This window comes from Helicobacter sp. MIT 03-1614 (assembly GCF_000762925.2).
Lineage (GTDB): Bacteria > Campylobacterota > Campylobacteria > Campylobacterales > Helicobacteraceae > Helicobacter_C > Helicobacter_C hepaticus.
The window spans coordinates 115,344-173,014 of the sequence record NZ_JRMS02000004.1 but is presented as its reverse complement, the minus strand read 5'-3'; the positions used below and the strand labels follow the sequence as shown (position 1 = coordinate 173,014).

The following is a 57,671-nucleotide window of genomic DNA, read 5'->3' as shown; positions in this document are numbered from 1 at the left end:
GGAAAGACAAATTTTGCGCAAATCAGCCCCAAAATAAAAATGATAAGCGCAATACTTGTATGGCTTAACTCAAATACATTGACAATCAAAAAGAAACTTGCACAAGCAAGCACAAGAAGCACGGCTGTCAAAACAATAGATTCTAATCGCAAACTTTCTCCTCTTAAACCTTTTGAAACTCTTTGATAGGAAAGACAAATTTTGCGCAAATCAGCCCCAAAATAAAAATGATAAGCGCAATACTTGTATGGCTTAACTCAAATACATTGACAATCAAAAAGAAACTTGCACAAGCAAGCACAAGAAGCACGGCTGTCAAAACAATAGATTCTAATCGCAAACTTTCTCCTCTTAAACCTTTTGAAACTCTTTGATATGAAAGCGCGCTTCTGCAAAATTTGTGTTTTCATTTAGCATTGTATAAAATTCGTTAGGGATTTACAAGGTTCAATGCAATTTTTAGAATCTTTTGTCTGCGGATTCAACGCCTGAACTTGATTGCAAAAAAACAATATAATGTAGCACGCAAGAATGATTCAAGGGAGAAAAAATGAAACAACTTAAAGACATCAAAGCAGTTTGTGATTTTATAAAAGAAAAATCCAGTTCATACTCAAAGGAGTTTGGCTTTTATGTAGAGCATTTGCAGCAAGCGTTGGAGGACTTAAAGCAAATCCTTGAAAGCAAGAAAAATAAGAAAATCAGCGATAAAGATTTAGCCAGAGTGCTTAAATGTATAAACAATACAGAATACTCTGTGAGGATAGCAGAAAAAACCACCGGAACAAGGAGTGCGCTTGCCTGTGCGCCTTTAGAGCTTGTAGAATTTATTATCCAAAACACACAGGATAAAGAATTTTTGCTTTCGCAAAAGGGTGGCAAAAAAAGCCGTGATTTTTTAGCAAGTGCCTTAGGTCGTGGCAGGGTAGATATTGCAGAACTTCTTATTAAAAATGGCGTGGAATTTAAGCAAGATTATCTTAAGGAACTAAGATATGCTTGGAGTGATATACTTGACATTGAGGCGCAAACGAAAAAATTTGAGTGTTTAGGGATAAAAAAGGGAGAGACTTTAAAAAAGATATGGGATTTGCTAAGCCCTTTTAGTATTGGTGAAATTTACACCGAGGCGTTTTCTTATTACCATTCGGTGCATAATTACAGAGACACTTTTACAGGAGCGCAGCAAGTTTTTATCTACGCACTTAAAAACAAGCTTTTTAGCGAGGAAGTGCTAGATAATAGCTTCTTTGCTTTGCCAAAAGCGGGGATGAGTAAGTTTTTAGTCAGAAGAGACCTTAAAGGGCTTACCAACGATGATGTATATACCAAGCCAGAGGGAGAAATCTTGCCTTTTGTCTTTGCGATGTTTGAGGATAAAACCTTAGAAGCGCTAGAATACGCACTCTTTCTTGGGCTTCACAAAGGCAGAAAAAACGCGCAGGGCAAGGACTTTGAGAGCTTTTTGCAAGACAAGATTGAGGAGTATAAAATCCTCACCACAAAGGGACACAAGTATGGCACGATATTTGAAGAGGACAAGTGGGATTTGGCTTATTTTCTTTCTTTGCAAAAATTTATGCAAGGTTTAGAAAGCCTTAAAAAAGGTGAAGCGGTTGTGGTAGATGATGAGACTTCCAAGATGTTTGCGAGGATTGAGGAAATCCCGCGAAATCTCTTAGTATAAGATTGTAAGGCTTTAATCAAAGGGCATTCTCCATTTTCGCCTTTAATGTTTATCGCATAGCAAGATATTTGCGCAGGATAATCTTTTAAAATATCCTTTAGCTTTGCCAAGTCGTTTTGGTCTATTGAAACTAGATTTTCTCGCTTCTCCTTTTACTCAAAGTTATTTAACTTAATATCGAAGTAAAATATATAAGTGATATAAGCTAAAATTGATACAATACTACTTTTGGAACTTAATTTCTATAAACTTTATTTTTAAGGAATAATATGTCTCACACTTCAAGCAAAAAGCGCGTTTTTTCAGGCATTCAACCCACAGGCAATATTCATTTAGGCAATTATCTTGGTGCAGTGAGACATTGGGTAGATTCACAAGAGCAATATGAAAATATCTTTTGCGTAGTCAATTCTCACGCTATTACGATACGACAAAACCCACAAGAGTTACAAAATAAAACCTATGAACTTGCAGGCATTCTCCTTGCTTGTGGGATTGATACGAAAAAATCACATCTTTTTATTCAAAGTCAAATTGACGAGCACGCCGCATTAGCGTGGATTTTAGACTGCAATATTCCTATGGGTGATATGAGTCGTATGACGCAGTTTAAAGACAAATCAAATAAGAATCCAAAAAATATTAATGTCGGCTTATTTAATTACCCTGCGCTTATGGCAGCAGATATTTTACTCTATCAAGCCGATTTTGTGCCTGTGGGTGAAGACCAAAAGCAGCATTTAGAGCTTACACGCGATGTTGCAATGCGATTTAATCGCGATTATGGAGAGTGCTTCAATATCCCAGAACCGATGATACCTCAAGTTGGTGCGCGTGTAATGGGACTAGATAATCCACAAAGCAAAATGAGTAAATCTGCTCAAGGTGAAAATCACGCAATATTTTTACTTGATAGCCCCGATGTCATCACGCGCAAATGCAAGAAGGCAGTTACAGATTCTCAAAGCAATATCGTCTTTGATGAATCTCGCGCAGGGCTGTATAATTTGCTTTGCATTTATGAGATTTTCACACAAAAAAGCCGCAAAAGCATTGAGGCAGAATTTGAAGGCAAAGGCTATGGGCATTTAAAAATGGCTCTTGCAGAAGTCATTATAGAATCTTTGCGTCCTATTCAGCAATCCTATGCCAAAATCAGCCAAGACAAAACCTATATCCAATCTGTGCTTACAAAAAGTGCAGATTCTATCCGCCCTATTGCAAAAAATACTTATGAAAATGCTAAAAGATTAGTAGGGCTTGTGTGAGGATTTTTATATGTTTGCTGTGTGGCTTATGCTTTTTAAGCTGCCAATCACAAAACAAAGAGAGCACACAAAATAGCATTCATAATAATGCCACCTTAGAATTGAGTGAAAAAAAATTGCTAAAGCCAAAAAGCAACGCAGAATTAGAATCTGCATTCTTTAAAGCCATAGAATCAGGTAATAACTCCGAAGTAATATCCCTTGTGCAATCAGGTGTGGATATTTATACTAGAGATTATGCAGGATTTGGAGCAGTAGCAAAGGCAGCGTGGAGCGGAAATACAGAAATATTAATCTATCTCCTTTCTCTTGGATTAAGTCCCAATGGTGAGGATAAAAAAATAATCCCACTGCTTGTTGCCAAAGATTTTAGCACTGCACAAATCTTAATAGAATCTGGAGCAGATATAAATCAAAGTAATGGGCATATAACGCCTATTGAGCGATATTTTGAGCATTTACCCTATATGCTTTCAAAAGGAGCAGATATTCATCTTATGGGTAAGGCAAATGCTCTTTTTCTCGCTGCAAGTGATGAGCGGAGATTCTCTCTGCTCAAAAAACTTTTACCTTTTGAACAAAACCAAGAAGCTTATAATGACGCACTTTTTTTAACCTTACGAGCAGGAGAAGAATATCCTTATAATCTTAGCTTTCAGCTCTCACTGCCTATCGATAATAATGATGAAGAAGCTAAAAAGGCAAGAATATCTTTGATACAAGACCAAGAAACTAAAATACACAGACTTAAAAATGCAGGAGCGACAATAACACCGCTTTTAGAGCAATTTGCAAATCAATATGATGCTGCCCAAGCAAATATTGAGATATTAGACTTTAATATTAGAGATGATTCAGATGCAAATAAAAGAGATTTTAATGCAAATTGTGATTTTAAAACGCAAAACTTTAGTAAAGAAGATATTGCGCAATTTTTTAATAATGCTAGTGTGCAAAATTCAGGAGGAAATTATCAATTATTATTTGGTGGCTTTTCTTGTGAGATAAAAGGCACACTCAAAGCTTATGGGGAAGTATGGGATTTTGACTTGTATCCCGATGGCAGGGGAATTTGGTATAGTCCTAAAGGCAAAAGGGTTAATGATGGCATATTTAAAACATATTTTTTCTGCGATAAACCCAAATGTAAGCCCTGTATCATAGACCAACACGATGAATACTCATCTTTTAGTGATGAGGAGTTACGAGTTCTTGCTAAAACAACAAGTTGTAGAGCAAGAGATGAGCTAGAATTTCGTAAAAGCAAATCCCAATGAGCGCAAATTCATAGAATCCTTAAAGAACACAGAGTAAATTTATTTTAAAAACTTTGGCATTTGTTAAAGAAAGATTCACTTATGCTATAATCGCCACATTTTGATTCTATAAATTAAAGCATTAAAGGAGTATTGATGAGTAGAGTAAGCATAGATAAACAAGCGGTAGCAGAGTTTTTTAGATTCTGTGATGAAAATGAAGTAGAATTTATTGATTTCCGTTTTAGTGACATTAAAGGCGTATGGCATCATTTGAGCTTTTCTCGCAATGCAATTAACGAAGAAAGCTTTGAGGGCATACCTTTTGATGGTAGCTCTATCCCTGCTTGGCAGCCCGTAGATAAATCCGATATGATGCTTATCCCTGAACCTGTGCGGTATTTCATTGACCCATTTACTGCTGATACCACTGCGGTAGTCTTTTGCGATATTTGGGACATTTACAACAATAAGCCTTATGAGAAATGTCCGCGCTCCATTGTTAAACGTGCAATGAAATATCTCAAAGAAAGCGGTATTGGCGATGTCGCCTACTATGGACCAGAGAATGAGTTTTTTGTATTTGATTCTATTAAGATTAAAGATTCTGTGAATTGTCAATATTATGAGATAGATTCCGAAGAGGGCGAATGGAATCGTGCGCGTGAGTTTGAAGGCGGTGTAAATATGGGGCATCGTCCCGGCACAAAAGGTGGGTATTTTCCTGTGCCACCTGTAGATTCTATGGTGGATTTACGCGCTGAAATCGTCAAAGTGCTTAATCAAGTAGGATTAGAAACTTTCGTGCTTCACCACGAAGTCGCACAAGGGCAAAATGAAATTGGTGTGAAATTTGGCGATATGCTTGAAGCAGCAGATAATGTACAAAAACTCAAATATGTTGTCAAAATGGTTGCTCATCTCAATGGCAAAACCGCGACTTTTATGCCAAAGCCACTTTATGGAGATAATGGCAGTGGTATGCACGTGCATATTAGTATTTGGAAAGATGGGCATAATCTCTTTGCGGGAGAAGCATACCAAGGCTTAAGCGAAATGGCTCTACATTTCTTAGGCGGTGTGCTTAAACACGCACGCGCATTAGCCGCCTTTACAAATCCTAGCACAAACTCATATAAACGCCTTATACCGGGATTTGAAGCACCAAGTATCCTCACTTATTCCGCACAAAACCGCTCTGCAAGTATCAGAATCCCATATAATAGCGGCGAGAAAGCAAAACGAATGGAATTTAGATTCCCAGATAGCTCTGCAAATCCTTATCTTGCATTTGCAAGCCTCTTACTCGCAGGAATTGATGGGATAAAAAATAAAATTGACCCGGGTGCGCCTATGGAAATCAATCTTTTTGAGCTTACTTTAGATGAAATTCGCGAAAAAGGCATTAAACAACTACCACACACTTTGCGCCACGCTATTGAGGAAATGCTTGTTGATAAAGCATATCTTAAAGAAGGCGGTGTATTTAGTGAAGAATTTATCCAAACTTATAAAGCATATAAGTTTGAAACAGAGATTTGGCCTTGGGAGGCACGCCCTCACCCATTTGAGTTCCTTACTACTTATAGTTGCTAGATGTTAAATTATGTAGTGAGGCTTAGTGTATGTGTAATCTCTGATGCTCTATTTTGATGCAGCTATTTTCCTCATACAAAATGCCATACTCACGTGCAATCGATGCTGCTTCTGCGCTTTGCAATCCAAGCTGCACCCATACACACGCTCGCTCTTTATCAAATGAGCTAAATCCTTGAAGTGAGCAAATTTCACGCATTATGCTGGGCAATGCCTCGCTTTTTCTAAAAATATTAATAATATCACATACTTGACCCATTTGTGCCATATATTCAAATGCTTCAAGTAGAGAGCGAAAAACTTTTTTCTTTAAAATCTCTCCACCACGAGGATAAATTGGCACTATCTCATAGCCATTGTCTAAAAGATATTGTGCCACTTGATAACTTGCCTTATGCTCATCAGGACTTAGCCCAACTATGACAATTATCTTAGCAGATTCTAAAATAGTGCGTTTTTGCGTATCGCTTAAACACATCTCTTGTGTGTGATTTTCGTGCATATAATCTCCTTAATACAAACTACAACAAAATATTATGGTATCTTAAGTAAATTTAACATAAGATTTTCTTTAAATGTAATGGGAGGGCAATATGCAAATACTTCTACTCTTTTCACACACATATTGGGCAAATTCTAAAGTCAATAAAGCTCTTTTAGAATCTGCAAAAACACTAGAAAATGTAACTATCCATAATCTAAACACCGCTTACCCAGATGGAAAAATTAATACTGAAGCTGAAATTGCACTTTTACAAAAAGCTGACAAAATTATCGCTCAATTTCCATTATTTTGGTTTAGCACACCTGCAATAATGAAAGAGTGGCAAGATAAAATCCTCACACACATTCATCATAGTGCAAACCCTAAACTACTTTCGCATAAAAAATTTAGCATTATCACAACTGCAGGAGGCGATGAAACAAGCTATGATGGACATCACGGATATACTCTTGACACTTTACTCTCATCTATTAATTATGCTTTTTCTTACAATGGCTGTGAAGTACAAGAGATTTACTGCATTTATAAGGCAAATGTAGATAATCTCCCCATACGCGAATATTTATTAAAGCTACAAGGATAAGGTAGCCTTGTGTTAATTATCTTTTATATGGGCAACACACGAATATGAGAATCTAATTTTTCTTGCAACACAGATTCTATAGCGTATAATGTGCCCGTAGCTCCGCTTGCACATCCGCTACAAGCTCCAAGATAACGAATATACACATCAATAAACCCATCACTTGTATCTTTAATATCCAAAATTTCCATATCACCGCCGTCCATCATAAGCATAGGGCGGATATTTTCATCAATAATCTTATCAATGCTCTTTACTTTCTGCACCATTGTCATTTCTGCAAATGCTAAATTTCCCTCAACACTTTTTTGTGCGACATTTTTTAGATTTTCTTTATCCATTTCTGCACGTACATCACGCAAAATATCTACAAGATAATAATCTCTCTTTTCGTGCCCACCTGCCTTAATGCAGCTTTTACAAAATGCTCCGGCTTTTGTGTAATTTGTAATCTCCTCCACGCTTTTTAAATCATTTAATCGTATCACTTCTTTAATTGTTGAAAGGCTTACACGTGCGCACTCACACACAATAATCTCATCTTCAAAATCTTCCGCATCTTTGCCAAGATAGATTCCCGCAGCTTTTTTAATTACATCATATGCCATAACAGAGCAATGCATTTTTTGCCCGGGCACTGCAGGTGTATCAGGGTCATCACGCAAAGCGTGTTCCACATCAAGGTTTGTGATTTTCACAGCCTCTTGCACCTTTTTACCAAGGCAGAGTTCTACCATCATATCAGAGCTTGCAATCGCTGTCCCACAACCAAAACTCTTAAATTTAGCATCAATGATTCTATCTTCAGAATCTACTAACCAATATAACCTTACTGCATCACCACACGCCTCCGCACCATAGTCTGCGACAATGAGCTTTGCTCCCCTCTCATCTGCATCCTTTTGTGTGAGAACTCCCAAATGCGTAGGATTATCCATTCTTTCACTCACTTTGTTTGAATACGCGTCCCATAACGCCCCACCGATTAAGTCATTCTTTGCCATTTTCTTTCCTTTATTTGTTTTAATATTTTGCTTTTACAAGCTTTTTATTAATAGATTCTAAAGCAGTTTCAAACTATTTGCAGTAGTATCTTTGAGTGATTTTAGTAGCTTTGGCATAAAAGGCAAAGTGAGTTACCTAAGTGGCAATGACCGAGCCTTGAATGAACAATCCACTAAAAGCACCAAAGAGACAATGCAAGGCTAGCTCTCATATGAGCTAGAAATCGCTCTAAGCCTCTGCACCGCTTTCTTAAACACCTCAATAGTGTAATCAATCTCTTCGCTTGTAGTAAATCTACTCAAAGAGATTCTAATAGCAGTATGAGCAAGCTCTTTATCTGCACCAATAGCAACCATAACAGGATTTGCTTCCAAATCCTCGCTTGCACAAGCACTTCCTGTAGAAGCAGCTATACCTGCCTTATTCAAATCCCATAGCATAGCTTCGCCCTCAATTCCTCTTATACTAATGAGTGTCGTATTTGGCACACGATTATCTCTTGTGCCAACCACAAACACATCGGGAATCTCTAAAAGAGCAGATTCTAATCTATCACGCAGATTCTTTACTTGAGAAAGCTCAAAATCAAGATAATCATTCGCTAATTTCATCGCTTCACCCATTGCAATGATATAAGGGACATTGAGTGTGCCGCTGCGTCTGCCACGCATATGCTCGCCGCCGTGAAAAAGAGGAGTGAGCTCAATACCCTTACGAATATATAAACCACCAACACCTTTTGGTCCGTGAAACTTATGTGCACTAAAGCTTAAAAAATCTACCTGTGCACTTTGGACATCAACAGGAATCTTACCAATAGCTTGCACTGCATCAGTGTGAAAAAGAACATTATTTTGCCGACAAAGTGTGCCTATCTCCTCAATAGGGAAAATAAGTCCTGTTTCATTATTTGCCCACATTACACTTACAAGAGCAGTATCTTCACGCAAAGATTCTCGCACTTGTTTGGCAGTAATTGTGCCTTGCTGATTAATAGGTAAATAAGTAACCTCCACGCCAAGAGTTTCTAAAAAGGCACAAGTAGCACGCACTGCTGGGTGTTCAACCTCTGTGGTAATAATATGCCTCTTACCCTTTTTAACAATCTCATCAAAATACACGCCCTTTATCACCCAATTATTGGATTCTGTTGCACAGCTGGTAATAATAATATCATCATTATCATCGGCATTGATACCTTTATAGAGTTTTTCAATTGCTTCTGATATAGCTGCGTGAGTTTGTGTGCCATATTTGTGGAGACTATTTGGATTCCCAAACTTCTCGCAAAAATACGGCTCCATAAGCGGCTTGATACTTGGGTCAAGCATTGTTGTTGCATTGTTGTCTAAATAGACTTGCTTCATCATCTTACTCCTAAAATTGTGTTTGAGTTGCAAATTTAAGTAAATATTATTTTAACCTTTCTAATAAAAACGCTAAATTTTATCATTTTATGATTAATTGATTTGACAATTTCAAATGAAATTTTAGCAAATCCAAAATTTACACATCTTCCATAATATGCAAGAGCTCTTGAAAAGAGCGTTCAAAGCTCCATTGCTCATTCATTTCCTGTTTTAAAAATGATTCCATAAGCGAACGCTTTGTGATAGCTTCATCAAGCTCTTTATCTGCACCTCTTTGGTATGCACCAATGCGTATAAGCACTTCATTTTCCTTAAGAAGCGAATACAATCGCCGAAATTTACGAATAACTTGCAAATGTTCAGGGCTAATAATGTCATTAATAACGCGTGAAGCAGAATTAAGAATATTAATAGGGGGATAAATTCCCATATCAGTGAGGTCACGATTAAGCACAATATGTCCATCAAGGATAGAGCGACTTTGGTCAGCAACAGGGTCACTCAAATCATCTCCTTCAACAAGCACCGTGAAAAAAGCTGTGATAGAACCTACACCATCCTCCTTTCCCGCACGTTCCATTAATTGAGGTAAAAGTGTAAGCACAGATGGCGGATAACCTTTGCTTGTAGGTGGTTCGCCGAGTGCCAAACCAATTTCTCTTTGTGCCATTGCAAAACGCGTTATAGAATCCATAATAAAAAGCACATCATTACCGAGTGATTTGAAATACTCCGCGATCGCCATCGCACTAAATGCTCCATACTTACGCATAAGTGGAGAATCATCACTTGTAGCTACCACAAGAATGGTATTGGTTAAATCATTATTGAGATTTTTATGGATAAACTCTGGGACCTCTCTCCCTCTTTCCCCAATAAGAGCGATTACTTTAATAGGTGCATTTGAACCACGCACTATCATACCCATAAGTGTGGATTTTCCTACGCCTGAACCTGCAAAAATACCCATTTTTTGTCCCTTTCCACAGGTAAGGATTCCATCAATTGATTTTACACCCACTTCAAAGACTTCATTTATCAACCCCCTTTTAAGCGCACTTATAGGCGGACGCATAAGCAGTGTAGTATGAGAAGTATGCAATGCTCCCTTGTCATCAATGGGTTCTCCAAGTGGATTAATCACTCGTCCAAGCATATTCTCTCCCACAGGAATATGCAATCCGTGATTGAGAATCTCCACTTTATCGCCACATTTATGTCCCTCTATAAATGAAAAGGGGCTAATGAAAAAATGTTCCCCTTCAATAGCCATTACCATACCGAGATTATGTGTTTGCATATTATGAGCAAATTGTAGAGATTCCTCTGAAGATTGATTGCATTCTTTCAAAGAAGGTACTTCATAATGCGAGAGAATCTTCACAATATCACCCACCGAAGGTTTTACGCCATTAGCCACTAACATATTTTGCATCACTTTTACAAGATGTCCATAGCTTGGGGAAAGATTAATATTATTTTGAAGTTTTTGTTTGATTTGAGACAATGACATACACAAAACCTACTTTTAAGATTTTTTTGTTAGAATACCAAATTATACTTTTTTATTTTATTAAGGAAAGCTATGAATTTCACAACAAAACGCATAAATAGCGCTAATGCTGTTATCAATGGTAGCATTGCACTCTCTAAAATTGAGGAAAAATTTGAAAAAGTCATCAAAAAAATTGCTAAAAATATAAAAATTGATGGCTTTAGAAAGGGTAAGGTCCCAACGCAAGTGATTAAAACACGTTATAAAGAGCAGATAGATCAAGATGCACAACAAGAAGCAATTCAAGAATTGCTCACCGCTGCACTTAAAGAGCTAGAAATTCAGCCCAATAGCCTTATTGGCAATCCTATGATTTCTCAATTTAATAAGCTTAATGATAAAATAGAACTTGAAATTAAGCTTGGCATTACCCCCACATTAAATCTTGATAATGTTGAGGATTACACACCTGAAGTCAAACTCAAAACAATAAGTAAAAATCTTATTGATGAGCGCTTAGAAGAAATTGCAAAAAATCGCGCACCTCTTAATGAAATCACTCAAGAGAGGACATTACAAAAAGATGATACAGCTCAAATTGATTTTGAAGGCTTTGTTGATGGAAAAGCATTTGAGGGTGGTAAAGGAGAAAACTTCAATCTCGCTATTGGTTCAAATCAATTTATTCCGGGCTTTGAAGATGCACTCATCGGTATGAAAAAGGGCGAGAAGCGCACAATTAAGGTTACTTTCCCCGAGCAATATCAAGCTAAACATTTAGCAGGAAAAGAAGCAAGCTTTGATGTAACGCTCCATAAGATTTTGCAAAAAGAGTTGCCAAAAATTGATGATGAGTTTGCAAAAAGCATTGCAGGCGAAGAATCTAACCTACAATCTTTAAAAGATATGATAAAAGAGCAACTTGAAATGGAACAAAAAACTGAAATTTACAATAAAGAACTCAAAGAAAAATTAGTAGAAATATTACTTAAAAATATTTCATTTGATTTGCCAGATTTAATCGTTGAGCAAGAAATGGATATTTTATTTAGAAATGCTCTTAGTCAGCTTAAACCAGAAGAATTTGATAAAATAAAAAACAATCAAGATGAAGCTAAAAAACAACGAGAAACGCATAAAGATGAAGCACGCAAAAGTGTGCAAATTACTTTTATTATGGACGCTTTAGCAAAAAAATATAATATTGCCATTAATGATAATGAAGTGTTACAAACTATTTATTATGAAGCTATGATGATGGGACAAGACCCAAAAGCAACACTAGAACATTATCAAAAAAACAATCTTGTTCCAGCTATTAAAATGACTATGCTTGAAGATAGAGTATTACACTATTTGCTTGATAAAAAATTTGAAGAAAGCAAGGCAAATACTAATGCTCAAAAGGATAATCAATGAGTAGTTATATTCCTTATGTCATTGAACGCACAGGACGCGGTGAGAGAAGCTATGATATTTATTCACGGCTTTTAAAAGACCGCATAATCTTACTAAGTGGTGAAATTAACGACCATATAGCTTCCTCAATCGTAGCACAACTACTTTTCTTAGAAGCTGAAGACCCAGAAAAAGATATTAATTTTTATATTAATTCCCCCGGTGGTGTTATCACAAGTGCTTTTAGCATTTATGATACAATGAATTATATCCATTCTGATATTAGCACTATTTGCATTGGACAAGCCGCATCTGCAGGAGCATTTTTGTTAAGCTCTGGCACAAAAGGAAAACGCTTTTCTCTGCCAAACTCACGGATTATGATTCACCAACCTCTTGGTGGCGCGCAAGGACAAGCCACAGATATTGAAATACAGGCAAGAGAAATTTTACGATTAAAAAAGATACTTAATGAAATTATGGCTCACAACACAGGACAAAAAATTGAAAAAATTACTCAAGATACTGAAAGAGACTTTTTTATGAGCGGAGAAGAAGCTAAAAAATATGGATTAGTTGATGAAATTTTGACAAAAAGTTTGAAATAATGAATATGAAAAGGGAGAGATATGAATTTAGATGAATTAGATTTAGATGGAAACAATGATTTTTTTGGGAATCTTGATGATGTAGGTTTAGAAGGCGTTAAGAATAAAAAACCAAAAAAAGCAAATACTGCTAAACGAACAGATACAACTAAAAAATTAAATTCTATTTCTAAGCAAGCAATGAAAGCTCTTGAAAAAGATGCAATTTTACCCTTACCTGAAAACTTTGAAGCTTATTTTGAAAAAACTCTCTCGCAAGAACAAGATGAAGAAGTGCGTGAAAGAATTAAAGCGATGGTAGAGAGTGCAAATCACGATTCAAGGCTGATTGCCTTAGAAAAAACCTTTAATGAAAACTTCACCACACTCAAATCTGTGCTTGAACATCTCCTCACACTCTGCAAATATATGTCAGCTATGGAAAACAATACCGAAAAACGGCTAGCTGAAATCTCTACTATTACTAATCCTCTTGGTGCACAAAATGCTATCAAGGTGCTTATAAATGAAATCAAGGGTTTTCATAAACAATTTGTGCTCCAAGCAGACAACATTTCGCGTTCTTATCGTGATATGTATGCCAAATCTTCCAATGTTAAATCAAGTGCAATATATGATACAACATTGGGTATTTATAGTAAATCATTCTTTTATCATACGCTTGAATTTGAATGTGAAAATGGCACAGAATTCCCTCGAAATAGTGCATTGATAGCCTTTACTCCATCAAGGGAACTTGGCGCACAGCTTAATAATCAAAACAAACTTGTAACAACTTTTAAAAATATTGCACGTATTGTCTCAAAAAATATTGGCGCAAAAGACCTCGTCTCTTATTTAGGAGGAGGACGTTTTGCTATGTTACTTAAGAATGTTCAAGCCGATGGAGCAATTAAACTCTGCGAAGAAGTAATAAAAAAATGTAAGCAAACAAATATCTTTATTGGGGATTTAGAGCTTAGTTTGAATATTGTTATGGGCGGGATTGTTTTTGACATAAATAAAACACCCGATTCTATGTTAGAAGAAGCTAAAAAAATGCTTGATGAAGCTTTAGCAGAAGATAAACCTCTTAAATTTGGCAAAACAGGGGCAGGTAGCTCTACAAATAATGATGACTTTGAAATACCCGGAGATGACTTTGGCGACCTTAGCGATTTTGAAATATCCTAATGCACTATTGCGCAAAAAATCTATACCTGTTGAGATTTTTGATGATAATTTACATAACTTCCTTGATGATATGTATGAGACGCTTATAGAAAGCAAAGGTGTTGGTTTAGCTGCTATTCAAGTAGGAAGGGCGGAGCGAATTCTTATTATTAATATTCCGCGTGAAGAGGATAAACAACAATATAAAGAAGATTTGCTTGAAATCATTAATCCCACTTTTTTAACGCAAGAAGAATGTGTAGAATGGGAAGAGGGCTGTTTATCTGTGCCTGATTTTTATGAAAGTATCAAACGATTTGATAAAGTCTCAATCGCTTATAAAGACCGCTATGGCAATGACAGGATTCTCAAAGCACAAGGATTCCTTGCGGTAGCAATTCAACACGAAATAGACCACCTCAATGGTGTTTTATTTGTAGATAAACTCCCTATTTTAAAACGCAAAAAATTTGAAAAAGAACTCAAAAAACTTAAAAAAGAATCTCAAGCCTAAGAATTGGTAATGGTAAATACAATCCTAAGTGCAACAAGCTTCGGCACATCAGCAAAAGTAGTTGAAGTAGAAGCAACTTTTACAAGAGGATTGCCTCATTTTAGTATCACCGGTTTAGCTCATAGCTCTATTCAAGAATCTAAACAACGTGTGCAATCCGCGCTTGCCAATAATGGCATTACTCTCCCGCCGCTTAAAATTAATATCAATCTCTCTCCATCTGACCTTCCTAAGAGTGGTGGGCATTTTGATTTGCCTATTGCGCTCGCATTGCAAAAACAAGGAGAGAATCTTGAACAATGGTTTGCTTTTGGCGAACTTGGGCTTGATGGAAGCATAAAATATCTTGATTCTATATATCCACTTTTGCTTGATATTTCCTTACTCCACCCTCACGCAAAGGTTATTGTGCCTCTTTGCGCTAAAGAATTACTTAGTCTAATCCCCAACCTCACATTTTATTTTGCCTCGCATTTACAAGAAGCTATTGAGCTTCTTAATAATCCGCAATTGCATACAACTTCGCAACCTCAAATGACACATAACACACTTGGATTTAAGCATTTTGAACTTGAAGGAAAAACTTATTTTTATCAAGATGAGTTCGCATCTGATTTTAAACAAGTATGTGGGCAAGACATTGCCAAACGCGCAGCACTCATTGCAGCAGCAGGATTCCATAATTTTATTATGGAAGGCTCACCGGGCTGTGGCAAAAGTATGATTGCCAAACGACTTTTATACATTTTACCCCCTAGCTCTATGCAGGAAATGATAGAAAATGTCAAATCTCAAGCGCTCAATAAGCAAAGCACTCATTATACACCTTTGCGTCCATTTCGTAATCCTCACCAAAGTGCGAGTAAATCAAGTATTCTTGGTTCAGCTACGCAGTTTGAAGTTAAACCCGGTGAGGTTGCTTTAGCACATAATGGCATTTTATTTTTTGATGAATTACCACATTTTAAAAAAGATATTTTAGAATCTTTGCGTGAGCCACTTGAAAACAATAAGCTTGCTATTTCCCGTGTGCATTCTAAGCTTGAATATGACACAAATTTTATGTTTGTAGGTGCGCTTAATCCTTGTCCCTGCGGGAATCTTCTTAGCAAAAATAAACAATGTCGCTGTCAAGAAAGAGAAATTAATCTCTATCGCTCAAAGCTTTCTGAACCTTTCCTTGATAGAATTGACCTTTTTGTCCAAATGAGTGAGCAAGAAGACAGGCAAACACAAGCAGGACTAGATTCTCTAAGTATGCAAAAAATGGTTTTTGATGCTTTTAAAATGCAAAAAAAACGAAAGCAAGAAGTGTTTAATGGCAAACTTGATGAGGCAGAAATTGAGCAATTTTGCATATTAGATATAGATTCTAAGAATCTACTTGACCAAGCGAGTGAGCGTTTTTCTCTCTCTTATCGCGCACAAAATAAGCTCAAAAAAGTAGCGCGCACTATTGCGGATTTAGCCAAAGAGGAGCATATCACTAAAGCTCATTTGCTTGAAGCCCTAAGTTATCGGCGTATTTAAAGAATCTCAGCACAAGGAGAAAAAATGCTTGAACATAAAACGATGCAAAATATACATAAACGGCTTAAAAAAATTATTGGACAGCTTAATGGTATTGATAAAATGATAAGTGATAACGCCGCTTGCCCAGATGTGCTTATCCAGCTTAATGCTGCAAAAAGTGCGTTACACAAAGTGGGGCAAATCGTGCTTGAGGGGCATATCAATCATTGTGTGCGTGATAGTATCTGCGATGAGGCAAACGATATTGACAAAACGCTCAATGAACTTGCTACTGCAATAGAGCATTTTTCTCGTATGAGCTAGCATCTAAACTTAGGAAATAAAAAACTGCTCTAATTCTTGCTCTATCTCTGCTATTGCCTGTGTGGTTGGCTTATAAAAAATTTTATCAAATACAGATTCGGCAATGCTAGGACAATATTGTAAATTATTGAGGATTTTATAGCCAATTCTTGCTCTAGATTCTGCAAAAGCAAGAATAGTGCTAATATCTACCACATTCCCGCTTGTGCCGATGACCAACACGCAATCTTTACTTGAGAGCTGCGAAAAAATATCGTGCATAATCACATATTTAGGTGCACGCTCATAAAAAAATACAATAAAAGGCTTAAGCTTTCCATAATCACAATTTGGACAATTATGTGGCTCAAAATGAGTATATCCTATATCAAAGATATGCTCACATTGAGGACAAATGATTTTGCATAATTCCCCGTGGAGATGTATGACATTACTCACTCCTGCACGCTCTAGCAAATCATCAACATTTTGCGTGATATGGATTACTTCAATAGGATCTTTGTGTTTTTTCTTTGCAGAAAGTGCAATGCGAGGCTTATTTAAAATCATAGGGAGTGAAGCAAGAAATTTATGCATAGCATTCGGTTGCACTTTGCCTAATTCCTCACGCCTAAGATTATAGAATCTATGCACAAGTTCAAAATTATCTAGCCAATTTTCATAATTACATACTTCCATAGGATCATATTGTGCCCATAATCCACCATTATCTCTAAATGTTTCTAGCCCAGATTCTGCGCTTAATCCTGCTCCACTAAAAACTACAAGTTTGGCATTTTCACTCCTAAAATATTGATACAAAAGCGTATTCCAGCTATTGTTTGCTTTATTTAAAGAACTCTAATCCATTTAAAATAATATAAATAAATATACACACAAAAGCAATAATACAAGTTCTACGAATGATATATTTCCACTGCGGTTCAATAACGTTATATGCTGCCATATATCCACTTATTAATACTCCGGTAAAACCACCACCCGGGAAGGCATAAGCACCTGTAAATAACAGATTTTTAATTGTCTTTGAAAATCTCGCGGCTCTGCCTTTTCTTAAAAAACTATTATTTGCATAGCCATAAGCAGTGCCTGATGGAGTTTTTATATATCTTTTAATAGTTTTTGGTGTTGAAATTTCATAATATTCTATATATTCTTTTAAATCAGGAAAATATTTTTCTGCCTTTTTAAATAAGTCTTGTGCTAGTTTTTCTTTTTTTGCAATATATTCTTCTTTTGGTAAATTTTCCCATTCTTCAAGATATGATGCGCCACAGAAGACACCAACACTTCTTTTATCATCATCTTTGATATGAAGTCCAGAATCTATTACACCATAATCTACAAAAACAAACCCCCTATCTTGAATATTTTTATGTCTTAATCCTTCTTTCATTTGGATAAATGGTTTATTAAATTCACCATCATTATAGATAAAAGTAGAATGGGTATGGTTTTTATAAATTTTTTTTAAATTCTGTTTAAAAACAATATAAATGGTATATAAGGATACAGATTCTTTAAGCTCTTCAAGGCTTTTATCCTTATATTCCTCATCAACCATATTCTCATAAAGCATAGCAGGAGCACAATTTGCTATTACATATTGAGAATCTACTGCCATTTGTTCTTGTGTGCGTTTATTTTTATATATAACACCCTTTGCTTTTGCTTTTTCTACAATAATTTTTTCAACATTGCACATTGTTTCTACTTTCCCGCCATTTTCCGTAATTATTTCAGCAAGTGCAAGGCTTAATGAATAACTACCGCCCTTAATAAATTTTGCACTATTATAGTAATTATACTGGGCAAGAGCGTGATAATACCAAGAAAGTTCATAAGGATTATCGTGATAATATACAAAATTCACATTTAATAATCTTTTTAATGTATCATCTTTAATTATTTTATCTAGTATTTCGCCAACAGATTTTTGATGAAAGAAATACTTAACAACTCTTGGAAATTTGATTAGAGGATATGTTAAAAATTGAAAAAAGTTCATATCATAAGAGATTTTTCCCATAGTATAAGCAGTGTTTTTTAAAATATTAAAATATTTTTTTATGCCTTTTTCTTCACTTGGAAATTGAGAAATAAAATATTTTTTAGCTTCTTCGATTCCTTGTGGCACTACATATTTTTTATTCTTATCAACAACTCCCCATATTTCGGGCAAACTGATTAATTCAATTTTTTTATCAAGTTCTAAAAAATCAAATAAATCTCTTTTAATATCATATCCATATTTACCATAATCCATTTGATGCAAACCCACTTCAATATGAATATCCTTTCTTTTAAATATCGTAGCTGCACCGCCAAGGATATAATGCTGCTCAAGAAGTAAAACTCTTTTTTGCTTTTTTGCTAAAACAGCCCCAGCAGTAAGACCACCAAGTCCGCCTCCTATAATAATTACATCATAACTCATATTTATTATTTTATCTCTTTATCATTCACATAGCGCACTTCACGCACAACCTTACCATTTGAATCTAATTCTTTTGCTATGCCCTCTTTTTTGCCTTGCTTATATTGAAGCTGATACCAAAGTTTCCCTGATGTGTCATAGATATTCATTTGTCCCTCTTGCACACCATTTACAAAATTCATCTCACTTTGAATATTGCCATTGGCAACATCAAAAATACGACACAATCCGTGTAATTGCCCTGCACTATAATATGCTTGATAAATAAGAATGCCCTTTTGACTAAAAAGCTCAAATATACCCTCTCTTTTGCCTTCAACATAAAATGCCCTCTGTGCCATAGTGCCATTAAGATAATACAAAGTCTCTTTTCCGTGCTTGATTTTTGTTCCGGGCTTATAAGTAATCTCTGCCTTAAAAGTGCGTCCATTATCCTGCACTTCCTCTGTGCTCTGCTCTCCGGTAATATTTTCAAGTTTCGCTTGAGAATAATGGGGCTTTTGGTTTGATTGTTGTATTTTAGGGATAGAAGTTTTTTGCTGTGTGCTCAAAGAAGTGTGTTTATTTTTTGTAGAACTTTGGTTTTGTATTTGAGAATCTTGTGGCAAAGCAACTTGCTCACCCACACAACCTCCTAATACTAATGCGCTTATAACACCCATAAGCACTAATTTTCGACATACGCTATGTTTAATTCTACTACACCAAATGTCCATCGCCCCCCTCCTCTATAATACTTAATAACAAGTTTGCCAACGACAATTTTTCTCCTCAATCATTGTGCCTTTTTCATCATAATGCTTCATCCATTGCTTCTTACCTTTTTTATAGAGTGTTTCATATTGTAACATACCATTTTTATCAAATTCTGCCCTAATGCCCTCTCGCTCATTATTCTCATAAGTAAAACTCTCTTGCAATACGCCAGATTCATAATATTTTTTGCCCTCGCCTTCACGCTTATTAAACTTATATTCTTGCTCACTTTGCACTTTGCCATTAGGAAAATAAAGTATGCGCTTTCCTTCCTCTTTTCCCTCATTATAGTAACGCTCTTCTTTAATTGTGCCCTCAAGGTAATAAGAACTCACTTTCCCCTCATATTTATCTTTATCATAAGATGCACGAAAAATTACCACACCATTAGGCGCTTTTTTTATTTGAGTGCCACATTTCATCGTTGTGCCCTTACAATATTGCGTTCTGATGATAGTAGGAGATTTTTTATCGCCTGTATAGGAGATTCTCACATCATATTCTGCCGCATCTGAAGCAAAGGCAACGCCAAATGCTAACATTTTATATATTAAGATTAAGAATACGACTTTTACCACCTTCACTTTCTCACTCCTTATAGAATCTAACTTTTTAAGCGCACGATATTTACACCCAAATGTTGTAACTTGTGTTCAAGTCTTTCATAACCCCTATCAAGATGATAGATTCTATGGATATTGGTTGTGCCCTCACTTACAAGTGAAGCCACAACCAACGCAGAACTTGCACGCAAATCTGTCGCCATCACATCAGCTCCAAGTAATGGGCTAATGCCTTTAATTGTAGCGTGATTACCCTTGAGCGAAATATCTGCACCCAATCGCTGCAATTCACTTACGTGCATAAAACGATTTTCAAATAAACGCTCTTCAATCACACTTGTACCCTCACATTGCGTGGCTAGTGCCATAAATTGTGCTTGCATATCGGTAGGAAATCCGGGATATTCGGTAGTGATGATTTCAAAAGGTTTAAGGCTTTGCGCTGGAAGTAAAGTTAAAGAATGCTCGCTTTTATTAAAACCAAAGCCAATTTCCTCTAATTTATCAGTAATAGCGCTAAGATGATTGTTTTCAACATTCTCTAATGTGATAGAAGAATTTGTAATTGCACCAGCGCAAAGATATGTCCCTGCTTCAATTCTATCGGGTATAACACAAATAGGCGCAAAATTGAGCAATTCTCCACCTGTGCCATAAATAATAAGCTCATTTCCCCCAATACCCTCAATTTTTACACCACTTTGAGAGAGAATCTCACATAATTGCACAACTTCAGGTTCTTTTGCAGCATTAATAATATGTGTTTTGCCTTGTGCTAGGGCAGCTGCCATAATCACATTTTCGCTTCCAGTAACGGTGATTTTATCAAATAAAATATCTGCGCCTTTTAAGCCTCCTTTAGCTTGAGCAATAATATATCCACCTTTAATTTGAATATCCGCGCCCATTTTTTCCATTGCTTTAATGTGTAAATCCACAGGACGCGCACCAATAGCACACCCACCGGGCAAACTTACCTCGCAATAGCCAAAACGCGAAAGAAGAGGTCCGAGCACAAGAATAGAGGCGCGCATTTTACGCACAATATCATAAATAGCACGCGTATGCACAATATTTTCAGCAAGACAAGTGAGTGATGTTGGCTTATGCCAAGTAATATTTACACCCAAATGTTCCAAAAGTTTGGCTAATGTCTTTACATCGGCAACATCAGGGAGATTATTAATTGTTACTTCATTTTGACTAAGCAATGTCGCAGCAAGAATAGGTAAGGCAGAATTTTTTGCACCAGAAATACTAACGCTACCTTGAAGTGTAGGGCTTTTGGTAATTTGTAAATAATCCATAATGTAAAATCCTTTATTATTTATTCTCTCGTTTTTGCAAAGCTTTGCCAATAGCTTCTTTGATATTCGCCTTATTTTCAGGATTTGCTTTCTCAAGGTTATCTTGAAAACTCACAACTTCCTCTACTTCCATCAGATTCATATTAGCTGCAAATCGCGAAATCATATCAAGCCATAGACTATGCTCACTTGCATCTTGAGGTTGTGTTTTATAATTTTGCAAAAACTTTTCAAATAATGCTTTAAGTTTATCCTTATCATTAGTCCATTTATCAATCTCATTTGAAAGCACCTTTAAAGAACTTTGTTTAATTGTGGGTTTGTCCTCTTCAAGTGCAATAGCAAAAAGCCCACTAAAAATAATAGGTAAGCATAGCAAAAAAAAGCATAACCAACAAATAACATAAAAACTAAGATTAAACATTTGCGTTTAAAGCCTGATAAAAATCTATAGTTGCTTTAACATAGCCATCAATACTCCCGCAATCATAACGTTTGCCTTGAAACTTATATGCTAATACGCGTCCCTTTTTACTTTGCTCTAAAAGTGCATCAGTGATTTGAACTTCTCCCTTTTTTCCCGGTTTTGTAACTGCTAGAATGTCAAAAATATCAGGTGTAAGAATATAGCGCCCAATAATGGCAAAATTGCTTGGAGCTTTATCTATGCTTGGCTTTTCTATCATATTACTCACCTCATATACACCAGATTCTATCTCCTCTCCCTCAATAATGCCATATTTATCCACATCACTTCTTTTGACTTCTTCAATAGCGACAATGCAGCATTGATATTTTTTATACAACTCTACCATTTGAGCAAGCACGCCTTTACCTTGTGGGTTAATACATAAATCATCAGCGAGAATGACCGCAAAGGCTTCTTTCCCAATGAGATTTTTGCCTTTTAAAATAGCATCTCCTAATCCTTTCATTGCAATTTGGCGCGTATAAGAAAATGTGCAAGTATCTGTGAGATTGCGAATCTCATTTAATAATTCCTCCTTATCTGTGCCTGATATTTGATGTTCTAACTCATAACTCACATCAAAATAATCTTCAATAGCACGCTTACCTCTTCCTGTAACAATACCTATGTTACAACAACCAGATTCTAGAGCTTCTTCTACACCATACTGAATAAGTGGCTTTGTGAGTATGGGTAACATTTCTTTGGGCATAGCCTTTGTTGCGGGTAAAAATCTTGTGCCATATCCTGCAGCTGGGAAAAGACATTTGTTTATCATAAAATCTCCTTATTAATTTACAAGTGTTTGTTTTAAATAATTTTCAAGATTGATATTATTCCCAAAGCTTGCTTGATAAACAATATAATTTGCCAATACTCTAAGTCCATAATCACGAGATTCTTTATAAGGAATAAGCTCCATAGAAAGCCACGGCTCATAATCACGTTTTTTCAAAAAAAGAGTTTTACTCTTAAGTGTGCGACGTAAAAATCCTGGACCACCATTATAGGCATAAGAAACAAAAAGTGGGTGTTTAAATTCACGCGATAAATCATTAAGATAAAATGTTCCAAATTCAAGTGCAGTAACGGGGTCAAACATATCTTCTAAGCTGATATTATCACGTTTTAAACTTTTGGCAAAAGGCTGCACATTAAAGGGCATAATCTGCATCATACCAAGCGCATACGAAGTTGAAACAAGGGCTGGCAAAAGTATGCTTTCTTGCTTAGCAACAGCATAAGTAAAGGCTTTTTCGTGGTCATTTTTCCACTTGATTTTATTGCTAAAGGGAGTAATAAAATAATGAATCTTAAATCTATTAAGCTGATTAAGCATATAAGCAAAATGTGCGCTTGTATCCTCATAGGCAAAATGCTTACTTAATTCTTTTAAATCTTTATCGCTTTTAATTTGAGCAAGATTTTCTTTTAAAAGCTGCCATTGAAAAGGGTCTTTAATATCAAATTTGGGTTTTTTAGGCGAGAGATTCTCTAAATGTGTAACGACTTGATAACTTGGCTCAACGCCGAGTTTTTGATGTGCATAAATCGTATATAAATCTACATTTGTGCTTGCCCCAAGAGTTTCAAGCACTTTATTATCATTACTCAAACGATATTGCCAAAATAATGAACGATTTTTCTGCATAGGCGTTGTAGCATTTGAATATGAACGCTTAAAGTATTCAAGTGCTGCTTTTGGCTTTTGGTGTAAAATTTCATTTAGTCCTAACATAAAAAGCGTATAAGAATCTGCTCCTGTGATATTTGCTCCTATAAGGGATTTTTTAAACTTATCATAGCTTTTATCCTGTGTAATAATAATGCTTTGAAGCATATTGTTAAAAGCTGTATTGTTTTCATCAGCAAGCTTTTTAAGTGCTTGTGGCTTAATATCTTGATTAAGAATCTGTGTGCGCTGATTTACCCTTAATGCACGATAAATGCTAGCAAAAGTTTGCGCATCACTATTGAGCATACCCGTAAGAATATTAGGATTGATTAAAATCTCAATGCGTTTTCTAAAAGCTGGGTCATTTTGAAATTTTTTGAGTAAAAAATCTTTGTTTTTTTGTGGCATAGAAGGAATATTAGCAAGGTTTAATCCAGCTTTAATGCAGGAAAGATCTTGAGTTTTAAGCTTATCAAAACTCAAACGCTGACAATAAAGATTACGTGGAAGCTCACTTACCTTTCCCTTAGCACTCATAAGACTATCTAGCTTTGAAGTTCTACGAAAAATAAGTTCATAAGCTTTAAGTGCATCTTTAAGGCTCGTTTGCTCATCAGAGAGAAATTGCCAAATATAAAAATCTCTTGCCAAGCCCTTAGGTTTAGATTTTAAAAAATCAAGCGTAATTTCTGTATGTGCATAACTTAAAACACAGCACAAAAACAATAATACAAATACTCTCATAACTTTCTCCCCTTGTGTTTGCTAGATACTAAGTCTTGCTGCATATTGCATAAGAATCTGCACGAGAGATAAATCAATAAATTTAAGCACTACTGCCGCAATTAAGGGAGAAAAATCTATACCATTAATAGTTGTTGGTATGATTGAACGTATTTTTGCATAAAATGGTTGGGTAAGGCGGTTAAGCACTTGCACAATAGGGTTAAAAGGGTCAGGACGCACCCAACTTATAAGTGCAGCAATGACAATAATCCACACATAGAGATTTATCAGCATACTCACAATCGTAGCTACTGCGCTTAAAAATGTGCCTAAAACCATTCCTTTATTCCTTCCTTAATTGGATTTACTTGCTTAAACGCACAATATCACGCAAGAAAAAGCGCAAATATGGATAGATTTCACTCAACTCTAAACCTTGAGTTTGCCCCGTAAGAAGTATCCGTAAAGGTTTAAAAAACTTTTTACCCTTAAGAGAGCTTTTTGCCATAAGTGCATTTTTAAATGTGTCATAGTCATTTAAAGATTCATCATAAGATTCTATCATTTGATGCAAAATATCATAGAGAATTTTACACTCATTTTCAAAATTTTCACCCTCTTCATTTTGGGCAATACATTTTGGGCTAAAAATACGTTCTATTTTAGAGCGAATCTCATTTAAAGTGCTTGCCTCTTGCAAATGTAGTTTTCCAAGTGCCCCTATGGAGCTATCTTTGCTATCAAGCAAAAGAGCAAATTCTTGTTCATTGAGCATTTTGAGATGCTCTCTATTCAAAAAACGAAGTCTCTTAATATCAAATTTTACAGGCGATTTGGCAATATTTTTAATATCAAACCAATTATAAGCATCTTGAAGTTTAAATACTTCTGTAGGTGTGTGATTTCCCATTGAAATAAGATAATTCATAATAGCTTGAGGTAAAAACCCCTCTTCAAGTAGCCAAGCTACTGATGAAGCATTATCGCGTTTGCTCATTTTACTCCCACTCTCTCCAAGCATAATAGGCAAATGCGCGTATCCTAATACCTTATCATAACCTAAAGCGCGATGAATAAGAATCTGACGAGGTGTGTTACTTACGTGGTCTTCGCCACGCACAATAAAACTTATATCATAGAGCATATCATCAATTGCGCAGGCAAAATTGTATGTAGGGATACCATCTTCTTTTAAAATTACAAAACTATCTATTTCGTGTGCCTCAAAACGCAATGTGCCTTTGATGGCATCTTCAAAACTAATAGCCTCACTTGCTCCTCGAATACGCACCACAGGCTTAGTGTTACTTGATTTTTCAATTTCTGCCCAAGAAGGATCATAACGAAAAGGTTTTTTTTGTTCTTTTGCCTCAAGTCGTTTGGATTCTAAAAACTCTTTAGAACAATAGCAATAAAAAGCCAAATCCTTTGAGATAAGATGCTGTGCAAGCTGACGATGACGTTCAAAATTGCTACTTTGATAAACAAGATTATCCCATAATAAACCAAAAAGATTGAGTAAATTAAGAATCTCTTTGTCTTTATCTACAATATTACGCGCAATATCTGTATCCTCAATACGAATTAAAAATTTTTGATTTTGCTGCTTGGCTATGATGTAATTAAAAATGGCAGCTCTTAGATTCCCAATGTGCATATCACCCGTAGGAGATGGAGCAAAACGTAGCATTATCTTCCTTTAAACATTTGAGTAAATGCTTGCGGATTAAACTCCTCAAAATTATAACCATTCTCTTGCTTAGGATTTGTAGGTTCTATCAGAGCTTCGCTTAAATCAAGGAGCATTTGAGTGATTTCATTTGTTTTTTCCTCTACATAAGAGATAAACGAATCCATAGGGGTGTTTGCGCAAGATGGTGTATGTGATGTGCTTTCACAAAGCGACATAGGATTATCAATCGTGATAGTATAAGTTTTTGTATTTAAATGCGTGTGTAGCTGCGTATCAAAAAGTTTAACACCCATAAATGAAGTATTATTTATAATTTCCTGCATAGCACTTTTAACTTGAGCAATTTGTATATCTTGACTTTGAATATCTACACTTTGAGCAAGCTTGAGGAGCTTTTTAAGAGCAATAGAGGCACTTTGGAGCGCACCTATAAATTCATTTGCACCTTTAATATCCTCACTAAATCTATGGATAGCTCTCGCACTTTGGGCAGACATAGGTTGCCCCATTTCATCAGTAAATTGTGCGTTTATATGTCTCTGCAGAGTAGATAAAATATCTTGCATTTTTAACCTCATCACATTTTAGAGTTATTCATTTTAAGCATCTTTTGTTCCATAATAAATTTTAAAGAAAGTTAATGTATCAATGTAATCAAAATAGGCATAGCGATAAGCCGAGTTCTGTCGTGGGTGGCTATTTATCTAGGATATGTTTCACAACATATCTCAAGCGAAGAATTTATTATCTTAAGACTTTAACCATATTCTTCTTGCTACGAATTGGGTTTGCATAGACGCCTAACATTGCTGAAAGACCGGTGAGCTCTTACCTCACCTTTTCACCCTTACCTTAAGATTCTATAAGGCGGTAATTTTCTGTTGCACTTTCCCTTAGGTTACCCTAGCCATTCGTTAAATGGAATCCTGTCTTTGTAGCTCGGACTTTCCTCTTTTGTAATCAAAAGCAACCACCTACTATGCCTAAGCGTAAATTATAGCAAATTTTGTTATAATCAATGTCTATATCTGTATTTAAACTCAGCTTTTAGAGGATTTAACTCAATAATGGACACACAACACTTTATCGGTCATCAAGTTGGAGAGACTGCACGATACTTACAAATGTTTTTTATTAATGAACTTAAAACTTACCAACTTAGTTTTGAACAAGGAATAATTCTCCTTATGGTTTCAGAAAATCCACATACTTGTATTAGCCAAATTGCCAAAGGATTAAACAAAAATAAAGCAACTATTTCTCGCGAAGTCAATTCTCTTGTTAAAAAAGGATTCTGTATAAAAAATCAAACATCTCATAACCAACGCACTCTATCCCTTACTCTTACTGCAAGCGGCAAGAAAGCTGTTTCATATATGAAAGAAAAAATCAAAAAAACAGAAGAACTTCTCCGAGCACAATGCTCTCAAGAAGAAATTGATATTTGTTTTGACATACTGCATCGCATTCGTCTCACACTTCAATCAAGCTTTAAAAAGCAAAAATTAACGGGGGGGGGGGCAGATTCTATTTCTACATAAAGTTACCCCAAAAACCATCGCCAGTAGATAAAAGCAAAAATTGGGACAGCTACAAGCCCTACAAGGCTTAATAAAAAACCAAATCTTACCATATCCCACGCTTTAATATTGCCTTGAGAGAAAACGATAGCATTAGGTGGCGTAGATATGGGTATCATAAAAGAAAAACTTGCACAAATAGTAAGAGCAAGCATTGTAATTGTGGCTTCATTGCTAACTAAAAATGACTGCGTAGCAGTATAAACAATAGGGAGCAAAATTGCAATGAGTGCAGTAGTATTTAAAAAACCTGTGGCAATAAGCGCACATATACAAGCTAAAAATAAAAATATGATAAAAGGCAATCCCGAAAATTGTGTAAAAAATCCTTCAAAGGCACTACTAAGTTCAGATTGAGAAAAAGCAGTAGCAATACAAAACCCTGCGCCAAATAAAAATATAAGCTCATAGGGGATTGATTTAGAATCGTCCCAATCTAAAAAACCAATTTTTGGCACAAACATTAAAAGTCCAAAGGCAAGCAAAATAATATTTTCATTCAAGCCTAAGCCATTATAAAAAGGTTTGATAGGAGAATTAATAAAAAGAAGCACAAGGAGTGCAACAATAAAAAAGAGGAGACGTTTATGTGCAGAGCTCACTTCCACATCAGCAAAAACATTTATCTCTAAATGATATTCATTCGTATTGCGCGAAAGGATATAAATCATTGCATAAAGCATAAGGCAAGTTAATGGTGCCATCATAAAAATCCAAGTGGTAAAGCTTATACCATCAAAACCCAAACGTTCCAAGAATCCTAAAAATATCAAATTAGGTGGAGAACCAATAGGTGTAGTAATACCACTAATGCTTGCACCAAAAGCGACTGCAAGTAAAAAACGCATTTTTAAAAAATAATCTTGCGTGATTGAGAGTGCGATAGGCAGGAGTAAAATAGCAGTTGTAGAATTTGAAAGTGCTGTGCCTAAAACCACAGAAGCTAATCCAAGCGCAGATATTACACCTTTTGGAGTGCTTGGAAAAAGCCCTAAGAATTTTTTAGCTATAACACGATGTAAACCAATTTTTTCCGTCGCAGTCGCCAACATAAAACCACCCAAAAATAGATAAATAATAGGATTTGCATAATTTTGTGTAGCACTTTTAGTATCTAAAATCCCAAAACTTGGAAAAAGAATGATGGGCAAAAGCGAAACGACCCCTAAGGGTAAAGCTTTGTTTGTCCAAAGCGTAACAAGCAAGGCAATAATGCCAAGAAGCGCTGAAACTTTAAAAGATGCTTCAAGATAGAATCTTGCTAATGCTGCAGCTATTAAACCAAGCACAAGAGCTACTACCATACCGATGACTATTTTAATAAAACGCTCTTGCTTTGGCATCTCTTGTGTAAGAATCTCTTCTGTCTCCTGAACATCTTGTATATTTGTTGTATTATCTTTTTTTTCTTGTTCGTTTGTGGATTGTTCTTGTGGTTTTTTTCTTCTTCCTCGTGGCACAAATGTCCTTAAATATATTGAGTTAAAGTGTAGGATTATATCACAAAATATTTCAACCAATCCTTTTTATTCTGTTCTCATTTATTTTATACATATACCCCCTATATGTATATTTACAAATTTATGCCATAATCATACTTATTTATAGAATATAAGGATTTTTTTATGAAGCAGCATATTCTTATACTTAAAGGTATTGATTGCGCAAATTGTGCACAGCGCATAGAAGATGCACTCAATGCACTCCCAAATACAAAAGAAGCTAATATTGATTTTAGCACGAATATGCTTTATATCTATACAGATAATCTCACAAAAGTTATACACACTATCACACACATAGAACCACAAGTGAGCGTATTAGAAACATCTTCATCTTATATCTCTCCACTACAAGAAGATACAAAACATTCACACGAATTACTCTCTATAAGTATTTTTATAGCTATATTCATCTTTTGTATGGCTGCACTTCATATAGATTCTCTATATATTCCTCCCATTGTTGCTTATATTTTACTTGGTATAGTTTATATAGGTTCAGGAATACCTATATTTAGCGCAACTTGGAGAAATTGCAAAAATAAACTATTTTTTGATGAACATTCCCTTATGCTTTTTGCCACACTCGCAGCATTGTGTATTGGTGAGATAAGCGAAGCTGTAGCAGTTATGCTTTTTTTTCGTGTAGGTGAATTTTTAGAATCTCTTGCAGTGCAAAAATCTAAACGCTCTATCAATGCACTTTTACAAATTATGCCTGATATAGCACACAAAAAGCATAATGACACTTTACAAGACTTGCACCCACAAGAATTGAGCGTAGGAGATATTATCGTTATTAAGGTAGGAGAAAAAATCCCCACTGATGGCATAGTGCTTAAAGGAAAAAGTTATTTAGATATGCGCTCAATTAATGGAGAAAGTGTGCCTGTGAGTATAAATGAGGGGCAAAGTATTATCGCAGGAGCAATCAATACAACTGCTATGCTTGAAGTGCGCGTAGAAAAACCCTTTAAAGATTCTCATATTGCTAAAATTGCCAAGCTTACACAGGAAGCAAGCGCAAATAAAGCCAAAACGCAAAAAGTAATTACTTCTTTTGCTCGTATTTATACGCCTATTATTTTTTTTCTTTCTCTAAGTCTCGCTCTTATCCCACCTCTTTTTGATGAACAATGGCACGAATGGGTTTATCGCGCACTTGTAGTAATGATGATAAGCTGTCCTTGCGCACTTGTTATTGCTGTGCCTTTGGGATATTTCGCTGCCATTGGGCAAGCAAGTGCCAAAGGGATTTTATTTAAAGGCTCAACTTACCTTGAAACCCTTGCTCAAGTAAAAAATATTATCTTTGATAAAACAGGAACGCTTACGCTTGGCACATTTGAAATTCTTAGTATTGTGCCAAATGAAGGCTACACGCAGCAAGACTTACTTGAGATTGCTTCATTAGCAGAACAAAACTCAAATCACCCAATAGCTACTTGTATCAAAAATCACCTTAACACAATGTGCCATATAGAATCTTATGAGGAAATAAGTGGTAAGGGTGTGCGACTTTTGAGTGATAAAGGGGAGATTCTCGCAGGAAATGCTGCGCTTATGCAGGAAAATCATATCTCCTTTACGCCTATACATACACCCCATACAACCATATATGTCGCACTTAAAGGAACTTATGTGGGGCATATCCTTATTGGAGACAAAATTAAAGAGGGAATAAAAGATGATTTAAAAATGCTCAAACACTATGGTATAAAACATTTCGCAATTCTTAGTGGAGATAATCAAACTAATGTAGATTGCCTTGCTAAAGAGCTAGGTATATCTCACGCTTATGGGAATCTTTTACCCGCACAAAAAGAACAAAAACTAGCTGAATTTATGGAACAATGGCAGGAAAAAATTGCATTTGTGGGTGATGGCATTAATGATGCAATAGTGCTTAGACGCAGTGATGTGGGCATAAGTATCAATACCGGAGAAACTAGTAATGATATTAGCAAAGAAAGTGCGGATATCATTTTACAACATAATTCGCTTCAAGGGCTTGTGCAAGCATTTAAAATCGCTCATCATACACGCTCTATTACTTGGCAAAATATTAGCTTTGCACTAGCAAGCAAACTCGTGCTGATTATTTTGGGTATAATGGGCATAGCAAATATGTGGCTTGCTGTATTTGGTGATGTTGGCATAGCACTTTTAGCACTTTTGAATGCTATGCGCCCTCCACGCTCTAAAAATTAAGCCTTTGCATTCCAAGTATGTTTTCTTTATTTTTTATTTGTTAATTCCATTACGCATCTGCTCTTTAAAAAACTTTTTATCCTATCGTGCAAATTCAACCGCTCTTGTTTCTCGTATGACACTCACTTTAATTTCTCCGGGATATTGCAAAGTAGATTCTATCTCTTTGGCAATTTCTCGCGCAAGGATAACGCTTTGCCCATCGCTTACTAAATCTGCACGAGCAATCACACGAACTTCGCGTCCAGCATTAATTGCATACGCTTGTTTTACACCAATTTTATCCATAGCTATGCGTTCAATATCTTGCATACGTTTTAAGAAATTCTCTAACGCTTCTCTCCTGGCACCCGGACGAGCAGCTGAGAGGGTATCTGCTGCACACACTGCTGCACATTCAATGCTTTGAATCTCCTCATAGCCGTGATGAGCTTTGATTGCATTAATAACCACGGGGTGTTCCTTATAGCAAGTGCAAACTTCCACACCCAAATCTACGTGACTACCTCCTAACTCTTGTGTGAGAGCTTTACCAATATCGTGCAAAATTCCTGCTCTACGCGCAAGTTTTTCATCACCTCCAAGCTCTCCTGCAATAATCGCTGCGAGATTAGCCACCTCAATGGAATGCCCAAGTGCATTTTGCCCAAATGATGCACGATAGCGCATTTTACCAAGCAAAAATTTCAACTCTGGGTGCATATAACCAAGTTCCATATCAAGCACGATATTTTCACCATCTTGGCGCATTTGCTCGTCCATCTCATCTTTTACGCGCTCATAGACTTCTTCAATGCGTGAGGGCTGAATGCGACCATCTTCAACAAGTTTCTCTATTGTCTTTGTCGCAATAGCACGGCGATAGAGATTAAAACTGCTTAAAATAATGCTACCGGGCGTATCATCAACAATGACATCAACACCACTAATTGTCTCTAAAGTCTTAATATTACGCCCCTCTTTGCCAATAATACGACCTTTGAGTTCATCATTAGGTAGATTAATTACATTTACCAATCGCTCAGTAGCAAAATCCCCTGCATAACGCGTAGTAGCTTGAGCTAGAACGAAATTTGCTTGTTTTTTGGCTTCATCATACGCTTGCTTTTCATAACGCCGAATAAGAAATGCTTTCTCTTCAATAAGCTCCTCTTCAAGATGAGAAAGCAAAATATTTGTGGCTTCCTCTCTTGTCATTTGAGCATATTTTGAAAGAACATCAAGCATCTCTTTTTTGATATGTTGATATTCTTGCTTGAGCTTGTCTTGCTCTCCTTGAGAACGCAAAAGACGCACTTTAAGCTCGGCAATCTCTTGCTTTTCTTTTTCTACTTCTTGTTTTTGATTATTAAGCTGCTGATAACGATTACTTTCTTCTTTATCAAGTTTAGCAAGACGAGATTCATAATTTTTGTGCAATGTTGCACACTCTTGCTCATATTCTTGCTTTAAGCGCATTTGCTCCTCTTTTATCTGCATATGATGTTTTTGAAGTATATTCTGCGCTTCATATTCAATCGCTTTAGCTTTCGCTTTGGCTTGCTCAATAATTATTTGAGAATTAGAATGAAATATCTTTCTACTGATGAGATATACACTCACGCCGACTAATAACCCAAAGATTATGCTTCCTATTGCATACCATACTCCCATTGTGCTTCCTTATACATAAAGCTGATGGTGTAAAAAAACAATCCCCCTGCACATCATAGTGCTCTGTAATAACGCTTGCAGCGTAGTTTGGACTTCTTGCTACAAAAATAGTATGAACTTTGCCTTTAAGATGGGACATAAACCTATCATACATACCCCTTCCAAAACCTATTCGTCTAAAATGCTTGTCAATGCCCAAAACAGGGATAATCACTGCATCAACTTTTATTAATTTAAATGTAGAATTATTTGACTCATAAATGCCGTATTTATTTTTATGAAACGGCATTCGTAATGGTATCATTTTAAAGCTAAGTTCTTGTATAAAAGGAACAAAAACACGATATTTTTTTTTGCGAAGTTTGCAAATAAGAGGAAAAATATCTACTTCATTGCCAAAGGGCATATATACGAGGATATTGCGAACACTTTTTGCTTGCAGGTAAGTCAAAAGAAATCTATTCAAAGATTTATCCGCGAAATATCCATAAATAGAGCGTTGATTTAATCGTGCCTTTGCACTTAATCTAAAGTCTTGTTTGGTAATTGTTAATCCTTTTTTTGGGTATAATGATACCCCAAAAGATAAAAATGGAGAGTAAAATAGTATGAAAATAGCACAGATTCTCAATACTCGGCATATTACACATCTACTTATAGGGTTTTTATTGGTTGCGACATTAGGAGCGTGTAGCGATGAAGGCGATAGAGATAAAGATGTTTTTGGTTTTGAGGGGAATAAAGATGAGATTTTAAGCATTGAAGTTACAAACACTCAAAATGAATCTTTGCGCTTTAAGACAAATCAAACTCAAAGTATCTTTAAAAGCGAAACACAACGTCCCACTTTACTCTTTTTTATTTCTAAAGATTGTATTGAGTGCCAAAATGAATTGCTCCATATTTTAGATTTATATAATAAATATCAAGAATTTATCTCTATTATCGCTATTAGCCCAAAAGAGGATATTGCACATCTTCAACAAGAAATTGATGCCCTCAATCCACAATTTAAGCTTTATGCGCCAACAGATAATAAGAATCTGCTTAATTTTCTCAACAAAGATGACAAACAAAGCTATATTGCACTCTATGATATACAAGGGGAAAAAGTTATTGATTATGTAGGACTTGTGCCAGAAGAGATGATAGAGCTTGATATACGCTATCAGATTCAAGACCAGCTTGATGCAAAAGCTCAAAGCGAAATGCAAAATCTTACCCCAGAAGAACAAGAAGATATGGATAACACAGCTGATACTCTTAGCCCAAATATCCCAGCACAAGAAGCTCAATGATTTCTGCTCTTAGTAAAACACTTCAAAAAACGACTCAAAATATTACCTCGCTTCTTGGCTCTAAAAAAGATAAATGTGCTAAAGAAGAGCTAGAAGAGATTCTAATTGAATGCGACCTTGAATATGAACTTATAGAATCCTTACTTGAAAATCTCCCCTCTTATATATCGCGTGAGACATTAAACAAAGAGCTTTTAAAATTACTTGATATAAAAGACCAAACATCAAACTTGTCTAACATACCACCCAAGCCTCTTGTAACGCTTATTGTAGGTGTAAATGGCGCAGGCAAAACCACAACAATTGCTAAACTTGCTCACCTTGCTCAAACACAAAATAAAAAGGTGATGTTAGCAGCAGGAGATACATTTCGCGCAGCAGCAATAGAGCAACTTAAACTTTGGGGAGAAAAGTTGCAGATTCCTGTAATTGCGACACAGCATATGCACGACCCAAGCGCAGTAGCATTTGATAGTATCAATTCTGCGATTGCTAAAAATATTGATGAACTCTATATAGATACAGCTGGGCGTTTGCACAACCACACCAATCTTAACAACGAGCTTTTAAAAATCGTGCGCGTAAGTCAAAAGGCTCTTGGAGATAAGCCTCTGCGCAAATTTCTTGTTCTTGATGGCACACAAGGAAGTTCAGCTATTAATCAAGTGCGGATATTTTCAAAAAATATTGATTTTGATGGTATTATCATCACAAAACTTGATGGCACAAGCAAAGGTGGTGCGCTCTTTAGTATCGTAAATGAGCTAAACATACCTATTTTATACATTGGTATAGGCGAAAGGGAAAATGACCTTATCCCTTTTGATTCTAAAGAATATGTAAGAATCTTACTTGATAGTATTTATCAAGGACATTAATGGCAAAAAAAACTTCCATTTTTGAATGTCAATTTTGCGGGTGGCAAAGTGCAAAATGGCTTGGTAAATGCAGTAGCTGTGGAAGTTGGGATTCGCTTATAGAACTTAAACCTAGCCAAATAAAAATCACAAAATCCCTCAAAAGCAATCCTCAAAACTTGTCAAATGCTATCCCTATCACACAAGTAAGCTTTGAAAATATTGAGCGCTTTAGCTCCTTTGAAGAAGAATTAGATATTGTATTGGGCGGAGGCATTGTCCCGGGCGGATTATACCTTATAGGGGGGAGTCCGGGAGTAGGAAAATCCACGCTTTTACTGAAAATCGCTGGAGAAATTGCCAAACACATTCACAAAAAGGTTCTTTATGTAAGCGGTGAAGAGAGTGCGGGACAAATCAAAATGCGTGCCTCTAGGCTTGGGGCGATAAGCGAAGATTTGTTTTTGCTTAATGAAATTGATTTAAATATCATTCAAAATGCACTTGATGAGCAGCAATATGCTCTATGTGTGATAGATTCTATCCAAACGATTTATTCTCCCGATATTACTTCTGCACCTGGTTCTATCTCACAGGTGCGCGAAGTTACTTTTGCACTTATGAGATTTGCTAAGGAGCGCAATATAAGCATTTTTATCATCGGACATATTACCAAAGAAGGTTCAATTGCTGGACCAAGAATTTTAGAACATATGGTAGATTGTGTGCTGTATTTTGAAGGAGATCCAAGCCGAGAGCTTAGAATGTTAAGGGGATTTAAAAATCGCTTTGGCACGACAAGCGAAATTGGTATTTTTGAGATGAAAGAGGGAGGATTAGTAAGCGCTAAAAATGCTTCAAAACTCTTTTTTACGCAAAAAAGTGCTCAAGCAGGAAGTGCTATAGCTGTGATACTTGAAGGAAGTCGTGCGCTTGTTATTGAGATTCAAGCACTTGTGAGTGAATCTTCTTATCCTAAACGCTCGTGCACAGGCTTTGATACTAATCGCCTCAATATGCTTCTTGCTCTCTTAGAACGCAAACTTGAACTTCCATTAGGGCGCTATGATGTCTTTGTCAATGTTGCAGGCGGCATTAAAATCAATGAACCAAGTGCAGACCTTGCTGTAATTGCAAGCATCATCTCAAGCTTTCGTAATCGCCCTCTTAATGCAAAAACTGCTTTTATAGGCGAAGTTTCACTCACAGGCGATATACGAGAAGTAAGCAATATTGATACACGTTTAAAAGAGCTTGAAAGCTATGGTTTTAACAAAGTTATACTTGCCAAAAAACCATCTAATCCCTCATCTGGGCTTAAATGTTTTGAAACAAATGAGGTAAGCAGGATTTTAGAGTGGATGTGAAATTATCAAATTGTTGATAAATAAAAACTTTGATTTTTTAGTAAAAAATATTATAATTGTATCTTACAAGAATTTGATGATTTGGGGGTAATCTTTTGCATCTAAACGGGGGGGGGGGCACATAATCGTTCCAAAACAATAAGGATTCTTAAAAGAAAAGGTTTAAAGTTTGCTCTTGCATATAATGCAAGAAAGAAAAAAAGAGTATTTAAGCAAACATCTTTTTATCAACATTTCTTTCAAAAACTAGAGATGTTCTATATTATCTTTGTATCTCATATGCCTCATAAGTTTCATATTTATAAGATTCTAAAAAGATTTCATATTTTAACAACTCATACTCCAACTTTAGTCTTTATCTCTCAACATTATGAGGAGATTATTTCTTGGATAGAATCTAAAGAGTTTAAAGAACAATATGTAGATAAAAATCACCCTTATCCTCCTTTACTTAATCCTAAAAGATTGAATGCAAAAAGAGATAAAGAGAAAAACAATAACAATAAAGAAACAGAATGGAATAAAAATGAGGGAGAATTAAAAGAATGTGGTGCAAACTTACAGAGTAAAGAAGCAGAATCTAAAGACATACAACCTTATCCTAATCTAAGCTATGAGAGCATATCGCCTGAACTTGCTTGGGATTTGAATGTGCCGTTGCCTCAAAGTGATATGGTAAAGTTTGAATCTCACGGAGTTGGCAGTATATTTTCTAATTTTATACAAAAATTAGGTATTTCCATTATTATGCTACCAGATAATCTTTTTTGTGTAATAAAAGTTTATAAAATACTTTATAATGCTTTAAATAATGGTGCTAGAGTGCTCTTAATAAGAGATTATCTTCCTGCTATGAATCAAAATGCCAAAAAATTACATTTTCTAATTCAAAAGCCAAGAATAATGATTTTAAACCAAGTGAGAGACCCAATAAGTATGTTAAAACATTATGTAGGGGTAAAAAGAAGACCAGAAAAAGCACTCACTAGCTTTAACTTAGGACACAATCCAAAAGAAATTGTTTCTTCTTTGGTGCGATATTCTGGTGGGTATCTATATCCAAGCGTAAAAGAAATTCCATTTTGGGTAAGCTTTACTTATATGTGTTTTCACGATGGTATGCTATTTAAGGAAATGATAAATCTTACAGCAGAAAAAGTTAAATTTATGGATATGCCTGAAATAGTGGGAGAGAGGACAATACCAACTCTATGCAAATTTGCAAAAATTTTTAATGTGCCACCACCAAAAGAAGAAGATAGGGAATTTTTCTTAGCAAAAAACACAGATTTTGGCGGATTACTGCCTCTAGTAATGTATGTATATGACAAATCTTGCGATAAAAAAATCACAATCTATATTATTAAAAAATTTTATATCAATGAATTGGTAGATATTAGCATTGAAATGTTAGGTGCTTTAAAGCACGATACTATTTGTATAGGCATACAAAGAGAAAACTTAGAATACCTAAGAGCTAATGGAGAGCTATATACACAAACAAAATCTTATTTGCAAGAACTTATACAAGAGCTGATTTCACAAAATGAAAGAGAAAAATTAAAGAAGTTTAGCGAAAAAGATGTGCTTGAATTTATGGAAAAAAATCCAAAAATAAGACAAAAATTCAAAAGTATTCTAGATGAACATTTAAGCCTTATTAAACAAGAACACCCTGACATTATAGAATCTTGGAAATATTATCAAGAGTTTGAAAGAATGTAGGGAAAATTAATCCCTGCTTCGTAAAATGGTGCCGAAGGTCGGACTCGAACCGACACAGGGTTGCCCCTACTAGATTTTGAGTCTAGCGCGTCTACCAGTTTCACCACTCCGGCATAAAATTTCTAAGAAGATAAAATTAAGGTTTTGCACTTGATGCTTAAAAGAAGATGGTGCGCTGAGCGAGACTTGAACTCGCACGGGTCGCCCCGCCACCCCCTCAAGATGGTGTGTCTACCAATTCCACCACCAGCGCATACTCCCCACAAGGGGGAGAAATCAATTAAGAAAGGAAAGGATTAGCGTAAAGAGCAATAAGGGCTAAAACCAATGTATAAATAACTTGTGCTTCAATCAAAGCAAGCGCAATAAACATTGTTCCGAGCAATTTACCACTAATTCCGGGATTACGTGCTGTTCCTGAAATTGTCGCAGCAGCAGCGTGTCCCATACCAATAGCACCACCAAGTGCCGCTATCCCCAAACCAATAACAGCCCCAGCGATTGAATATGATTTAATCATATCCAAACCACTTACTTCTGCACCAAAAGCAAAGCCTACCATTCCCAAACATAAAAGAGCCAAAAATTTCATTTTACACCTCGTTTTTTATCTCAAAGCCCGTTCGGATTCATTCCCCTACTTGACACTTTGGAGGCTAGATTATGCCTAAGATTTAATAAAAAAAACATTAATTGATATTATTCAACAAGCCCTAGTTCTACTTTGTTCTTATTTTGTGATAAAATCTCGCATTCTAGCTCACTTACATTGTGAAAAATCTCGCTTAATTGTTGAGTTTTATCTTTTGTGATTTTACTAATATGAATAAGTCCATCGCCTCCACGTGGTAACTCAACAAAGATACCAAAATCAACAATTTTCTTAATTTTCCCTACAAATCGCTCCCCTACTGCATAACTTTCCCAATCTATTTTTTCATATTCTTTTTTTGTCCCCGCACTAGATACAAGCTGTAAAATAAAAGTCTTTGCCTTTTGCAGATTCTCTACATTACTCGCACTCACACTGACCATACCGCTTTCACGCGCTAAATCAATACTTACTTCAAATCGCTCAATAATATCTTTTATTACCCTCCCACCAGCACCAATAACCTCAACAATCTTATGTGGAGGAATCATAAAACTCTCACTCTTTGGTAATATCACATCATTTAATACAATCTTTGCGCGAGCTTCTTCCATAATTGCTAAAATCTGCTCCCTTGCCTCTTTTGCCTGAAAGAGTGCTTGGCAAAGAATCTCTTGTGTAATCCCACCAAGTTTAATATCCATTTGCATTGCGCTAATCCCTTTATATCCTCCAGCTACCTTAAAATCCATATCACCATCGTGGTCTTCTAACCCGCTAATATCTGTCAAAATCGCATACTGCTCATCTTGTGTAACAAGCCCCATTGCCACACCTGCAATAAGAGATTCCACTTTTATGCCACAAGCACATAGTGCCAAAGAACCACCACACACACTTGCCATTGAACTTGAACCATTAGATTCTAAAATCTCTGAAACAAGGCGAATTGTTTTATCCTGCTCTTGCACACTTGAATGTAAAGCACGTTTAGCCAAATTGCCGTGTCCTAGCTCTCTACGCCCCACAGAACCTATCATACTCGCCTCACCTACACTAAAGCTTGGGAAATTATAATGAAACAAAAATCGCTTTTTAAGTGCGTTTTTACTGCCAAGCATTTCATAATTTTGTGCGTCATTATCTCCACCAATTGTAGCGCTCACAAGTGCTTGAGTTTGTCCTCGCGTAAAAAGCACACTTCCGTGCGCAAAAGGCAAAATATTTGTTTGAATACTTATAGGGCGCACATCTTTAAGCCCACGACCATCGGCACGAATATGAGATTGTAAAATCATCTCACGCACAAGTTTTCTCTTATACGCCATAATATGTTCTTGCACCTTTTTTTCATCTTCAATCTCGCATTCACGAACAACTTGCTTTATCAATGCCTTAAGCTGAGTGTGTCGTTCAGATTTTGCCATATGTTTAATAGCCTCTGTAATGGGCGTATGATAATGTGTTTGAATTATATTTAATAACTGCTCATCAAGCTCATCATTCGCTGATTCAAAAGCAAAAGGAGACTTCTTATAGGGAGCAAATTGCTGATGATAGGTTTGTGTAGCATTTTTAATATAATTTTTAGCACATTCAAGAGCTTCAAGGAAGTTTTCTTCACTTAGTTCATTTGCACCTTGCGCAGTTCTTATGCTTCTCATTTCAATCATAAGAAGTTCATCGTCTCGCCCCGAAACAAATAAATTAAGTTCGCTTTCACTAAGTTGCTCCATTGTAGGATTAATAATAAAATGCCCATCTTTACGCCCAATACGGACACCAGATACTGCCTTATCTTGCAAACTTTCCAATGGCAAATCTGATACATAAAGTGCGCACGCAGCAGCATTAAGGGCATTAAGTTGCAAATCACTTTTTCCATCATAACTTAAAACCATAACAACAATAGAAGTTATGTAAGTATAACCTTTAGGAAAAAGTGGGCGCAAAGTGCGGTCAATAAGCCTTGAAGTGAGAATCTCAAACTCGCTTGGTTTACCTTCACGTTTTATGAAGCCAGATGGAAATTTATTATTTGCATAAGTTTTTTCAATATACTGCACGCTCAAAGGCAAAAACTCATCATCATACTTTTCATTCTCCTGCGTGCAAACACTTGCTAAAAGCACACTCCCTCCATTTTGATAAAGTATACCCCCATTTGCAGCTTGTGCAACATAATTAAAGCTATATTGCTCACTTAGATTCTCAAATTCAAGTTTAATGTGTTGCATTATGTATCCTTTTGTGTTGTAGTTTGGTTTAATGCTTCCTCAAATGCTTCATCATCAATCACATTTAAATGTGGAAAATAATGTAAAGTGGTTACATAATTTTCAAGAGGATAAGGGCAACAGACATCATCACAAATTTCGCATAAAAAATCATAAATACTCTTTGGCATTACAGGTGCAACAACGCAAAGACTTTTTGCTTTCATATTCATACAAGTCTTAATCGCCACACCCATACGCAAACCCGTATCTATACCAATATCAAAGAGTAACACATCTTTTCCTTTGAGCGATTCTAAACCTTCACCTTTTTTGAATTGATAGAGGGAAGGTAAAATAACCTCTTCATATTGTCTTTGTGCCTCATTATAAACATAATCAGGGCTAATATCAAAAGCATTGACCAAACTTTCATTAATTACCATTTCCATATCTTCACTTACCACAGCAATAGGACATTCGGAATTAAGTGGAGAAGGGATAATTTGTGTAAAAAGAAATTCCATTGGAATTTTAAGTTTTGTAGCAAGTTCGTGTGCAAGTGTTACTCCTTCACGCCCTATATTAATTAAAATTGCATTAGACAAAGGGAGATTTTTAATATTTATCACATCAAGCAAAGGCTTTAGGGCATCTTCTGTGGATTCAAATATAATATTTTGCATTCTTAACCTCTCCTTACTCTTTGAATCTATAAGTTGCACCAATATTCGCCAAAGGCACAAAGCGAAATTCAAGCTTAACATATTGATTTGTAATAGGTGTAATCTGATTGTCAGCTGTCAAGGTAGGACGCACATCTTGAGCAATTTTTAATCCTATACCAAAACACCGAATATCTTTAGAGATTGTAACATACCAATCCTTTAAATACCCAAGTCCTACATCATAACCTATATTTGTATTTAAATAAAAATATCCAAAATCATAGCCCATAGTGCCGCGAAGAAAACCAGTATTGCCATTATTGCTACCTTGTTGGGAATATAAACCAGATGAAAGATATAACGGGTCAAGCTTGAAATAAAAAGTCAAATTAGAATCTAGCCCCCATCTATTAAATGAAGCATTAATTGACGCTTCACTAAAAGTATTACGTGAATAAGAATAAAATGCCGAAGCACTAAGATTTAGTCCCTCAATAGGTGAAAATCCAAGTTCATTACGAAGCACTTGATTTCTTGTTAAAAAACTATCTTTGATAAAAAGCCGCTGATACATTCGCCAATAAAATAACTCTTTACCATTTTTGCCATAAAAATACTGCGAAAGTTTTAAATCTACTTTGTGCTTATTTTTGACAATATCAACAATATCACTTGGATTCCAATATACTTTTAAGGCTTCAGGATTGTGATTATTCTCTTCAAGCAACTTATTATAGGCTTCATATCTATCATCATCAATAGCATTAGAGGTGTATTTATATAACGCTCCACTAAAAAGTGCTTCAAAATGCATAGAATGGAAAAAATGTTTATAAGGACGCGCAATATCAGAATTAAGAGAAATATTATAGCTACTTACACTATAATTAATACTTTTGTTTAATGGGTGATTCATAGCATCTGTAATGCCTTGCGTATCTTGAAGCAAAACCGAAGTAGCATACATATCTACATTCGCTCCTATGGAAAAATAATCTTTAAAAAAAGGAAATGCAACACCAAAAGGTAAAGAGAAAGTATTTTGAAAATATTTATAACCGGAAGCACGAGTAACATATTTACCTTGAAAATCAAAAGTATAAAGCAGATTCTTAAAAAATAGAGAATCTGTATAATGATGATAATGTATTTGGGGCAAAGATTGAAAAGTATTTACATTGCTCTCTTTAGAAAGGTCAAGATAATATTTAAAATAAGTGCCAAAATAATGCTTATTGGTATTGACAAAATAATTAATACGTGATTCATATAAACGCGTATTAAAAGCTGCATTAAGACTTTTTAGCCGCATATATTCAAGGTCATTCATATAAGTAATATCCGTATAAAATCCATCATTTGCATACTCATTATTAGATACGAAAATATCTTGTGTTTCGTATTGAAATGTCCCACCATAAATATGTTGATTCTTAAGGTTATTGCTCCTCATATACTCATCATTATTTTGAAAATATCGTCCCCTAAAAGTTGCGATATTATTTTCTTTATCTGCAAAACGAAACTCTACTTCTCCACCATAACCGCGTTGTGTTCTTACTTGCGGAGAAAGTGTCATATCCCAACGATTAAAAGGCGCAATAAACAAAGGTTGCATATACATAAAACCTTGTTTATTACTAAAAGACATTTCAGGAGAGAGCAATCCGGTTTTTCTTATATTGCCCGTGGGCGCAAAAAAATAAGGAAAATAAAACACAGGCATACTGCCAAGATAAAATCTTGGATTCCATACACTTATATATTCCTTTTGTGCATTGTATGTGCCAGAACTCACATTTAAATGCCATAATGGATGTTGTATATCACAGCCTGAAATCACACCTTTTTTGAAAGTATAATTATCATCTTGTCCCTCACCTTGTTTTGCCATAATCCAAATGCCCATTGTGCTTTGTAAATAAAGGTTGCTCATAATCGTGTGCTTATCTTCTAAAGTTATATCTACGCGTTCTACATCAAGATATAAAATATTGCCTTGATAGACTTTTGCACCACCTTCAAGATGCACTTCTTTGCTCTGCTTATTATAAATAATCTTTTGTGCCACCATATAAGCATCACCATAGAGCAAAAAAGCATTACCCTCTGCAGTGATAATATCACCACTTGCGCGCACATCATCAGCAGATAAATCAAACATATCTGCTTTTTGTTCCGCACACAAGGGCGTAAGAGAACACAACCACGTAAAAAGCAATCCTACAATTAAATGTTGTCTCAATATGCAATCACCAAAGTCTTTGCCAATCTATCGTGCAAGGTGCGGAAAAGTATATCACCAAAGCCAAATACATAAGTAATAAAAAGCAAACTCTCACCTATATATTTGCCACAGGCACGAAGAAGAGAGAAAATAAAATTTGGCTTATCAAGCAAATCCACGCTCACTACGCGTATTTTGCATAAGATTTTGCCAATACTCCCTCCATAAAACCACACAAAAATAGTATCATAGCTAATTTTGAGAATCCACACTTGCCACATATAAGCTATAACAAAATCTCGTAAGGTAGTATAATCCACATTTCCTTGTGCATCGCTCATTTGTGAAAGCGTGTCAATGTGAATTAAAGTAAAAATAAGGGAGAGTAAAAATACATCAATAAACCACGCTAAAGAACGCAAGGCTTTATCAGCAAGCTGGATATTTTCTCTCTCAAGAAGTTCTAAAATTTTATCATCTGTATTCATAGTTCTAAAGCTTTATAAGCAATATCATCGCGAAAGTGCATACCTTCAAAATATATACTTTTGAGAATCTCATAAGCATTATCACGCGCTTGTCTAATATTTGGAGCAATTCCTAGTGCCAAAAGCACACGTCCGCCACTTGCCAAAAGTTGCCCTTGTGAATCCACGCTCACTCCTGCATACACAATATGCCCTAGATGCTCATCAAAGTTTTGAATCTTAATAGGCACAGGGGCACTTGAAGCATAAGGATAATCTTTTGATGAAGCCACTACTGCCACTGCGTATTGTTTTTTTATCATACATTTTAACTTATTTATCTTGCCCTCAATACAATGCAAGAATATATCAAGCAAAGGTGTTTGCAACATAGGCATTAGCACCTCACATTCAGGGTCTCCAAATCGCACATTAAACTCTAACAGATAAGGTTCTAGCTCATCATTTTTCTTTACTACCATAATCCCGCCAAAAAGCACTCCCTCAAATGGTGTGCCATTTTTACGCATTAAATCTAGTGTGGGAGCGATAATGCGCTGCTTAATTTTATCCATTAGATTCTCATCACATAAAGGTGTAGGTGTATATGCACCCATACCACCGGTATTTGGTCCTTCATCACCCGAAAGCAGCCGCTTATGGTCTTGACACGCAGGAAGCATAATAAAATTTTCTCCATCACAAATGGCAAATACAGAAAGCTCATAGCCATCCAAAAATTCTTCTACAACTACACATTTACCTGCTTCTCCAAAAGCAGTGCCAGAGAGCATTTCTTGAGTAATTTGCTTTGCCTCTTCATAACTTTGAGCAATAATCACACCCTTGCCCGCACATAAACCATCAGCCTTTACCACAATCGGTGGGGTGAGCGTATCAATAAAATTACAAAGTGCTTCAAACTCGCTTGATTGCATATAACGTGCTGTTGGAATACAAGCTGCACTTACAAAATCTTTCATAAAAGCCTTGCTTGATTCTAAACGTGCTGCTGCTTTTGATGGACCAAAAACACGCACATTATGACTTCTTAGATAATCACTTAAACCTTCACTTAGCGGTGCTTCAGGTCCTATGATAACAAGTGTGATATGATGAAGTTTGATAGATTCTAAAAGTTCTTGTGGGTGCGTGTAGGTAAGATTTGTGCCGAGCAAATGCGTTGCTCCATTACCAGGTGCAAAAAACAAAGCCTCTACTCTGCTTTCTTCTTTCAACACTCGTCCTATGGCATATTCACGTCCCCCATTACCAATAATCAAAATCCGCTCTTGCATAATAATCCTTAAGCTTAAACCCCCAAATGAGCGTTACCCCAATGTGCGTAGCCTAAAAAAGCCACAAACAGAGCCAAGAGAATCTCATTAGGCGGCAAATCCTCACTGCATTAGCAGCTCAAGCAGAAACACCGACACACAGAAACTACTACGATTAGCTCAATAATCTTTTAGTAACAGACTAGCGAATGATAAGGAAATGCGCGTCATTTAGGTTGAAACGCATTCTAACAAAAATAAACTTAAAAGCCCATACCTAGCTCTAAAACAAGTGTAAAATTTTGACTTGCTGGATAAAAGGCACTTAAACCATTATCTACTATAAGAGTTTTAGAATCTTGAAGCTGATGATATTTTGCTTTAAGTCGTCCAAAAAGATTATATCGCTCACCATAAGTAAGCCCAACAAAACCCTGTGTGATAAAGCCTTGTGTGTTTAAGCCATTCCTAAAAAGCCCTTTAGGCTCTAGTGCAGCAAAATTATAAACACCTAAGCCATAATAAATCCCTAGAGCATATTCAAACCTCACATCGGGCAAAAGCTCAATGTATCTTTGTGAGAGATTAAGTCCAAAGCCGATTATTCCTATACTTAAACCATTTGGAGAATTGCTAGAGTTAAGATTATACATCTCCATAGGGATTCCAAAACCCAAAAAAAGTGGTTTGCTTAGTGAGCCAAGATTAAAGCCAATATCTCCAAATGCGCTAAAAATCGTGCCAAAACCACGATTGGTGCTTAAGATATTATGCGAACTATGAGTGTTAAAATCCATAAAGTTTATGCCAACATTTGTATGAGCATAAAACTCTCTATCATACCATAGCGCATCGCCACCTAAGCCACCGCCTACACCATTAATGGCAATCTTTGAAGAATGAAGATTCACAAAATGCGGAGAGAGAAATAAACGGTCATCATTGCAACTTTTGTGTGTGCATTGAAAGCCAAAGCTTACAGAGATAAAAACAAAAAGAATGAGAAAATTTCCACTTTTCATACAATCTCTTTTCATAAAAATCTATAAGTTAATATTATAAAGACTCTCACTTAAAAAACGATAATCTCTTTACAAGAACAAATTCTCATTGGGTGGGAAGGGAAAAAATTAATGCTGATTTTTCTCACATTTTAAACCTCAACACTTACTCCACCCATATACCTCAAATAGCAACTATTTGTGCTCCCCTATAATATCCTTATAATATTAAAGCTACAAACCATTCAAATAAGCCTGATAGCTTACTACCTATAACCCACTTCACACAAATACAAACCATTAGGACTTATAGGATAAGTATAATGCTGTTTTTGCCCATTTATTTGCTCTTGTAGAGAATGAAAACTTAGTTCTGCGCGACTATAAGCGAGTGCTGCGCCTACCATAAGTCTTACTTGTGCACGTAAGAATCCATTGCCTCGCACATATACTATATCTAAACCCTTGTATGTATAATGCTTAATTGCAAAAATTGTGCGAATACAATTCTTTGTATACGAGCCATTTTTTTTAAAAAATACAAAATTATGTTGTCCTTGAAATGCCTGAAGTGCATTTTTAAAAAGCGTTTCATCACCAATTTTTTCATAAGACACATAAGGTGCAGCAAAAGGAGAAGGTTGTGTAGGAGAGAGTAAAAAACGATAAGAACGCCAAAGTGCATCAAAACGTGGATGAAAAGTATCATCTACAATATGCAATGAACGCACCATAATGTGAGGATAGAGCTTGGCATTAAGCAAAAAGCGCAAAGATTCTATGGCTTGAACTTGAGAATCTAAAAAATGTGCGCTTTGAAAACATATAACCTGCCCTGTGGCGTGCACTCCTTTATCTGTGCGTCCTGCTCCGATAATATCACTCTTAATGCCTAAACGAGCAAATCCCTCTTTAAGTGTGCCTAGCACACTTTTTAAGCGCTTATCTTTTTGCAATGCAAATCCACTAAATACACTACCATCATAGGCAATCACTGCTTTATAAGTGGGCATTAATAAAACTTTGTAATAAACTTTTTATAGAGTCCAAAACTCAGCGCACACCATAGGAAAGGTATAATAATCATACCTATAAGTGGAAAATGTTCCGAAGCAATGTGCGTAAGCACAAAGTATAGCGCTACAGATGCAATAACATAAAAATAAGACATATTAGAATGAAAACGAGGATTTGCAATACCAAAAAGCGGCACAAGAAAAAGGGAGGTAAGAGGAAAAAGTGAAACCATAACAGCTTGAGCAAGTTTGCGTGGTTTTTGGTGAGAATCTGAAGTAAAAACATTACCCCAATATTCAAACAAATCATAACTTCTAAGCTGTGGCTCACTCACATTTTGTCGCACACTCATTTGGTGATAATCCACCCTTTTTAATTCCTCTGGTGATGCAAAATAAGCACTTCCTTCCTGAAGATTAAGCTCAAATAAACCTTGATTATTATTTGTTTTGCCAGATTCTGCAACGATAAAAGTATCGCCCTCAAAACCATTTTCTGAAAACAAAATAAGATTCTTGTAAATGCGCTTGTGTGCGCTATCTACATACACGAGCCAATCACCAAGTTTTTGCCCAAATTCACCAGATTTAATATTTACATCAATATCAGCTTTTTTTTGCGCAACAAAATTTTTAGATGCACTATTTGCCAAAGGAAGCATAACAAGTGAAAACACAAATAAAATAATCGTGGCAAGGAGCGTAATAGGTAAAAAAAACTTCACAATATCTAAAGGCTTTGCTCCAAGTGAAAAACATACCATTAGCTCATAATCATATGTCAATTTCGCCACGCTTAACACTAAAGCAGCAAAAAAAGTAATAGGAATAATAAAAAATAAACTACCGGGTATGAGATATAAAAATAATGTGCCCAAATCTATAAAACTCATTTTAATCACGTAGGTGCGCCCTGCTATGTCAATAAGCAATACCACAGAAGCAATAAAAAGCAAGACAAGGAAAAATGGAAAAAATATCTGTGCAAAAGACATAAAAAGATAACGTTTAAACATTAGGGATTCTCGTGGATAACAAAACTAAGCCAAGCTAGATTAATAGTCGTGCCCAAAAAAATAAAAAAACAAAAAGGTAATTTCAGTTGCGCAAGATTAACTCGATAAAAAATTGCCAAAAATATAGCATATACCAATGCTGCCACACTCCCTAAAAATACACTAATAAATGCATTAAGCGCGCCAAATGCAATGCCAATAGAACTTAAAACAATAATATCTGCTTCCCCAATAATCTCTTTTTGCACAAGACTTTGATAAAGGATTTTAAGGGCAAAAAATACACCTCCTACGCCAAATCCCATAAGCACTCTTTGAACAAAACTATGTTGAGAATCTATAAATACATACCCTATACAAACCAAAAGTAATAAAAAGTTAATCGTATCAGGCACAGCAAGACATTTAATATCAATTAAACCCAAAAGCAATAAAAGCATTATAATGACATATATTACATCTATGCCAAACCACATTAAAACACAAAGTGAAAAAACACAAAGCAAAAGAAAATAGATTCTATAAGTCCAGAGTTTAAAAATAATGGCTAAAGAAAAAGGTTTCAAGCGCGTATCTTCTGAATAAAATGCAATAAAAAATACTCCAACAAAGCCAAAACATAAAGAAAGCATTACAGAGACTATCATCTTATCCTCGCATATTTACATTACGCATTTATTCTTAGATTCTGAGACTATACCATCTTGTATATCTACAAAAAGGCATTCTGATAAGATTTCGCCACCCTCAAGTATGCCATTATGTTTTTTAAAACGTTTAATGATTTGCTTTCCATTTTCAAGCATAGGTGCGACAAGCACTCCACCCTCTTCAAGTTGATTAACAATAATAGTCGGAATCTCCCTTGCACACGCAGAAAAAAGTATTGCATCAAATGGAGCATATTCAGCCCAACCTTTTTGCCCATCATCGAGCTTAATAAAAATATTATGAGATGCTAAACGTCTAAAGCGTTCTCGTGCTTCTTCAAAAAGCTTATCAATGCGCTCAATACTAAAAACACGGCGAAACATTTTGGAAAGCACCATTGCTTGATAGCCGCTCCCACAACCAATTTCCAATACAGAATCTCCTCCATTTGGGGCGAGATACTCGCTCATTTGTGCCACGGTCAGAGGGGAGCTAATCCATTGAGAATCTACCATAGGCAACGCATTAATCTCATAAGCTTGATGAGCGAAAACTGAAGGCACAAACATCTCTCTATCCACAGCACAAAGTGCGGTAACTACTTTGGGAGAAAGTGGAAAGCTTTTTTGTATTTCATCACACATTTTTTTGGCTATTTTTTGATACATTAATGAATCTCTATACCAGTATTAATATATTTTCTCATACGCAAGGTTTCCCCAATATCCACTTCACACGCCACAAAATTCTTCTTATCATTTTTATACACAATGCCATAAGGAGTAATAACAGAGCTTCCTTTTGCCATTATATCATTAGCGCTATTGCTTACTACAACAAAAGCTTGATTTGCTATTGCAAGGGCTTGAGAGAGAATCTCAAAATGGCTTTTGCGTGCTTTGCCCCATTGAGCACTTATAAAAATAATATCCGCACCCTTTATTTGTTCCCATAACTCCACAAAACGCAATTCAAAACAAATTAAAGCTGCACATTTAATACCATCAATTTCAAAAATGCTAATTTCACCTTTTTCACCAGCCTTAAAATGCAACTGCTCATCACCAAGAGAAAAAAGTTTGTTTTTGCTTTGCTTATGGATAATTTCACCCTTATGAAAAACTTTAAGGTTATTGAAAAATTTTTTCTTTTTTTCTTCTATCATTGTTATAACAAGTGTATTGTTATATTTTGCGCTACTTTCTAAAAGTCTCTCTGTTGCAATCTTTGAAAATTCACTCGCCTCTTTCATACGTTGATAAGCAAACCCACTTATCACGACTTCAGGCGCGCAAATAATAGCATTTTTTCCACATCGGGCGATAAAATCCTCCACATTTATAAGATTCTCTGCAAAATCTTGTCCAGTCTTAATTTGCATACAATATAACTTTTTAGAAATCATCAAAATTAATGCTCCCTTTTGAATAGTTTGTAACTTTTGCCTCAAAGAAATTTGTTTTTTGGTCATTAAAACTTGCAAACTGATCTACCCACTTAATAGGATTCTTTGAGCCATAAAGTTGAGGTAAGCCCACTGCCTTGAGACGTGCGTCTGCCAAATATTGAATATACTCACGAATAATCTCTGAAGTTAATCCTAGAATCTGCCCTTGTGTAATATATTCACCCCATTGAGATTCTATCTCAACTGCTTTTTTAAACATCTCAACAACTTCCTCTTCAAGCGAAGGAGTAAATAAATGCCCTTGTTCTTTACGCAAAGAACTAATCATATTTTGAAATAAAAGCAAATGTGTTACTTCATCACGTTGAATAAAACGTATCATTTGCGCACTTCCTAACATTTTGCCACTACGTGCAAGGGTATAAAAATATGAAAATCCACTATAAAAATAAATACCCTCTAAAATTTGATTAGCAAACATAGCCTTGAGAAGATTTTGCTCATTGGGATTTTTTGCAAGCTCAATATAAACATTTGCAATATTATCATTTTTACTTCTTAACTGCATATCCACACGCCACATATTATAAATCTCATCAGTATTTGCCGAAATAGATTCTACCATTACTGCATAGCTTTGTGAATGCAATGCTTCCTCATAAGCTTGACGCACAAGGATAAGATTAATCTCTGGGCTTGTAATATAGGGATTGACATTGTCAATCAAATTATTTGTTTGCAAAGAATCCATAAAAATTAGTTGTGCTAAGGCTCTGTCATAACCTAGCTTCTCTTGCGCTGTTAAACCGCCGTTATAATCACGCTTATCAGGTGTCATATTTACCTCTTCGGGAAACCAAGTATTCGCAAGCATCACTTTCCATAGATTATAAGCCCATTGATATTTAATTTTATTTAAATCAAACATACTCGTGGGATTCCCGCCAAAAATCTTCCTATCAGCTACACTCTCTGTTGATTCTGGGTTATAGATTTGTTTGCGAGAAATATGTTGAACTGCTTGTGCTTGTTTCATTACGAAGACCTTAAAAATAACAAAATTTAAACGCGAAATTATATATTTTTACTCCTTGATTGAATGTTAAAATCCACAGGAAAAATCAAAAATATCGTGCCAAAACTATTAAAGATAAGATTGCATAAAAGAAGTGGTGCGGGAAAGAGGACTTGAACCTCCACGCCTTGCGGCGCCAGATCCTAAGTCTGGTGCGTCTGCCAATTTCGCCATTCCCGCAGCGTCATACCAAAAAAGATAATTCTCAAATGCCATAAAAGCAAGGCGCAGATTTTACTTCATTAATGTTTAAAATTTTCTAAATCCACTCTTTAATCTTACTTACAAGATGGGGCGTATCCAAACCAAGAGACTGCTCTATAAGTGCAGTATTGCCGTGCGGGACAAATCTATCTTTAATTTCAAAGCTTTTTAGTTGCACATCTTTAATATTTTCTTCTGCCATAAACTCAAGGAGTGCGCTTGCAACACCACCCATATAATAACTATCGCTAAAAACACATATATGGGTATGCGTTTTAAACACCTCATTCAACATATGTTTATCAAGAGGTTTTACAAAACGCAAATCAAGTAAGCTTGGCTCATAACCCTCTGTGCTTAAAGCTTGATACACTTTATAAGCTCTACCTACACCATTACCATATCCCACAAGAAGAATTTTCTTACCTCTTTTTAACATCTCTGCTTGCCCTAGCACAAACTCATTTGAAACAAATACACCCTCTTCAAGCGTAAATGAACCACGTGGATATCGGAATGCACAAGGTGAATCATTATAGCGATAAGCAAAAGCTACTGCTTGTTGCAAGCTTGCATTATCACGCGGCGCAAAAAGCACCATATGGGGGATAGAACGCAAATAAGCAATATCAAACAATCCTTGATGAGTTTCACCATCTTCACCCACAATGCCTGCTCTATCAATGCAAAACCGCACGGGCAATCCCAAAATTCCCACATCGTGTATTATTTGGTCATAAGCGCGTTGTAAAAATGTTGAATATATTGCAACAAAAGGTTTAAATCCTTCTTTTGCTATTGCTGCCATTGAAGTAACCGCGTGAGCTTCACAAATTGCAACGTCCCAAAATCGCTGTGGATACTTTTCAATAAGCTTATCTAAACCTGTTCCACTTGGCATTGCAGCAGTTACACCAACCACTTTTTCATCAGTAAGGTAAGATTCTAAACTTTCAGAAAATACTGCTGTGGGCGATTGTGGAGCAGAACTTTTAAGTGAAGAACCTGTGCTTACATCAAAAGGACCAACTCCGTGCCAATGCTCAAATCTACCCTCTGCAATTTCATAACCCTTGCCTTTGAGCGTTTGAGCGTGAATAACGACAGGTTTTCTCATTTCTTTTGCTCTTTGTAATGTGGCGATTATAAGTTCAATATTATGTCCATCAATGGGACCAACATAATCAAGCCCCAATTCTTCAAATAAAATACCTGGTGTAATAAGTTTGAGAGATTCTTCAAATCTTTTAGCAAGATAGGTAGCAGAATCGGGCATTTTTGTAAGCACTTTCTTAATCGTATCACGTATTTTTTGGTATATAGATGTTGTCAAAATCTGCGAAAGATAGTTACTAATTGCCCCAATAGGTTTAGAAATACTCATCTTATTATCGTTTAAAATAATAACCATAGGATATTTTTTATCACCTAATTCGTTGAGTGCCTCATATACAAGCCCTGCACTCATTGAACCATCACCTATCATTACCACAGGCATACTTGCACTTCCCTTTAATGCTAACGCTTTTGCTGCACCAACCGCAAGAGAAATGGAAGTTGAGCTATGTCCAGCAATAAAATAATCACTAGGGGATTCTTTGGGATTACAAAACCCACTTAAACCACCAAATTGCCTTAAACTAGAAAAATCATTCCACCTTCCAGTAAGAAGTTTATGTGCATAAGCTTGATGAGAAACATCAAAGATAAAAGGATTTGTGTTTGCATCAAAGACTAAATGCATTCCTATAATCAAATCTACTGCACCCAAAGTAGAACTAAGATGACCACCATTAGAGCTTACAACCTCTAATATTCTATGACGAATACACGTAGCAAGCTCTTTAAGCTGCGTGGGAGAAAACTTACTCAAACTCTCAAAAGTGCTCTCTTGCTTTTGTATATGGGCTAAGAAATTTGCTACATCAAGCGTTTTGACTTCCATCTCTCTTTCCCCTCTTAATTTTGTCCTAATCACGCATATTTTCAAGCACAGATTGTTTAAGATTCTTATAACGCGACATAATTGTGCCATCAATGTTACCATTATCGCTCACAATCACTACGCCCCCAAGTGATACAGCGCTATCAGAGATAAGTTCAACTTTCGCATTATCCTTAAGCTGTTCTTTTAAAAAAAGATAATCACTTGGATTGACTTTAATTTTAATATTTGTTGCGTCCATAATAGAATTAAGCAACTCTTTTGTCAAATTCAATGCAATTTTTTGAGAATTTTCACTCACTTCGTTGATAATTACTTCTTTTGCAATATCGACTGAAATAGCACTTAGTTCTTTTTCCAAATCTTCTAGATGCTTTTGGCTTGTTTTAAGCGCATTTTCAAGCGTAATAATAGAATCTACCAAAGCTTTTTTTTGTGCGCTCACTTCAGCAAATAAATCCTCTTTTGCTTTCTCCTCTGCCTCTCTAAAACCATCTTTATAACCATTTTCACGCGCATTTACAACGCGTTGTTCACTTTCTACTTGGAGTTTTTCAAACTGAATTTGTAGCTTTGCAAGTGAGCCGGAAAGCTCATCTGTTTTTTGTAATAAACGCTCGACAAGCTCTTGCTCAAGTGTTGCAATTTTTTGCGCATTACTTTGTATATTTTGAGAGAGCTCATTTGCCTCATCTTGCGGTATTTTTGGTGCAAGTGTTTCTACATGAGCAGAGGCAGAAGCGATTTCTTTGCTCGATTCTATCATTTCATTTGTGATGCTTTTAAATTCATATTTTTTAATATTATGATTTTTAAGTCGCTCTTGTCCAATAATGTTTTCTTGATTAAGCAATGACATCGTCTTGTTCTCCTAGTTGGACCAAACCTTGCTCTGAAAGGGTTTGGACTACCTCAACAATTTTTCTTTGTGCATTTTCTACATCACGCACTTTTACAGCTCCAAGGAACTGCATTTCCTCCATAAACTGCTCACTCGCACGTTGAGACATATTACCCATAAACTTCTGTTTTAAATCATCAGGAGCAGATTTAAGAGCAAGGGTAAGATCCTTTTTATCAGCAATTTTAAGAATCTCTCTAATAGCGTTATTATCAAGTTTTGAAATATCTTCAAAAGTAAACATCATCTCTTTAATTTCAATAGCTAACTGCTCATCAATTTGCTCAATATGTGAAAGTGTCGCTTTTGCAGCTTTTTGTCCCAATCTGTTGAAAATTTCCGCAACGGAACGTGTGCCACCCACTTCAACCTTGTAACTTGTAAGAGATTCAAGTTTATTTTCAAGCACTGCACTTACGCGCTTAACAACACTTGGCGAAATATCCCCAAGGTTTGCCATACGAATAGCTACCTCTGCACGCAAATCATCAGAGAAATAACTCAATGTCTCTGCTGCTCCACTTGCGTCCATATGCGCAAGAATAAGAGCAATCGTTTGGGGATGTTCATTGATAATAAAATCTGCAAGTTGCTGTGGGCGAATTTTGGAGAGATAGGCAAAGTTTTTTTGAGATTGCATTGTTTTGGCAAGTTTATCCAAAATTGCCTTTGCAGCATCAGGTCCAAGAGCTTTAATCAATAAATCACGAGCATAATCCATACCACCTGTGCTAATATATTGATTAGACTGAAAAATGACATAAAACTCTTCTAAAACGGCTGCGCCAATAGTTTTATCCATTCCACCCAGCTGTGCAATTTGTTTACTGATTTCAGTAATTGCATCAATATCAAGATGATGAAAAATTTCAGAAGTAATTTCATCACCTAATTGCATCAATAAGATAGCAATTTTTTCTGCCATTGAAAGCTCATCATATTGTGCTCTTTGACGAGGACTAAGTGTGATTGCCATATTTACTCCTTATAGTTATTTATGACCAATACCTTCGGTAATATCAAGCTCATCTTTAATTAATGTTTGAAACAACGAAGCTATTTCTTGAGGACGCTCTGAAATAACATTGCGCATTTTTTCAAGCAATACTTCATATTTGATATTATCTTCATCAAGCCCAGAGCTCAAACCAAGCTGGTCTTCTACACGTTTTCTTAATTCACTGAATTTATTTAAATCATCATCATCATCATCAATTTGCATAAGAGATTCTATATCATCATCTTCCTCTTCTTGCACTTCAAGCATACGCTCTGCAAATGGTGCAACAATTTTTTTGTAAAATACAAGGAGAATTACCGCAACAATAACATATTTTAACAATGGCATAAACGGACTAAGATATCGCTCTACTTTATCAGAGAAAGCCTCCCAAGCATCTTTTGGACGATAATCGAGCTGTGTATTCCTAAAGGGCATATTAATCACTTCAACTTGATCGCCTCGTGCCTCGTTATAACCAATTGCTTTTTTTACACCTTCTAAAAATTTATCCATATCTTCTTGAGAACGAGGAGAATATTCTAAACGTGTCTCACCATCTTCACCTACGACTTCTTCATAAGTCCCATCAATCATTACAGAAGCACTTACTCGCTTTAAAACTCCATAATGTTCCGAAATACTACTCACTTTTTTACCAATCTCGTTATTTTGAACAACTTCGCTTTCTTTCTCCCATTCCATCATTTCATCATCTTTTAATCCCTGCACAGGACCAATATTACTTACCACTCCCGGAACACCCCCAATTTGTGGTGGACGGAATCCTTTTCGTTCTTTTTCATACTCTCTAATACCGCGTATAACAGGGTTTTGGTCAAATTCTTCTTGAGTAGAATTGCGCACACTAAAATCATAATCCATCGTTACTTGTGCTTGCACACCATCTCCCACGCTTGGTTGCAAAAATTTGATAATCTTCGCCTCCATAGCATTCTCTGCGGCTTGTTGATATCGTCTCTGAAAGGCTGCTTTCTTCGCTAAAACCCCTTGTAACGCTGCTTCATCCTCTTCGCCAAGCAATTCGCCCTCTTGATTGATAATTTTAACATTCTCCGGAGTCAAACGTTCTACTGCTGCAGCAACAAGATGTTTAACACCAATAACTTGCTCGGTTGAAAGAAACATATTATCGCGCACTGTGAGCTTAACAGAAGCAGATGGCGGATGTCCGCCTTGAACAAAAAGTGATTCCTTGGGCATTGAGATATTCACAATTGCTTTTTCGATAGGACGCAAACTCTCAATAGTCCTTGCAAGCTCATTTTGCTTAGCAATGAGATATTTCATATCTTGGGTAAAAGGTGTCTCTCCTACAGGACTTTCAAGTAAAATATCAAAACCTACATTTTTACTTGTCTTGGGTAGTCCAAGCGAACCAAGTGTAATGCGTTGCTCATAAACATTATCTTTTGGCACCATAATGATATTATCTTGAGGTATTTTATATGGGATTTTATCTTGTTGGAGCTTTTGTAATATCAATGCGCTATCTTCTGCGCTTAAATTACTAAAAAGCACCTCATAATTTTCATACTCATTTTTTGTTTCTACCTTAAAGAGAACAAGATAAGTTAAAAAACTAATAAGCACAACAAAAGTTGTAAGGATAATAATTCGCTGTTTCTTATTAAGCTTATTTAACACTCGAGCAATTTGTTCAAAAATCAGTCTTAAATCCACGAATATCCCTTAGTTATGAATTTGTAAATATGCTTTTATGAGTTCAAATACGCGTGTATTCTGCTCTGCTCTACCAATTGTTATCCGAAAAGCATTCAATCCATAAGAGCGTAGATTACGCACTATTAAACCATTTTGCAATAACCAATCACATAAATGCGAAGATTCTATATGCGAATGCAAAAATGTAATAAAATTCCCATATGAAGGG

55 protein-coding genes, 3 tRNA genes and 1 other RNA gene (2 of these 59 cut by a window edge) are annotated in these 57,671 nt (G+C 35.9%); 17 read left to right on the top strand and 42 right to left on the bottom strand.

Annotation, left to right across the window (positions count from 1 at the left end; genetic code table 11):
• A protein-coding gene (locus LS66_RS04170) for a hypothetical protein (protein WP_034366295.1) crosses the window boundary here: on the bottom strand, positions 1 to 152 show its 5' portion. 1,531 nt of this gene lie to the left of the window's left edge; only the first 152 of its 1,683 coding nucleotides appear in the window; it begins with the start codon at positions 150 to 152; the stop codon falls past the left edge of the window.
• 11 nt (positions 153 to 163) lie between these two features.
• Positions 164 to 340 (bottom strand): hypothetical protein, encoded by a 177-nt coding sequence (locus LS66_RS10050; RefSeq protein WP_161594727.1) that lies wholly within the window; start codon positions 338 to 340, stop codon positions 164 to 166.
• A gap of 210 nt (positions 341 to 550) precedes the next feature.
• Between LS66_RS10050 and LS66_RS04165 the strand changes: the two genes are divergently transcribed.
• The 4 genes from LS66_RS04165 (at position 551) to glnA (ending at position 5,807) form a co-directional block, all read left to right on the top strand.
• Positions 551 to 1,687, top strand: a complete 1,137-nt coding sequence (locus LS66_RS04165; RefSeq protein WP_052057354.1) for a hypothetical protein — start codon at positions 551 to 553, stop codon at positions 1,685 to 1,687.
• 269 nt (positions 1,688 to 1,956) lie between these two features.
• Entirely contained in the window at positions 1,957 to 2,955 is a 999-nt protein-coding gene (gene trpS / locus LS66_RS04160; RefSeq protein WP_034366298.1) for a tryptophan--tRNA ligase, read from the top strand.
• On the top strand, positions 2,952 to 4,232 hold the full coding sequence (locus LS66_RS04155; protein WP_034366301.1) for an ankyrin repeat domain-containing protein: 1,281 nt from the start codon (positions 2,952 to 2,954) through the stop codon (positions 4,230 to 4,232). Before trpS ends, LS66_RS04155 begins: the two co-directional genes overlap by 4 nt.
• A 135-nt stretch (positions 4,233 to 4,367) precedes the next feature.
• Complete coding sequence (gene glnA / locus LS66_RS04150) at positions 4,368 to 5,807, top strand: type I glutamate--ammonia ligase (protein WP_034366303.1); 1,440 nt, start codon at positions 4,368 to 4,370, stop codon at positions 5,805 to 5,807.
• 22 nt (positions 5,808 to 5,829) lie between these two features.
• Here the strand turns inward: glnA and LS66_RS04145 are convergent, their stop codons facing one another.
• A complete protein-coding gene (locus LS66_RS04145) occupies positions 5,830 to 6,309 on the bottom strand; it encodes a CoA-binding protein (RefSeq protein WP_011115403.1) in 480 nt (159 codons plus the stop codon).
• Between the two features lie 91 nt (positions 6,310 to 6,400).
• Between LS66_RS04145 and LS66_RS04140 the strand changes: the two genes are divergently transcribed.
• Entirely contained in the window at positions 6,401 to 6,895 is a 495-nt protein-coding gene (locus tag LS66_RS04140) for an NAD(P)H-dependent oxidoreductase (protein ID WP_034366306.1), read from the top strand.
• Positions 6,896 to 6,918: 23 nt separating this feature from the next.
• On the opposite strand, the gene LS66_RS04135 is transcribed toward LS66_RS04140, so the two are convergent.
• The 3 genes from LS66_RS04135 to fliI form a co-directional block, all read right to left on the bottom strand.
• Positions 6,919 to 7,899 carry an iron-sulfur cluster assembly scaffold protein NifU gene (locus tag LS66_RS04135; protein WP_011115405.1) on the bottom strand — a complete coding sequence of 327 codons (981 nt, stop codon included), beginning with the start codon at positions 7,897 to 7,899 and terminating at the stop codon, positions 6,919 to 6,921.
• A gap of 201 nt (positions 7,900 to 8,100) precedes the next feature.
• Positions 8,101 to 9,267 carry a NifS family cysteine desulfurase gene (locus tag LS66_RS04130; protein WP_011115406.1) on the bottom strand — a complete coding sequence of 389 codons (1,167 nt, stop codon included), beginning with the start codon at positions 9,265 to 9,267 and terminating at the stop codon, positions 8,101 to 8,103.
• Positions 9,268 to 9,406: 139 nt separating this feature from the next.
• Entirely contained in the window at positions 9,407 to 10,783 is a 1,377-nt protein-coding gene (gene fliI, locus LS66_RS04125; protein ID WP_034366308.1) for a flagellar protein export ATPase FliI, read from the bottom strand.
• A 72-nt stretch (positions 10,784 to 10,855) separates the two neighbouring features.
• Between fliI and tig the strand changes: the two genes are divergently transcribed.
• From tig to LS66_RS04095, 6 genes are read left to right on the top strand one after another with little or no spacing between them, the layout of a single operon-like run.
• Positions 10,856 to 12,184, top strand: coding sequence for a trigger factor (tig, locus tag LS66_RS04120; protein WP_034366310.1), 1,329 nt, complete (start codon positions 10,856 to 10,858; stop codon positions 12,182 to 12,184).
• The gene (gene clpP / locus LS66_RS04115; protein WP_011115409.1) at positions 12,181 to 12,771 is read left to right on the top strand and encodes an ATP-dependent Clp endopeptidase proteolytic subunit ClpP; all 591 of its coding nucleotides are present in this window, start codon (positions 12,181 to 12,183) and stop codon (positions 12,769 to 12,771) included. The genes tig and clpP overlap by 4 nt, the downstream gene beginning before the upstream one ends.
• A gap of 21 nt (positions 12,772 to 12,792) precedes the next feature.
• On the top strand, positions 12,793 to 13,944 hold the full coding sequence (locus LS66_RS04110) for a diguanylate cyclase domain-containing protein (RefSeq protein WP_034366312.1): 1,152 nt from the start codon (positions 12,793 to 12,795) through the stop codon (positions 13,942 to 13,944).
• Positions 13,883 to 14,437, top strand: a complete 555-nt coding sequence (def, locus tag LS66_RS04105) for a peptide deformylase (RefSeq protein WP_371414321.1) — start codon at positions 13,883 to 13,885, stop codon at positions 14,435 to 14,437. Before LS66_RS04110 ends, def begins: the two co-directional genes overlap by 62 nt.
• Positions 14,438 to 14,446: 9 nt before the next feature.
• Entirely contained in the window at positions 14,447 to 15,967 is a 1,521-nt protein-coding gene (locus LS66_RS04100) for a YifB family Mg chelatase-like AAA ATPase (protein WP_034366317.1), read from the top strand.
• Between the two features lie 24 nt (positions 15,968 to 15,991).
• Entirely contained in the window at positions 15,992 to 16,273 is a 282-nt protein-coding gene (locus LS66_RS04095; protein ID WP_011115413.1) for a metal-sensing transcriptional repressor, read from the top strand.
• Positions 16,274 to 16,282: 9 nt separating this feature from the next.
• On the opposite strand, the gene LS66_RS04090 is transcribed toward LS66_RS04095, so the two are convergent.
• The 12 genes from LS66_RS04090 to rnpB all read right to left on the bottom strand — a co-directional run bounded on the left by LS66_RS04090 (position 16,283) and on the right by rnpB (position 26,885).
• Entirely contained in the window at positions 16,283 to 17,074 is a 792-nt protein-coding gene (locus tag LS66_RS04090) for a Sir2 family NAD-dependent protein deacetylase (RefSeq protein WP_034366320.1), read from the bottom strand.
• A gap of 25 nt (positions 17,075 to 17,099) precedes the next feature.
• Positions 17,100 to 18,710 (bottom strand): NAD(P)/FAD-dependent oxidoreductase, encoded by a 1,611-nt coding sequence (locus LS66_RS04085; RefSeq protein ID WP_011115415.1) that lies wholly within the window; start codon positions 18,708 to 18,710, stop codon positions 17,100 to 17,102.
• A gap of 5 nt (positions 18,711 to 18,715) precedes the next feature.
• The gene (locus LS66_RS04080; RefSeq protein WP_050720599.1) at positions 18,716 to 19,426 is read right to left on the bottom strand and encodes a toxin-antitoxin system YwqK family antitoxin; all 711 of its coding nucleotides are present in this window, start codon (positions 19,424 to 19,426) and stop codon (positions 18,716 to 18,718) included.
• Between the two features lie 21 nt (positions 19,427 to 19,447).
• A complete protein-coding gene (locus LS66_RS04075) occupies positions 19,448 to 20,050 on the bottom strand; it encodes a toxin-antitoxin system YwqK family antitoxin (RefSeq protein WP_034366323.1) in 603 nt (200 codons plus the stop codon).
• 20 nt (positions 20,051 to 20,070) lie between these two features.
• Positions 20,071 to 21,336 (bottom strand): UDP-N-acetylglucosamine 1-carboxyvinyltransferase, encoded by a 1,266-nt coding sequence (gene murA, locus LS66_RS04070; protein ID WP_011115418.1) that lies wholly within the window; start codon positions 21,334 to 21,336, stop codon positions 20,071 to 20,073.
• 16 nt (positions 21,337 to 21,352) lie between these two features.
• Positions 21,353 to 21,760 (bottom strand): hypothetical protein, encoded by a 408-nt coding sequence (locus tag LS66_RS04065; protein WP_011115419.1) that lies wholly within the window; start codon positions 21,758 to 21,760, stop codon positions 21,353 to 21,355.
• Complete coding sequence (gene galU, locus LS66_RS04060) at positions 21,753 to 22,583, bottom strand: UTP--glucose-1-phosphate uridylyltransferase GalU (protein WP_034366326.1); 831 nt, start codon at positions 22,581 to 22,583, stop codon at positions 21,753 to 21,755. The genes LS66_RS04065 and galU overlap by 8 nt, the downstream gene beginning before the upstream one ends.
• Before the next feature lie 12 nt (positions 22,584 to 22,595).
• Complete coding sequence (locus LS66_RS04055; protein ID WP_034366329.1) at positions 22,596 to 24,224, bottom strand: lytic transglycosylase domain-containing protein; 1,629 nt, start codon at positions 24,222 to 24,224, stop codon at positions 22,596 to 22,598.
• A gap of 21 nt (positions 24,225 to 24,245) precedes the next feature.
• Positions 24,246 to 24,545 carry a YggT family protein gene (locus tag LS66_RS04050; protein ID WP_011115423.1) on the bottom strand — a complete coding sequence of 100 codons (300 nt, stop codon included), beginning with the start codon at positions 24,543 to 24,545 and terminating at the stop codon, positions 24,246 to 24,248.
• Positions 24,546 to 24,570: 25 nt separating this feature from the next.
• Positions 24,571 to 25,896, bottom strand: a complete 1,326-nt coding sequence (gltX, locus tag LS66_RS04045; RefSeq protein ID WP_034366332.1) for a glutamate--tRNA ligase — start codon at positions 25,894 to 25,896, stop codon at positions 24,571 to 24,573.
• Positions 25,896 to 26,465, bottom strand: a complete 570-nt coding sequence (locus tag LS66_RS04040; protein ID WP_011115425.1) for a flagellar FLiS export co-chaperone — start codon at positions 26,463 to 26,465, stop codon at positions 25,896 to 25,898. The genes gltX and LS66_RS04040 overlap by 1 nt, the downstream gene beginning before the upstream one ends.
• A 90-nt stretch (positions 26,466 to 26,555) precedes the next feature.
• Positions 26,556 to 26,885, bottom strand: an RNA gene (rnpB, locus tag LS66_RS04035) — RNase P RNA component class A.
• Positions 26,886 to 26,966: 81 nt separating this feature from the next.
• Between rnpB and LS66_RS04030 the strand changes: the two genes are divergently transcribed.
• Positions 26,967 to 27,440: a MarR family winged helix-turn-helix transcriptional regulator gene (locus tag LS66_RS04030; RefSeq protein WP_011115426.1), complete on the top strand. Its 474-nt coding sequence runs from the start codon at positions 26,967 to 26,969 to the stop codon at positions 27,438 to 27,440.
• Between the two features lie 2 nt (positions 27,441 to 27,442).
• Here LS66_RS04030 and LS66_RS04025 read toward each other — a convergent pair whose 3' ends face one another.
• Positions 27,443 to 28,822, bottom strand: coding sequence for an SLC13 family permease (locus tag LS66_RS04025; RefSeq protein ID WP_034366361.1), 1,380 nt, complete (start codon positions 28,820 to 28,822; stop codon positions 27,443 to 27,445).
• Between the two features lie 282 nt (positions 28,823 to 29,104).
• Here LS66_RS04025 and LS66_RS04020 point away from each other — a divergent pair, with 282 nt between their 5' ends.
• Entirely contained in the window at positions 29,105 to 31,192 is a 2,088-nt protein-coding gene (locus LS66_RS04020) for a heavy metal translocating P-type ATPase (RefSeq protein WP_034366335.1), read from the top strand.
• A gap of 81 nt (positions 31,193 to 31,273) precedes the next feature.
• Here the strand turns inward: LS66_RS04020 and rny are convergent, their stop codons facing one another.
• Both rny and LS66_RS04010 read right to left on the bottom strand, forming a co-directional pair.
• Complete coding sequence (rny, locus tag LS66_RS04015) at positions 31,274 to 32,845, bottom strand: ribonuclease Y (RefSeq protein WP_034366339.1); 1,572 nt, start codon at positions 32,843 to 32,845, stop codon at positions 31,274 to 31,276.
• On the bottom strand, positions 32,772 to 33,476 hold the full coding sequence (locus LS66_RS04010; protein WP_011115430.1) for a 5-formyltetrahydrofolate cyclo-ligase: 705 nt from the start codon (positions 33,474 to 33,476) through the stop codon (positions 32,772 to 32,774). Before LS66_RS04010 ends, rny begins: the two co-directional genes overlap by 74 nt.
• Here LS66_RS04010 and LS66_RS04005 point away from each other — a divergent pair.
• The 4 genes from LS66_RS04005 to LS66_RS03990 all read left to right on the top strand — a co-directional run bounded on the left by LS66_RS04005 (position 33,454) and on the right by LS66_RS03990 (position 38,092).
• A complete protein-coding gene (locus LS66_RS04005) occupies positions 33,454 to 34,143 on the top strand; it encodes a redoxin domain-containing protein (RefSeq protein WP_011115431.1) in 690 nt (229 codons plus the stop codon). The genes LS66_RS04010 and LS66_RS04005 overlap by 23 nt on opposite strands.
• The gene (gene ftsY / locus LS66_RS04000) at positions 34,140 to 35,021 is read left to right on the top strand and encodes a signal recognition particle-docking protein FtsY (protein ID WP_011115432.1); all 882 of its coding nucleotides are present in this window, start codon (positions 34,140 to 34,142) and stop codon (positions 35,019 to 35,021) included. The genes LS66_RS04005 and ftsY overlap by 4 nt, the downstream gene beginning before the upstream one ends.
• Positions 35,021 to 36,367: a DNA repair protein RadA gene (radA, locus tag LS66_RS03995; RefSeq protein WP_034366342.1), complete on the top strand. Its 1,347-nt coding sequence runs from the start codon at positions 35,021 to 35,023 to the stop codon at positions 36,365 to 36,367. The genes ftsY and radA overlap by 1 nt, the downstream gene beginning before the upstream one ends.
• 252 nt (positions 36,368 to 36,619) lie before the next feature.
• Complete coding sequence (locus LS66_RS03990) at positions 36,620 to 38,092, top strand: DUF2972 domain-containing protein (protein WP_138091875.1); 1,473 nt, start codon at positions 36,620 to 36,622, stop codon at positions 38,090 to 38,092.
• A 26-nt stretch (positions 38,093 to 38,118) separates the two neighbouring features.
• Here LS66_RS03990 and LS66_RS03985 read toward each other — a convergent pair.
• The 21 genes from LS66_RS03985 to hisC form a co-directional block, all read right to left on the bottom strand.
• Positions 38,119 to 38,205 (bottom strand) — tRNA-Leu (locus LS66_RS03985).
• A gap of 55 nt (positions 38,206 to 38,260) precedes the next feature.
• Positions 38,261 to 38,345 (bottom strand) — tRNA-Leu (locus tag LS66_RS03980).
• Positions 38,346 to 38,372: 27 nt separating this feature from the next.
• The gene (locus LS66_RS03975) at positions 38,373 to 38,684 is read right to left on the bottom strand and encodes a F0F1 ATP synthase subunit C (protein ID WP_011115435.1); all 312 of its coding nucleotides are present in this window, start codon (positions 38,682 to 38,684) and stop codon (positions 38,373 to 38,375) included.
• Positions 38,685 to 38,791: 107 nt separating this feature from the next.
• Entirely contained in the window at positions 38,792 to 40,921 is a 2,130-nt protein-coding gene (locus tag LS66_RS03970; RefSeq protein ID WP_034366281.1) for a polyribonucleotide nucleotidyltransferase, read from the bottom strand.
• On the bottom strand, positions 40,921 to 41,586 hold the full coding sequence (locus LS66_RS03965; RefSeq protein WP_011115437.1) for a phosphoribosyltransferase: 666 nt from the start codon (positions 41,584 to 41,586) through the stop codon (positions 40,921 to 40,923). Before LS66_RS03965 ends, LS66_RS03970 begins: the two co-directional genes overlap by 1 nt.
• 13 nt (positions 41,587 to 41,599) lie before the next feature.
• Entirely contained in the window at positions 41,600 to 43,813 is a 2,214-nt protein-coding gene (locus LS66_RS03960) for an LPS-assembly protein LptD (protein WP_226989504.1), read from the bottom strand.
• Entirely contained in the window at positions 43,810 to 44,283 is a 474-nt protein-coding gene (locus LS66_RS03955) for an RDD family protein (protein WP_011115439.1), read from the bottom strand. The genes LS66_RS03960 and LS66_RS03955 overlap by 4 nt, the downstream gene beginning before the upstream one ends.
• Positions 44,280 to 45,560 (bottom strand): phosphoribosylamine--glycine ligase, encoded by a 1,281-nt coding sequence (purD, locus tag LS66_RS03950; protein WP_034366278.1) that lies wholly within the window; start codon positions 45,558 to 45,560, stop codon positions 44,280 to 44,282. Before purD ends, LS66_RS03955 begins: the two co-directional genes overlap by 4 nt.
• Before the next feature lie 242 nt (positions 45,561 to 45,802).
• Complete coding sequence (locus LS66_RS03945; RefSeq protein ID WP_034366275.1) at positions 45,803 to 46,561, bottom strand: hypothetical protein; 759 nt, start codon at positions 46,559 to 46,561, stop codon at positions 45,803 to 45,805.
• Positions 46,562 to 46,806: 245 nt separating this feature from the next.
• Positions 46,807 to 47,553 (bottom strand): tRNA pseudouridine(38-40) synthase TruA, encoded by a 747-nt coding sequence (gene truA / locus LS66_RS03940; RefSeq protein WP_034366271.1) that lies wholly within the window; start codon positions 47,551 to 47,553, stop codon positions 46,807 to 46,809.
• Positions 47,553 to 48,572: an LptF/LptG family permease gene (locus LS66_RS03935; RefSeq protein ID WP_011115444.1), complete on the bottom strand. Its 1,020-nt coding sequence runs from the start codon at positions 48,570 to 48,572 to the stop codon at positions 47,553 to 47,555. Before LS66_RS03935 ends, truA begins: the two co-directional genes overlap by 1 nt.
• Positions 48,572 to 49,219 (bottom strand): prepilin peptidase, encoded by a 648-nt coding sequence (locus LS66_RS03930; protein ID WP_034366268.1) that lies wholly within the window; start codon positions 49,217 to 49,219, stop codon positions 48,572 to 48,574. The genes LS66_RS03935 and LS66_RS03930 overlap by 1 nt, the downstream gene beginning before the upstream one ends.
• A gap of 15 nt (positions 49,220 to 49,234) precedes the next feature.
• On the bottom strand, positions 49,235 to 49,891 hold the full coding sequence (locus LS66_RS03925) for a protein-L-isoaspartate(D-aspartate) O-methyltransferase (RefSeq protein WP_011115446.1): 657 nt from the start codon (positions 49,889 to 49,891) through the stop codon (positions 49,235 to 49,237).
• Positions 49,891 to 50,628 (bottom strand): carbon-nitrogen hydrolase family protein, encoded by a 738-nt coding sequence (locus LS66_RS03920; RefSeq protein WP_034366265.1) that lies wholly within the window; start codon positions 50,626 to 50,628, stop codon positions 49,891 to 49,893. Before LS66_RS03920 ends, LS66_RS03925 begins: the two co-directional genes overlap by 1 nt.
• Positions 50,618 to 51,667 (bottom strand): ribonucleotide-diphosphate reductase subunit beta, encoded by a 1,050-nt coding sequence (locus tag LS66_RS03915; protein WP_011115448.1) that lies wholly within the window; start codon positions 51,665 to 51,667, stop codon positions 50,618 to 50,620. Before LS66_RS03915 ends, LS66_RS03920 begins: the two co-directional genes overlap by 11 nt.
• A gap of 134 nt (positions 51,668 to 51,801) precedes the next feature.
• Positions 51,802 to 51,886, bottom strand: a tRNA-Leu gene (locus LS66_RS03910).
• A gap of 79 nt (positions 51,887 to 51,965) precedes the next feature.
• Complete coding sequence (gene dxs / locus LS66_RS03905; RefSeq protein ID WP_138091872.1) at positions 51,966 to 53,855, bottom strand: 1-deoxy-D-xylulose-5-phosphate synthase; 1,890 nt, start codon at positions 53,853 to 53,855, stop codon at positions 51,966 to 51,968.
• Between the two features lie 25 nt (positions 53,856 to 53,880).
• Positions 53,881 to 54,714 (bottom strand): flagellar assembly protein FliH, encoded by an 834-nt coding sequence (gene fliH / locus LS66_RS03900; RefSeq protein ID WP_034366258.1) that lies wholly within the window; start codon positions 54,712 to 54,714, stop codon positions 53,881 to 53,883.
• Positions 54,701 to 55,732: a flagellar motor switch protein FliG gene (gene fliG, locus LS66_RS03895; protein WP_034366256.1), complete on the bottom strand. Its 1,032-nt coding sequence runs from the start codon at positions 55,730 to 55,732 to the stop codon at positions 54,701 to 54,703. Before fliG ends, fliH begins: the two co-directional genes overlap by 14 nt.
• A 15-nt stretch (positions 55,733 to 55,747) precedes the next feature.
• On the bottom strand, positions 55,748 to 57,460 hold the full coding sequence (fliF, locus tag LS66_RS03890) for a flagellar basal-body MS-ring/collar protein FliF (RefSeq protein WP_011115453.1): 1,713 nt from the start codon (positions 57,458 to 57,460) through the stop codon (positions 55,748 to 55,750).
• A gap of 9 nt (positions 57,461 to 57,469) precedes the next feature.
• On the bottom strand, positions 57,470 to 57,671 hold the end of the coding sequence (gene hisC, locus LS66_RS03885; RefSeq protein WP_034366253.1) for a histidinol-phosphate transaminase. The gene runs 911 nt beyond the window's last position; the window shows 202 of its 1,113 coding nt (coding positions 912–1,113); its start codon lies beyond the right edge, outside the window; it ends in the stop codon at positions 57,470 to 57,472.

What these genes read in the sequence shown, in the direction of transcription:
- LS66_RS04165 (WP_052057354.1), top strand. Translation starts at nt 551, where the DNA reads ATGAAACAACTTAAAGACATCAAAGCAGTTTGTGATTTTATAAAAGAA.
- trpS (WP_034366298.1), top strand. Translation starts at nt 1,957, where the DNA reads ATGTCTCACACTTCAAGCAAAAAGCGCGTTTTTTCAGGCATTCAACCC.
- glnA (WP_034366303.1), top strand. Translation starts at nt 4,368, where the DNA reads ATGAGTAGAGTAAGCATAGATAAACAAGCGGTAGCAGAGTTTTTTAGA.
- LS66_RS04145 (WP_011115403.1), bottom strand. Translation starts at nt 6,309, where the DNA reads ATGCACGAAAATCACACACAAGAGATGTGTTTAAGCGATACGCAAAAA.
- LS66_RS04140 (WP_034366306.1), top strand. Translation starts at nt 6,401, where the DNA reads ATGCAAATACTTCTACTCTTTTCACACACATATTGGGCAAATTCTAAA.
- LS66_RS04135 (WP_011115405.1), bottom strand. Translation starts at nt 7,899, where the DNA reads ATGGCAAAGAATGACTTAATCGGTGGGGCGTTATGGGACGCGTATTCA.
- LS66_RS04130 (WP_011115406.1), bottom strand. Translation starts at nt 9,267, where the DNA reads ATGAAGCAAGTCTATTTAGACAACAATGCAACAACAATGCTTGACCCA.
- fliI (WP_034366308.1), bottom strand. Translation starts at nt 10,783, where the DNA reads ATGTCATTGTCTCAAATCAAACAAAAACTTCAAAATAATATTAATCTT.
- tig (WP_034366310.1), top strand. Translation starts at nt 10,856, where the DNA reads ATGAATTTCACAACAAAACGCATAAATAGCGCTAATGCTGTTATCAAT.
- clpP (WP_011115409.1), top strand. Translation starts at nt 12,181, where the DNA reads ATGAGTAGTTATATTCCTTATGTCATTGAACGCACAGGACGCGGTGAG.
- LS66_RS04110 (WP_034366312.1), top strand. Translation starts at nt 12,793, where the DNA reads ATGAATTTAGATGAATTAGATTTAGATGGAAACAATGATTTTTTTGGG.
- def (WP_371414321.1), top strand. Translation starts at nt 13,883, where the DNA reads ATGATGACTTTGAAATACCCGGAGATGACTTTGGCGACCTTAGCGATT.
- LS66_RS04100 (WP_034366317.1), top strand. Translation starts at nt 14,447, where the DNA reads ATGGTAAATACAATCCTAAGTGCAACAAGCTTCGGCACATCAGCAAAA.
- LS66_RS04095 (WP_011115413.1), top strand. Translation starts at nt 15,992, where the DNA reads ATGCTTGAACATAAAACGATGCAAAATATACATAAACGGCTTAAAAAA.
- LS66_RS04085 (WP_011115415.1), bottom strand. Translation starts at nt 18,710, where the DNA reads ATGAGTTATGATGTAATTATTATAGGAGGCGGACTTGGTGGTCTTACT.
- LS66_RS04080 (WP_050720599.1), bottom strand. Translation starts at nt 19,426, where the DNA reads ATGGACATTTGGTGTAGTAGAATTAAACATAGCGTATGTCGAAAATTA.
- murA (WP_011115418.1), bottom strand. Translation starts at nt 21,336, where the DNA reads ATGGATTATTTACAAATTACCAAAAGCCCTACACTTCAAGGTAGCGTT.
- LS66_RS04065 (WP_011115419.1), bottom strand. Translation starts at nt 21,760, where the DNA reads ATGTTTAATCTTAGTTTTTATGTTATTTGTTGGTTATGCTTTTTTTTG.
- galU (WP_034366326.1), bottom strand. Translation starts at nt 22,583, where the DNA reads ATGATAAACAAATGTCTTTTCCCAGCTGCAGGATATGGCACAAGATTT.
- LS66_RS04055 (WP_034366329.1), bottom strand. Translation starts at nt 24,224, where the DNA reads ATGAGAGTATTTGTATTATTGTTTTTGTGCTGTGTTTTAAGTTATGCA.
- LS66_RS04050 (WP_011115423.1), bottom strand. Translation starts at nt 24,545, where the DNA reads ATGGTTTTAGGCACATTTTTAAGCGCAGTAGCTACGATTGTGAGTATG.
- gltX (WP_034366332.1), bottom strand. Translation starts at nt 25,896, where the DNA reads ATGCTACGTTTTGCTCCATCTCCTACGGGTGATATGCACATTGGGAAT.
- LS66_RS04040 (WP_011115425.1), bottom strand. Translation starts at nt 26,465, where the DNA reads ATGCAAGATATTTTATCTACTCTGCAGAGACATATAAACGCACAATTT.
- LS66_RS04030 (WP_011115426.1), top strand. Translation starts at nt 26,967, where the DNA reads ATGGACACACAACACTTTATCGGTCATCAAGTTGGAGAGACTGCACGA.
- LS66_RS04025 (WP_034366361.1), bottom strand. Translation starts at nt 28,822, where the DNA reads ATGCCAAAGCAAGAGCGTTTTATTAAAATAGTCATCGGTATGGTAGTA.
- LS66_RS04020 (WP_034366335.1), top strand. Translation starts at nt 29,105, where the DNA reads ATGAAGCAGCATATTCTTATACTTAAAGGTATTGATTGCGCAAATTGT.
- rny (WP_034366339.1), bottom strand. Translation starts at nt 32,845, where the DNA reads ATGGGAGTATGGTATGCAATAGGAAGCATAATCTTTGGGTTATTAGTC.
- LS66_RS04005 (WP_011115431.1), top strand. Translation starts at nt 33,454, where the DNA reads ATGAAAATAGCACAGATTCTCAATACTCGGCATATTACACATCTACTT.
- ftsY (WP_011115432.1), top strand. Translation starts at nt 34,140, where the DNA reads ATGATTTCTGCTCTTAGTAAAACACTTCAAAAAACGACTCAAAATATT.
- radA (WP_034366342.1), top strand. Translation starts at nt 35,021, where the DNA reads ATGGCAAAAAAAACTTCCATTTTTGAATGTCAATTTTGCGGGTGGCAA.
- LS66_RS03990 (WP_138091875.1), top strand. Translation starts at nt 36,620, where the DNA reads ATGTTCTATATTATCTTTGTATCTCATATGCCTCATAAGTTTCATATT.
- LS66_RS03975 (WP_011115435.1), bottom strand. Translation starts at nt 38,684, where the DNA reads ATGAAATTTTTGGCTCTTTTATGTTTGGGAATGGTAGGCTTTGCTTTT.
- LS66_RS03970 (WP_034366281.1), bottom strand. Translation starts at nt 40,921, where the DNA reads ATGCAACACATTAAACTTGAATTTGAGAATCTAAGTGAGCAATATAGC.
- LS66_RS03965 (WP_011115437.1), bottom strand. Translation starts at nt 41,586, where the DNA reads ATGCAAAATATTATATTTGAATCCACAGAAGATGCCCTAAAGCCTTTG.
- LS66_RS03955 (WP_011115439.1), bottom strand. Translation starts at nt 44,283, where the DNA reads ATGAATACAGATGATAAAATTTTAGAACTTCTTGAGAGAGAAAATATC.
- purD (WP_034366278.1), bottom strand. Translation starts at nt 45,560, where the DNA reads ATGCAAGAGCGGATTTTGATTATTGGTAATGGGGGACGTGAATATGCC.
- LS66_RS03945 (WP_034366275.1), bottom strand. Translation starts at nt 46,561, where the DNA reads ATGAAAAGTGGAAATTTTCTCATTCTTTTTGTTTTTATCTCTGTAAGC.
- truA (WP_034366271.1), bottom strand. Translation starts at nt 47,553, where the DNA reads ATGCCCACTTATAAAGCAGTGATTGCCTATGATGGTAGTGTATTTAGT.
- LS66_RS03935 (WP_011115444.1), bottom strand. Translation starts at nt 48,572, where the DNA reads ATGTTTAAACGTTATCTTTTTATGTCTTTTGCACAGATATTTTTTCCA.
- LS66_RS03930 (WP_034366268.1), bottom strand. Translation starts at nt 49,219, where the DNA reads ATGATAGTCTCTGTAATGCTTTCTTTATGTTTTGGCTTTGTTGGAGTA.
- LS66_RS03925 (WP_011115446.1), bottom strand. Translation starts at nt 49,891, where the DNA reads ATGTATCAAAAAATAGCCAAAAAAATGTGTGATGAAATACAAAAAAGC.
- LS66_RS03920 (WP_034366265.1), bottom strand. Translation starts at nt 50,628, where the DNA reads ATGATTTCTAAAAAGTTATATTGTATGCAAATTAAGACTGGACAAGAT.
- LS66_RS03915 (WP_011115448.1), bottom strand. Translation starts at nt 51,667, where the DNA reads ATGAAACAAGCACAAGCAGTTCAACATATTTCTCGCAAACAAATCTAT.
- dxs (WP_138091872.1), bottom strand. Translation starts at nt 53,855, where the DNA reads ATGGAAGTCAAAACGCTTGATGTAGCAAATTTCTTAGCCCATATACAA.
- fliH (WP_034366258.1), bottom strand. Translation starts at nt 54,714, where the DNA reads ATGTCATTGCTTAATCAAGAAAACATTATTGGACAAGAGCGACTTAAA.
- fliG (WP_034366256.1), bottom strand. Translation starts at nt 55,732, where the DNA reads ATGGCAATCACACTTAGTCCTCGTCAAAGAGCACAATATGATGAGCTT.